Source organism: Ornithinimicrobium cerasi (genome assembly GCF_003702705.1).
Classification (GTDB): domain Bacteria; phylum Actinomycetota; class Actinomycetes; order Actinomycetales; family Dermatophilaceae; genus Ornithinicoccus; species Ornithinicoccus cerasi.
This window is the reverse complement of sequence record NZ_QZMN01000009.1, coordinates 54352-109152: the sequence shown is the minus strand read 5'-3', so window position 1 is coordinate 109152 and position 54801 is coordinate 54352. Positions and strand designations below refer to the sequence as shown.

The 54801-nt window shown below is 73.2% G+C and carries 53 protein-coding genes, 1 tRNA gene and 3 pseudogenes (2 of these 57 cut by a window edge); 36 read left to right on the top strand and 21 right to left on the bottom strand.

Annotated features, from left to right (window positions below; genetic code table 11):
• The 12 genes from D4B81_RS11920 to D4B81_RS11865 all read left to right on the top strand — a co-directional run.
• Nucleotides 1–52, top strand: partial view of an NADH-quinone oxidoreductase subunit G gene (locus D4B81_RS11920; protein ID WP_122262836.1) — the 3' portion only. Its footprint begins 2528 nt before the window's first position; the window shows 52 of its 2580 coding nt (coding positions 2529–2580); its start codon lies beyond the left edge, outside the window; it ends in the stop codon at nucleotides 50–52.
• Complete coding sequence (gene nuoH, locus D4B81_RS11915) at nucleotides 49–1470, top strand: NADH-quinone oxidoreductase subunit NuoH (RefSeq protein ID WP_122262835.1); 1422 nt, start codon at nucleotides 49–51, stop codon at nucleotides 1468–1470. Before D4B81_RS11920 ends, nuoH (D4B81_RS11915) begins: the two co-directional genes overlap by 4 nt.
• Nucleotides 1463–2158, top strand: a complete 696-nt coding sequence (gene nuoI / locus D4B81_RS11910) for an NADH-quinone oxidoreductase subunit NuoI (RefSeq protein WP_122262834.1) — start codon at nucleotides 1463–1465, stop codon at nucleotides 2156–2158. Before nuoH (D4B81_RS11915) ends, nuoI begins: the two co-directional genes overlap by 8 nt.
• Nucleotides 2155–3036: an NADH-quinone oxidoreductase subunit J gene (locus D4B81_RS11905; RefSeq protein WP_122262833.1), complete on the top strand. Its 882-nt coding sequence runs from the start codon at nucleotides 2155–2157 to the stop codon at nucleotides 3034–3036. The genes nuoI and D4B81_RS11905 overlap by 4 nt, the downstream gene beginning before the upstream one ends.
• Nucleotides 3036–3335 carry an NADH-quinone oxidoreductase subunit NuoK gene (nuoK, locus tag D4B81_RS11900; protein ID WP_122262832.1) on the top strand — a complete coding sequence of 100 codons (300 nt, stop codon included), beginning with the start codon at nucleotides 3036–3038 and terminating at the stop codon, nucleotides 3333–3335. Before D4B81_RS11905 ends, nuoK (D4B81_RS11900) begins: the two co-directional genes overlap by 1 nt.
• A 15-nt stretch (nucleotides 3336–3350) precedes the next feature.
• Nucleotides 3351–5321 carry an NADH-quinone oxidoreductase subunit L gene (nuoL, locus tag D4B81_RS11895; RefSeq protein ID WP_122262831.1) on the top strand — a complete coding sequence of 657 codons (1971 nt, stop codon included), beginning with the start codon at nucleotides 3351–3353 and terminating at the stop codon, nucleotides 5319–5321.
• Nucleotides 5321–6847 carry an NADH-quinone oxidoreductase subunit M gene (locus tag D4B81_RS11890; RefSeq protein ID WP_122262830.1) on the top strand — a complete coding sequence of 509 codons (1527 nt, stop codon included), beginning with the start codon at nucleotides 5321–5323 and terminating at the stop codon, nucleotides 6845–6847. The genes nuoL and D4B81_RS11890 overlap by 1 nt, the downstream gene beginning before the upstream one ends.
• Complete coding sequence (gene nuoN / locus D4B81_RS11885; protein WP_202613670.1) at nucleotides 6847–8385, top strand: NADH-quinone oxidoreductase subunit NuoN; 1539 nt, start codon at nucleotides 6847–6849, stop codon at nucleotides 8383–8385. Before D4B81_RS11890 ends, nuoN begins: the two co-directional genes overlap by 1 nt.
• A 2-nt stretch (nucleotides 8386–8387) precedes the next feature.
• The gene (locus D4B81_RS11880; protein WP_419866242.1) at nucleotides 8388–9473 is read left to right on the top strand and encodes a polyprenyl synthetase family protein; all 1086 of its coding nucleotides are present in this window, start codon (nucleotides 8388–8390) and stop codon (nucleotides 9471–9473) included.
• Between the two features lie 5 nt (nucleotides 9474–9478).
• Nucleotides 9479–10144, top strand: a complete 666-nt coding sequence (locus tag D4B81_RS11875; RefSeq protein WP_122262828.1) for a response regulator — start codon at nucleotides 9479–9481, stop codon at nucleotides 10142–10144.
• Between the two features lie 99 nt (nucleotides 10145–10243).
• On the top strand, nucleotides 10244–10795 hold the full coding sequence (locus D4B81_RS11870) for a hypothetical protein (protein WP_161965140.1): 552 nt from the start codon (nucleotides 10244–10246) through the stop codon (nucleotides 10793–10795).
• Between the two features lie 7 nt (nucleotides 10796–10802).
• Nucleotides 10803–11630, top strand: a complete 828-nt coding sequence (locus D4B81_RS11865) for a universal stress protein (RefSeq protein ID WP_122262826.1) — start codon at nucleotides 10803–10805, stop codon at nucleotides 11628–11630.
• A 3-nt stretch (nucleotides 11631–11633) separates the two neighbouring features.
• Here D4B81_RS11865 and D4B81_RS11860 read toward each other — a convergent pair whose 3' ends face one another.
• The 5 genes and pseudogenes from D4B81_RS11860 to D4B81_RS18860 form a co-directional block, all read right to left on the bottom strand.
• Complete coding sequence (locus D4B81_RS11860; protein WP_122262825.1) at nucleotides 11634–13178, bottom strand: sensor histidine kinase; 1545 nt, start codon at nucleotides 13176–13178, stop codon at nucleotides 11634–11636.
• A gap of 63 nt (nucleotides 13179–13241) precedes the next feature.
• Nucleotides 13242–13955, bottom strand: a pseudogene (locus D4B81_RS18870) (PhoX family protein); the annotation flags it as partial.
• 120 nt (nucleotides 13956–14075) lie between these two features.
• Nucleotides 14076–14230 (bottom strand): annotated as a pseudogene (locus D4B81_RS19170) (alkaline phosphatase PhoX); the annotation flags it as partial.
• 88 nt (nucleotides 14231–14318) lie between these two features.
• A pseudogene (locus D4B81_RS19165) lies at nucleotides 14319–14564 on the bottom strand (alkaline phosphatase PhoX); the annotation flags it as partial.
• Entirely contained in the window at nucleotides 14471–14998 is a 528-nt protein-coding gene (locus D4B81_RS18860; protein WP_237565964.1) for a hypothetical protein, read from the bottom strand. The pseudogene D4B81_RS19165 and the gene D4B81_RS18860, both read right to left, overlap by 94 nt.
• A gap of 185 nt (nucleotides 14999–15183) precedes the next feature.
• On the opposite strand from D4B81_RS18860, the gene D4B81_RS11850 reads away from it, so the two are divergent.
• Nucleotides 15184–16185, top strand: coding sequence for a hypothetical protein (locus D4B81_RS11850; protein ID WP_122262824.1), 1002 nt, complete (start codon nucleotides 15184–15186; stop codon nucleotides 16183–16185).
• Here D4B81_RS11850 and D4B81_RS11845 read toward each other — a convergent pair.
• The 6 genes from D4B81_RS11845 to D4B81_RS11820 form a co-directional block, all read right to left on the bottom strand.
• A complete protein-coding gene (locus D4B81_RS11845; protein WP_122262823.1) occupies nucleotides 16152–19007 on the bottom strand; it encodes an MMPL family transporter in 2856 nt (951 codons plus the stop codon). The genes D4B81_RS11850 and D4B81_RS11845 overlap by 34 nt on opposite strands.
• 18 nt (nucleotides 19008–19025) lie before the next feature.
• Nucleotides 19026–19691 (bottom strand): TetR/AcrR family transcriptional regulator, encoded by a 666-nt coding sequence (locus tag D4B81_RS11840; protein ID WP_122262822.1) that lies wholly within the window; start codon nucleotides 19689–19691, stop codon nucleotides 19026–19028.
• A gap of 52 nt (nucleotides 19692–19743) precedes the next feature.
• Nucleotides 19744–20673 (bottom strand): EamA family transporter RarD, encoded by a 930-nt coding sequence (rarD, locus tag D4B81_RS11835; protein WP_122262821.1) that lies wholly within the window; start codon nucleotides 20671–20673, stop codon nucleotides 19744–19746.
• The gene (locus D4B81_RS11830; protein ID WP_122262820.1) at nucleotides 20670–21887 is read right to left on the bottom strand and encodes a 2-oxoacid:ferredoxin oxidoreductase subunit beta; all 1218 of its coding nucleotides are present in this window, start codon (nucleotides 21885–21887) and stop codon (nucleotides 20670–20672) included. The genes rarD and D4B81_RS11830 overlap by 4 nt, the downstream gene beginning before the upstream one ends.
• Nucleotides 21884–23779, bottom strand: coding sequence for a 2-oxoacid:acceptor oxidoreductase subunit alpha (locus D4B81_RS11825; protein ID WP_097188257.1), 1896 nt, complete (start codon nucleotides 23777–23779; stop codon nucleotides 21884–21886). The genes D4B81_RS11830 and D4B81_RS11825 overlap by 4 nt, the downstream gene beginning before the upstream one ends.
• A 78-nt stretch (nucleotides 23780–23857) precedes the next feature.
• Complete coding sequence (locus tag D4B81_RS11820; RefSeq protein ID WP_122262819.1) at nucleotides 23858–24067, bottom strand: hypothetical protein; 210 nt, start codon at nucleotides 24065–24067, stop codon at nucleotides 23858–23860.
• Nucleotides 24068–24146: 79 nt separating this feature from the next.
• On the opposite strand from D4B81_RS11820, the gene D4B81_RS11815 reads away from it, so the two are divergent.
• The 4 genes from D4B81_RS11815 to D4B81_RS11800 are packed head-to-tail and all read left to right on the top strand — an operon-like array spanning nucleotide 24147 to nucleotide 27258.
• Nucleotides 24147–25052: a LysR substrate-binding domain-containing protein gene (locus D4B81_RS11815; protein WP_237565963.1), complete on the top strand. Its 906-nt coding sequence runs from the start codon at nucleotides 24147–24149 to the stop codon at nucleotides 25050–25052.
• Between the two features lie 18 nt (nucleotides 25053–25070).
• Nucleotides 25071–25568 carry a low molecular weight protein-tyrosine-phosphatase gene (locus D4B81_RS11810; protein ID WP_237565962.1) on the top strand — a complete coding sequence of 166 codons (498 nt, stop codon included), beginning with the start codon at nucleotides 25071–25073 and terminating at the stop codon, nucleotides 25566–25568.
• A 2-nt stretch (nucleotides 25569–25570) separates the two neighbouring features.
• Entirely contained in the window at nucleotides 25571–26353 is a 783-nt protein-coding gene (locus D4B81_RS11805) for a fructosamine kinase family protein (protein WP_122262817.1), read from the top strand.
• A complete protein-coding gene (locus D4B81_RS11800; RefSeq protein ID WP_122262816.1) occupies nucleotides 26350–27258 on the top strand; it encodes an amidohydrolase family protein in 909 nt (302 codons plus the stop codon). Before D4B81_RS11805 ends, D4B81_RS11800 begins: the two co-directional genes overlap by 4 nt.
• A gap of 25 nt (nucleotides 27259–27283) precedes the next feature.
• Here D4B81_RS11800 and D4B81_RS11795 read toward each other — a convergent pair whose 3' ends face one another.
• Complete coding sequence (locus D4B81_RS11795; protein ID WP_122262815.1) at nucleotides 27284–28501, bottom strand: cytochrome P450; 1218 nt, start codon at nucleotides 28499–28501, stop codon at nucleotides 27284–27286.
• A 69-nt stretch (nucleotides 28502–28570) separates the two neighbouring features.
• On the opposite strand from D4B81_RS11795, the gene D4B81_RS11790 reads away from it, so the two are divergent.
• The 4 genes from D4B81_RS11790 to D4B81_RS11775 all read left to right on the top strand — a co-directional run bounded on the left by D4B81_RS11790 (nucleotide 28571) and on the right by D4B81_RS11775 (nucleotide 30674).
• Nucleotides 28571–28927, top strand: coding sequence for an NADH-quinone oxidoreductase subunit A (locus D4B81_RS11790; RefSeq protein ID WP_097188251.1), 357 nt, complete (start codon nucleotides 28571–28573; stop codon nucleotides 28925–28927).
• A gap of 2 nt (nucleotides 28928–28929) precedes the next feature.
• Nucleotides 28930–29541 carry an NADH-quinone oxidoreductase subunit B gene (locus tag D4B81_RS11785; RefSeq protein ID WP_419866240.1) on the top strand — a complete coding sequence of 204 codons (612 nt, stop codon included), beginning with the start codon at nucleotides 28930–28932 and terminating at the stop codon, nucleotides 29539–29541.
• A gap of 108 nt (nucleotides 29542–29649) precedes the next feature.
• Nucleotides 29650–30219 carry an NADH-quinone oxidoreductase subunit C gene (locus D4B81_RS11780; RefSeq protein WP_122262814.1) on the top strand — a complete coding sequence of 190 codons (570 nt, stop codon included), beginning with the start codon at nucleotides 29650–29652 and terminating at the stop codon, nucleotides 30217–30219.
• Between the two features lie 50 nt (nucleotides 30220–30269).
• Nucleotides 30270–30674, top strand: a complete 405-nt coding sequence (locus D4B81_RS11775; RefSeq protein WP_122262813.1) for a VOC family protein — start codon at nucleotides 30270–30272, stop codon at nucleotides 30672–30674.
• A gap of 24 nt (nucleotides 30675–30698) precedes the next feature.
• On the opposite strand, the gene D4B81_RS11770 is transcribed toward D4B81_RS11775, so the two are convergent.
• Both D4B81_RS11770 and D4B81_RS11765 read right to left on the bottom strand, forming a co-directional pair.
• Nucleotides 30699–31529 (bottom strand): DUF4097 family beta strand repeat-containing protein, encoded by an 831-nt coding sequence (locus tag D4B81_RS11770; RefSeq protein ID WP_122262812.1) that lies wholly within the window; start codon nucleotides 31527–31529, stop codon nucleotides 30699–30701.
• Between the two features lie 19 nt (nucleotides 31530–31548).
• Nucleotides 31549–32037: a toxin-antitoxin system HicB family antitoxin gene (locus D4B81_RS11765; RefSeq protein ID WP_122262811.1), complete on the bottom strand. Its 489-nt coding sequence runs from the start codon at nucleotides 32035–32037 to the stop codon at nucleotides 31549–31551.
• Between the two features lie 110 nt (nucleotides 32038–32147).
• Between D4B81_RS11765 and nuoH (D4B81_RS11760) the strand changes: the two genes are divergently transcribed.
• From nuoH (D4B81_RS11760) to htpX, 8 genes are all read left to right on the top strand, one after another.
• The gene (nuoH, locus tag D4B81_RS11760; RefSeq protein ID WP_122262908.1) at nucleotides 32148–33122 is read left to right on the top strand and encodes an NADH-quinone oxidoreductase subunit NuoH; all 975 of its coding nucleotides are present in this window, start codon (nucleotides 32148–32150) and stop codon (nucleotides 33120–33122) included.
• Nucleotides 33119–33772, top strand: coding sequence for a NuoI/complex I 23 kDa subunit family protein (locus D4B81_RS11755; protein WP_122262810.1), 654 nt, complete (start codon nucleotides 33119–33121; stop codon nucleotides 33770–33772). Before nuoH (D4B81_RS11760) ends, D4B81_RS11755 begins: the two co-directional genes overlap by 4 nt.
• Entirely contained in the window at nucleotides 33769–34326 is a 558-nt protein-coding gene (locus D4B81_RS11750; RefSeq protein WP_122262809.1) for an NADH-quinone oxidoreductase subunit J family protein, read from the top strand. Before D4B81_RS11755 ends, D4B81_RS11750 begins: the two co-directional genes overlap by 4 nt.
• Nucleotides 34323–34673 carry an NADH-quinone oxidoreductase subunit NuoK gene (gene nuoK, locus D4B81_RS11745; RefSeq protein WP_122262808.1) on the top strand — a complete coding sequence of 117 codons (351 nt, stop codon included), beginning with the start codon at nucleotides 34323–34325 and terminating at the stop codon, nucleotides 34671–34673. Before D4B81_RS11750 ends, nuoK (D4B81_RS11745) begins: the two co-directional genes overlap by 4 nt.
• Nucleotides 34670–36724, top strand: coding sequence for an NADH-quinone oxidoreductase subunit 5 family protein (locus tag D4B81_RS11740; protein ID WP_122262807.1), 2055 nt, complete (start codon nucleotides 34670–34672; stop codon nucleotides 36722–36724). Before nuoK (D4B81_RS11745) ends, D4B81_RS11740 begins: the two co-directional genes overlap by 4 nt.
• Nucleotides 36721–38328, top strand: a complete 1608-nt coding sequence (locus tag D4B81_RS11735; RefSeq protein WP_237565961.1) for a complex I subunit 4 family protein — start codon at nucleotides 36721–36723, stop codon at nucleotides 38326–38328. Before D4B81_RS11740 ends, D4B81_RS11735 begins: the two co-directional genes overlap by 4 nt.
• Nucleotides 38329–38336: 8 nt before the next feature.
• Nucleotides 38337–39836, top strand: a complete 1500-nt coding sequence (locus D4B81_RS11730; RefSeq protein WP_161965139.1) for an NADH-quinone oxidoreductase subunit N — start codon at nucleotides 38337–38339, stop codon at nucleotides 39834–39836.
• A gap of 93 nt (nucleotides 39837–39929) precedes the next feature.
• On the top strand, nucleotides 39930–40805 hold the full coding sequence (htpX, locus tag D4B81_RS11725; RefSeq protein WP_122262805.1) for a zinc metalloprotease HtpX: 876 nt from the start codon (nucleotides 39930–39932) through the stop codon (nucleotides 40803–40805).
• Between the two features lie 30 nt (nucleotides 40806–40835).
• Here htpX and folP read toward each other — a convergent pair whose 3' ends face one another.
• From folP to D4B81_RS11705, 4 genes are all read right to left on the bottom strand, one after another.
• The gene (gene folP, locus D4B81_RS11720) at nucleotides 40836–41783 is read right to left on the bottom strand and encodes a dihydropteroate synthase (RefSeq protein WP_122262804.1); all 948 of its coding nucleotides are present in this window, start codon (nucleotides 41781–41783) and stop codon (nucleotides 40836–40838) included.
• 15 nt (nucleotides 41784–41798) lie between these two features.
• On the bottom strand, nucleotides 41799–43229 hold the full coding sequence (locus D4B81_RS11715; protein ID WP_122262803.1) for a hypothetical protein: 1431 nt from the start codon (nucleotides 43227–43229) through the stop codon (nucleotides 41799–41801).
• Nucleotides 43230–43285: 56 nt separating this feature from the next.
• The gene (locus D4B81_RS11710; protein WP_122262802.1) at nucleotides 43286–43831 is read right to left on the bottom strand and encodes an RNA polymerase sigma factor; all 546 of its coding nucleotides are present in this window, start codon (nucleotides 43829–43831) and stop codon (nucleotides 43286–43288) included.
• A 146-nt stretch (nucleotides 43832–43977) separates the two neighbouring features.
• Nucleotides 43978–44060: transfer RNA gene (locus D4B81_RS11705), tRNA-Tyr, on the bottom strand.
• 85 nt (nucleotides 44061–44145) lie between these two features.
• Between D4B81_RS11705 and D4B81_RS11700 the strand changes: the two genes are divergently transcribed.
• The 3 genes from D4B81_RS11700 to rocD all read left to right on the top strand — a co-directional run bounded on the left by D4B81_RS11700 (nucleotide 44146) and on the right by rocD (nucleotide 47380).
• On the top strand, nucleotides 44146–44643 hold the full coding sequence (locus D4B81_RS11700) for a YajQ family cyclic di-GMP-binding protein (protein ID WP_122262801.1): 498 nt from the start codon (nucleotides 44146–44148) through the stop codon (nucleotides 44641–44643).
• Between the two features lie 37 nt (nucleotides 44644–44680).
• Nucleotides 44681–46036 carry an MFS transporter gene (locus tag D4B81_RS11695; RefSeq protein ID WP_122262800.1) on the top strand — a complete coding sequence of 452 codons (1356 nt, stop codon included), beginning with the start codon at nucleotides 44681–44683 and terminating at the stop codon, nucleotides 46034–46036.
• 120 nt (nucleotides 46037–46156) lie between these two features.
• Nucleotides 46157–47380, top strand: coding sequence for an ornithine--oxo-acid transaminase (gene rocD, locus D4B81_RS11690; protein ID WP_097188235.1), 1224 nt, complete (start codon nucleotides 46157–46159; stop codon nucleotides 47378–47380).
• On the opposite strand, the gene D4B81_RS11685 is transcribed toward rocD, so the two are convergent.
• Nucleotides 47358–48338, bottom strand: a complete 981-nt coding sequence (locus D4B81_RS11685; protein WP_122262799.1) for a helix-turn-helix transcriptional regulator — start codon at nucleotides 48336–48338, stop codon at nucleotides 47358–47360. The two genes, rocD and D4B81_RS11685, sit on opposite strands and share 23 nt — an antisense overlap.
• Nucleotides 48339–48400: 62 nt before the next feature.
• Here D4B81_RS11685 and D4B81_RS18155 point away from each other — a divergent pair, with 62 nt between their 5' ends.
• Nucleotides 48401–49123 (top strand): alpha/beta fold hydrolase, encoded by a 723-nt coding sequence (locus D4B81_RS18155; protein WP_161965138.1) that lies wholly within the window; start codon nucleotides 48401–48403, stop codon nucleotides 49121–49123.
• A 28-nt stretch (nucleotides 49124–49151) separates the two neighbouring features.
• Here the strand turns inward: D4B81_RS18155 and D4B81_RS11675 are convergent, their stop codons facing one another.
• Both D4B81_RS11675 and D4B81_RS11670 read right to left on the bottom strand, forming a co-directional pair.
• Nucleotides 49152–51185 (bottom strand): acyl-CoA dehydrogenase family protein, encoded by a 2034-nt coding sequence (locus D4B81_RS11675; protein WP_202613669.1) that lies wholly within the window; start codon nucleotides 51183–51185, stop codon nucleotides 49152–49154.
• The gene (locus D4B81_RS11670; protein ID WP_161965137.1) at nucleotides 51182–51874 is read right to left on the bottom strand and encodes a TetR/AcrR family transcriptional regulator; all 693 of its coding nucleotides are present in this window, start codon (nucleotides 51872–51874) and stop codon (nucleotides 51182–51184) included. The genes D4B81_RS11675 and D4B81_RS11670 overlap by 4 nt, the downstream gene beginning before the upstream one ends.
• Before the next feature lie 85 nt (nucleotides 51875–51959).
• Between D4B81_RS11670 and D4B81_RS11665 the strand changes: the two genes are divergently transcribed.
• The 3 genes in view from D4B81_RS11665 to D4B81_RS11655 are tightly spaced (at most 2 nt apart) and all read left to right on the top strand, a layout consistent with a single transcriptional unit that may run on beyond the window.
• Nucleotides 51960–53285 (top strand): acetyl-CoA C-acetyltransferase, encoded by a 1326-nt coding sequence (locus tag D4B81_RS11665; protein WP_237565960.1) that lies wholly within the window; start codon nucleotides 51960–51962, stop codon nucleotides 53283–53285.
• Nucleotides 53286–53287: 2 nt separating this feature from the next.
• Nucleotides 53288–54706, top strand: coding sequence for a 3-oxoacyl-ACP reductase (locus tag D4B81_RS11660; protein ID WP_122262796.1), 1419 nt, complete (start codon nucleotides 53288–53290; stop codon nucleotides 54704–54706).
• Nucleotides 54707–54708: 2 nt separating this feature from the next.
• Nucleotides 54709–54801, top strand: the 5' portion of a protein-coding gene (locus D4B81_RS11655) for a MaoC family dehydratase (protein WP_122262795.1). Its footprint extends 885 nt past the window's final position; the window shows 93 of its 978 coding nt (coding positions 1–93); it begins with the start codon at nucleotides 54709–54711; its stop codon lies off the right edge, out of view.

The window sequence follows — 54801 nt, the reverse complement described above, 5'->3', positions numbered from 1 at the left end:
CATCGCCGCCGGTGCCCCCGGCGCGCACATCCACACGCGAGGTGAGGCATGAGCCTGCTCACGGCATACCCCGACCTGCTCGCCGCGGGTCTGGCCCTGCCGGCCGTCGACCGGCCGGCGGCCGACTTCAGCGACACCCCGTGGTGGTTGTCGCTGGTCAAGGCGCTGCTGCTCTTCGTCTACGTCATGCTGTCCGTCGTCGTGGTCATCTGGTTCGAGCGACGCGTCATCGGCCGGATGCAGCAGCGCCCGGGGCCCAACCGGTTCGGCCCCCTGGGGATCCTGCAGACCCTCGCCGACGGCATCAAGCTCTTCCTCAAGGAGGACGTGACGCCCAAGAACGCGGACAAGCTGATGTTCTACGCGGCGCCGCTCCTCGTGGCGTCGCTGGCGTTCGTCTCCTTCGCGATCATCCCGCTCGGCGGTGACGTCCGGATGTTCGGTCACACCACCCCGCTGCAGCTGACCGACACCCCGGTCGCGGTGCTCCTCGTGCTTGCCGTCGCCGGCGTCGGTGCCTACGGCTTCGTCCTCGCCGGCTGGTCGTCCGGGTCCACCTACCCCCTGCTCGGCGGGCTCCGCTCGACGGCCCAGGTCATCTCCTACGAGATCGCCATGGGGCTCTCCCTGGTCGCCGTGTTCCTCTACGCCGGGTCGATGTCCACCAGCCAGATCGTCGCGCGCCAGGCCGAGCCGGTCTCGGTCTTCGGGCTCTTCGAGATCCCGATGTGGTACGTCGTGCCGCTGTTCTTCAGCTTCGTCGTCTACCTCATCACGATGGTGGGGGAGACCAACCGGCTGCCGTTCGACCTGGCCGAGGGCGAGGGCGAGCTCGGCGGCGGGTTCCACACCGAGTACTCCTCGATGAAGTTCGGGATGTTCTTCCTCGGCGAGTACATCAACATGTTCACCGTCTCGGCCCTCGCCACGACCCTCTTCCTCGGGGGCTTCCACGCGCCCTGGCCGCTGACGCTCATCAACGACAACATGCTGAGCTCGGGCTGGTGGGGTCTGCTGTGGTTCACGCTGAAGATGTGGATGTTCATCTTCTTCTACGTGTGGCTGCGCGGCTCGCTGCCGCGCGTGCGCTACGACCAGTTCATGAAGCTGGGGTGGAAGGTGCTCATCCCGCTCTCGCTGGTGTGGGTGATCGCCGTGATGCTCATCCGTGCCGCCCAGGAGGGCTTCTTCGGCGAGGGCCGGTTCGTCACGGTGGCCACGCTCGCGGTCATCGGGGTGTTCGTCGTGGGCGGCATCTTCCTGTGGGACCGCTACGCCCAGCGCCGCGCCACCGAGAGGGACGAGCGGCTGGCCGTGCCCGCCGAGGTCGACCCGCTCGCCGGCGGCTACCCCGTCCCGCCCCTGCCCGGCCAGAAGGTTGTCGAGCCGCGGACCGCCGTCGAGGCCGCGCAGCCGGTGACCGTGAGCAGTTCCACCACCACCCCCGACCCGGAGGAGCGCCGTGGCTGACCAGACCGACCCGACCGCCGACCGACCGCAGGACGCCCCGAGCCGGCGCGAGCCGGCCGCCGCCCCGGCCCGCCCCGCCGAGGAGCGCACCGGCCGTCCCGAACCGGGCTTCCTCGAGCAGCTGTTCGCGCCCGTCGCCGGCTTCGGCGTGACCTTCTCGACGATGTTCCGCAAGGTCCCCACCCAGGAGTACCCCGAGGTCAAGCGGCCGACCGCCGCGCGGTTCCACGGACGGCACCAGCTCAACCGGCACCCCGACGGGCTGGAGAAGTGCGTGGGCTGCGAGCTGTGCGCCTGGGCCTGCCCCGCCGACGCGATCTACGTCGAGGGTGCCGACAACACGGCCGAGGCCCGGTTCTCCCCGGGTGAGCGCTACGGCCGCGTCTACCAGATCAACTACCTGCGGTGCATCTTCTGCGGGCTGTGCATCGAGGCGTGCCCGACCCGCGCGCTGACGATGACCAACGAGTACGAGCTGACCGACCCCACCCGCTCGGCGCTCATCTACGAGAAGCACCAGCTCCTCGCACCGATGGGCGCGGACCAGCTGCAGCCGCCGTTCCCGATGGCCGAGGGCATGGAGGAGCGCGACTACTACCGGGGTCAGGTCACCGGTCCCACCCAGGCCCAGCGGGACCACGTGGCCGCTCGCGACGCGGCGGACGCCCGCGAGGAGGCGGCCCGATGAACCCCGGCCCCTCCACCGTCATCGACGGTCTGGAGCTCGTGCTGTTCTGGACGGCCTCGGGCATCGCCGTCCTCGGCGGGCTCGGCCTCCTGTTCGCGCGCAAGGCGGTGCACGCGGCGATGGCGATGGCGATGGTCATGGTCACCCTCGGCGTCGTCTACATCGTGCAGGGCGCCGAGTTCGTCGGCATCATCCAGGTGTTCGTCTACTCCGGCGCCGTGATGATGCTCTTCCTCTTCGTCGTCATGGTGATCGGGGTGGACGCCTCGGACTCCATGGTGGAGACCCTGCGGGGTCAGCGGTTCTGGGCGTTCCTGCTCGGCGGGCTCTTCGCCGCCGCGGCCGTCCTGGCTCTCACGCAGGTCGAGTGGCCGCAGACCGTCGGTCTGGAGGCCGTCCAGGCCGAGGGCCCGGTCACCGCGCTGGCCCGCGAGATCTTCGAGCGGCAGGTGCTCAGCTTCGAGGTCCTCGGTGCGCTCCTGGTCATCGCGGTCATGGGGGCCATGGTCCTGGCCCACCGCGAGCGGCTGACGCCGCGGCGGACCCAGCGGGAGCTGTCCGAGGAGAAGGTGCGCTCGGGCCGCTGGGTGGCGGGCAAGCCGAACCCCGGCGTCTACGCCCGGCACAACGCCGCCGACACCCCCGCGCTGGCACCCGACGGCACGCCGGTCGAGGCCTCGGTGCCCCGCGTCCTCGTCGCCCGCGGCCAGGTCGCCTCGCCCGAGACCTTCCGGCTGCCCGGGTCCCCCGGCGCGACCGACACGGCCGCCAAGAAGGGCTCGGGAGTCAGCACCGGCAGCGACGGCGACGGCAGCACGGACACCCGTTCCGGGACCGGGTTCTCCCCCTTCGACCCGCAGGACGAGGGTGATCGCTGATGGGTGTCGAGGCCTACCTCTACCTGGCGGTCGTGCTCTTCACGATCGGCTCCGTGACGGTGCTGACCCGGAGGAACACGATCATCGTGTTCATGGGCATCGAGCTGATGCTCAACGCCTGCAACCTCGCCCTGGTCACCTTCGCCCGCCTGCACGGCTCCCTGGACGGACAGGTGTATGCGCTCTTCGTCATGGTGGTCGCCGCGGCCGAGGTCGTCGTCGGGCTGGCCATCATCATGTCCATCTTCCGTGCGCGTCGTTCGGCCTCGGTCGACGACGCCAACCTGCTCAAGCTGTAAGGAGCGCGCGTGTCTGTGCACGACCTGAGTTCTGGTCTGGCCTCCGCCAGCCTCGCGCTCGCCGAACCGGGGGCCAGCGCGGTCCACGCGACCGAGGCGACCGGCACGGCCGCCCTGGGGTGGCTGATGATCGCGCTGCCGCTCGCCGGCGCCGCGCTCCTCCTGCTCGGCGGGCGCGCGACCGACCGCTGGGGCCCTGCGCTGGCCACCGGCCTGTCGTGGGGCAGCTTCGCCGTCGGCGCCGCGGTCATCGCGCAGCTGCTCGGGCTGCCGGCCGACGAGCGCTCGCTGCGGGTCCCGCTCTGGGACTGGGTGAGCGCGGGTGACCTCTCGGTCCAGGCCGGCCTGCTGCTGGACCCCCTGTCGCTGGCCTTCGTCATGCTCATCACGTTCGTGGGCTCGCTCATCCACGTCTACTCCCTGGGCTACATGGAGCACGACCCGGACAAGCGTCGGTTCTTCGCCTACCTGAACCTCTTCGTCGCGGCGATGCTGATCCTCGTCCTCGCCGACTCCTACCTGCTGCTCTTCGTCGGGTGGGAGGGTGTGGGTCTGGCCTCCTACCTGCTCATCGGGTTCTGGAACCACAACCCCGCCTACGCGGCCGCCGCCAACAAGGCCTTCATCGTCAACCGGGTCGGCGACTTCGGGCTGGTCATCGCGATGGGCCTGATGCTCGCCAACTTCGGCGCCCTGGACTACGCCACCGTGCACGGCAGCGCCGGCTCGGCCACGCCGATGGTGCTGACCCTCATCGGGCTGGCCCTGCTCCTGGGTGCCTGCGGCAAGTCCGCGCAGTTCCCGCTGCAGAGCTGGCTGGGTGACGCGATGGCCGGTCCCACGCCGGTGTCCGCGCTCATCCACGCGGCGACCATGGTCACCGCGGGGGTCTACCTCGTGGCCCGCAGCCAGGCGATCTACGACCTCACCCCGGACGCACGTGTGGTCGTGGCGATCGTCGGTGCCATCACGCTCCTCTACGGCGCGATCGTCGGCTGCGCCAAGGACGACATCAAGAAGGCGCTGGCCGCCTCGACGATGTCCCAGATCGGCTACATGATGCTGGCCGTCGGGCTCGGCCCGATCGGGTACGTCTACGCCATCTTCCACCTGCTCACCCACGGCTTCTTCAAGGCCGGCATGTTCCTCGGCGCCGGCTCGGTCATGCACGCCATGAACGACCGCGTCGACATGCGTCGCTTCGGTGCGCTCAGCAAGGAGGTCAGGATCACCTGGCTGACCTTCGCGGCCGGCTGGTTGGCGATCATCGGCTTCCCGTTCACCGCCGGCTGGTTCTCCAAGGACCACATCATCGAGTCCGCCTTCTCGGCTCCGGGGTGGCAGGGCTGGGTCTTCGGCTCGGTCACCCTGCTCGGCGCGGGCATCACCGCCTTCTACATGTCGCGGCTGTTCTTCATGACCTTCCACGGCAAGGCCCGCTGGCACGACGAGGCGCACCCGCACGAGTCGCCGCTGACGATGACGGTCCCGATGATGGTGCTCGCGGTCGGCTCGCTCGTCCTGGGCGCCGCGCTCTACCCGACCGGGATCCTCACCGGCTGGCTCGAGCCGGTGTTCGGCCACGGCGAGGACCACGAGCCGCTGATCCCGCTGCTCGCCATCCAGGTCAGCGTGTTCGTCCTCATGGTGCTCGGCGTGGGTCTGGCCTGGCTGCGCTACGGCCGGGACGAGGTCCCGGTCGAGGCACCGCGCGGCAGCGCCCTGACCCGCGCCGCGCGCCGGGACCTCTACCAGGACGAGGCCAACGACGCCTTCTTCGTCCACCCGATGTCCACCCTCGTCCGCGCCACCGTCGACACCGACCGCGACGTGGTCGAGGCCGGTCTCACCGGTGGCACGGTCCGCGGCGTCAGCGGCCTGTCCTCCTACCTGCGGCGTGCCCAGAACGGGTTCGTCCGCTCCTATGCCCTGACGATGCTCCTCGGCGTCGTCGCCATCCTCGGTGCAGTGTGGGTGATGCAGTGATGAACGTCCCCTGGTTGACCACGCTCCTGGTGCTGCCGCTCCTCGGCGCCCTCGTCGTGGCCCTGCTCCCGAGGGCGAGCACCGCGGTGCGACCCGTGGCCCTGGGCTTCTCGGTGGCCACCCTGGCGGTGGCGGTGCTGACGGCCACGCAGTACAGCGTCGGGTCGGGAGAGCAGTTCCAGCTCACCGAGATCTACCCCTGGATCCCGCAGTTCGGCGTGTCCTACGCCCTGGGGGTCGACGGCATCTCGCTGTCCATGATCCTGCTCGGCCTGGTGCTGGTGCCGATCTGCATCCTCGCCGCCTGGGACGACGTGCCGGCCGAGGGCCGCCGCCAGCACACCTACTTCGCGCTGATGCTGTCGCTGGCCTCGATGGTGGTCGGTGTCTTCGCCGCCATCGACGTCTTCCTGTTCTACGTCTTCTTCGAGGCGATGCTCATCCCCGTGTACTTCCTCATCGGGATGTTCGGCGGCACCCGCCGGGCCCGTGCCGCCACCACCTTCCTGCTCTACTCCCTCGCCGGCGGGCTCGTCATGCTGGTCGCCGTGATCGGGCTCTACCTGGTGGGGCCGCGCGGCACCGACGGTTTCCTCGTCACCAACCTCATCGGGCTGGACATGCCGGTGGAGGTGGGCCGCTGGCTCTTCGTCGGCTTCTTCATCGCCTTCGCGATCAAGGCCCCGATGTGGCCGCTGCACACCTGGTTGCCGCTGGCTGCCGAGCAGGCGCGCCCGGCGACCTCGGTGCTCCTCGTCGGTGTGCTCGACAAGGTCGGCACCTACGGGATGATCCGCTTCTGCCTCAGCTTCTTCCCCGAGGCCAGCCAGTGGGCGACCCCGGTGATCCTGGGCCTGGCGCTGGCGTCGATGATCATCGGCGCGATGCTGGCCATCGGCCAGGACGACATGCTCCGCCTGATCGCCTACACCTCGGTCAGCCACTTCGGGTTCATCGTCATGGGCATCTTCGCCTTCACGACCGTGACCCAGACCGGTGCGACCCTGTACATGGTCAACCACGGCTTCACCACGGCCGGCCTGTTCCTGGTGGCCGGGATGCTCATCGTGCGCCGTGGCTCACGCGACATCCGCGACTTCGGCGGGTGGCAGCGGGTCACCCCGGTGATCGCCGGCTGCCTGCTCGTCGCGGGCCTGTCGGGCCTCTCGCTGCCCGGCCTGAACTCCTTCGTCAGTGAGTTCATGGTCATCGTGGGGCTGTTCCAGCGCCACAGCTGGGTCGGGGTGATCGCCGCCACCGGCGTCATCCTCGCCGCCGTCTACATCCTGGTGATGTACCGGCGCATCGCGACCGGGCCCCGCCCGGACATCGACGTGCCGGACATGACGCGCCGGGAGAAGTTCGTCGTCGCACCGATCATCGCCGCCTTCCTCGTCCTGGGCTTCTTCCCCAGGCCGGTGCTCGACCTGCTCGAGCCCGCCGTGCAGCAGACCCTGCAGCACGTCGGGGTCACCGACCCCGCCCCGGCGATCGACACCGCTACCGCTGAGGGGAGTGACCGCTGATGACCGACATGTTCGTCGCCCCGGCGATCGACTACACCGCGTTGCTGCCGATGATCATCGTCTTCGTGGCGGGCCTGCTCGGCTGCCTCGTCGAGGGTTTCGCCCCCCGCGGTCTGCGGTATGCCGTGCAGGTGCCGCTCGCGGCCGCCGCCCTCGTCCTGGCCCTCGTGGCGCTCGTGGTCCTGGGCCCGGACCGGCAGGGCGTCACCGCCGCCGGCACGGTCGCCCTCGACGGCCCGGCGCTGCTGCTCCAGGGTCTGCTGCTCGTCCTGTCGCTGCTCGGCCTGCTGGTGATGGCGGAGCGGCTCGGCGGCCAGCAGCCGGACGCCTTCACCCAGGCCGGCGCCTCGGTGCCCGGCTCGGCCGAGGAGGCCTACGCGGGCCGGCTCGGCGCGACCACCACCGAGGTCTTCCCGCTGACCATGCTGTCGGTCGGGGGGATGATGCTGTTCGTCAGCGCCAACGACCTCCTGCTGCTGTTCATCGCGCTCGAGGTGCTGTCGCTGCCGCTCTACGTCCTCACCGGTCTGGCACGTCGGCGACGGCTGCTGTCCCAGGAGGCGTCGCTGAAGTACTTCCTCCTCGGGTCGTTCAGCTCGGCGTTCTTCCTCTTCGGGGCGGTGCTGCTGTACGGGTACGCCGGCTCCATGCGCCTCGACGCCATCTCGGCCGCGATCTCCGCCAACGTGGGCATGGACGGGCTGCTGGTCCCCGGCATCCTGCTGCTCGCCGTGGGTCTGCTCTTCAAGGTGGGCGCCGTGCCCTTCCACGCGTGGACGCCCGACGTCTACCAGGGCGCCCCGACGCCGGTCACCGGCTTCATGGCGGCCTGCACCAAGGTGGCGGCCTTCGGCGCGATGCTGCGCGTCTTCTACGTCGCGGTGGAGGGCGCCCGGCTGGAGTGGCAGCCCGTGGTGGCCGCGGTCGCGGCGCTGACCATGGTCGTGGGCGCCGTCCTGGCCGTCCTGCAGACCGACGTCAAGCGGATCCTCGCCTACTCCTCGATCGCCCACGCCGGGTTCATCCTCACCGGCCTGGTGTCCATGGACCAGGCGGGGATCTCCTCCACGATGTTCTACCTGGCCACCTACGGCTTCATGACGATCCCGGCCTTCGCCATCGTCGCGCTCGTGCGCTCCTCCGGGACCGAGGCCACCCAGGTCGGTCAGTGGTCCGGCCTGGGCCGCCGGGCCCCCTGGCTCGCGGCCGGGTTCACCTTCCTCATGCTGGCCTTCGCGGGCATCCCGCTGACCTCGGGCTTCACCGGCAAGTTCGCGGTCTTCGCGGCCGCGGTCAGCCAGGGCTACGCCTGGCTGGCGGTCATCGGTGTGCTGGCGAGCGCGGTCACCGCCTACATCTACTTCGCGCTGGTCGTGCGGATGTGGCTGGGTGACGAGGCCGGCGACACCCAGGTCGCCGCCCCGTCGCTGATGACGACGTTCGCCATCGTGGCGGGCCTCGCGGTGACCCTCGGGCTGGGCGTCATGCCCTCCCCGCTCCTCGACCTGGCGCAGAGCTCCTCGCTCTTCCTGCGGTGACCGTGAGCGCAGCCCCGAGCGACATCAGCGACGCCGGCGGCGCCTCGGACCTCTCCGGCCTGCCCGGCCTCGACGAGGGGCTGCAGGCCCGGGTCGCCGAGGGGATGGCCGCGGTCGCCGTGCGGCTCGCCGAGGTCGTCGACCACGACGACCCGTTCATCGCCGGTGCCTCGGCACACCTGGCCGCGGCGGGCGGCAAGAGGTTCCGGCCGCTGCTCACGCTCCTGGCGAGCGAGGTCGGCACGGGCTGGAACGCCTCGGTCGTCGACGCCGCGGTCGGCGTCGAGCTGACGCACCTGGCCAGCCTGTACCACGACGACGTCATGGACGAGGCGGACCTGCGGCGGGGGGTGCCCAGCGCCAACGCCAGGTACGGCAACGCGACGGCGATCCTCGTGGGCGACCTCCTCTTCGGCACGGCGTCCTCGGTCGTCGCGGACCTCGGGGCCGAGGCGGTCAAGATCCAGGCGCAGACCTTCGTGCGGCTCTGCGCCGGGCAGATCCGGGACGACCTCCAGACCGAGGTGCAGCTCGGCTCCGCCGACGGCACTCACGCCAGTCCCCTCGCCGGAGACGCCGACGACCCCGCCGCGGTGACGGCATACCTGGACATCCTCGCCGACAAGACCGGTGCCCTCATCGCGACCGCGGCCCGCTACGGCGGCATGTTCGGCGGCTGCGACGCCGCCACCGTGCGCGTCCTCACGGGGTATGGCGAGAAGCTCGGCGTGGTCTTCCAGCTGGCCGACGACCTGCTCGACGTGGCGTCGGCGGCCGACACGTCCGGCAAGACCCCGGGGACCGACCTGCGCGAGGGCAAGGCCACCCTGCCGGTGCTCTACGCCCGCACGTCGCAGGACCCGGACGACGCCCGGCTGCTGGAGCTGACCCGTGGGCCGATCGACGACCCGCAGGAGCTGGACGAGGCACTTGCGCTCCTGCGTGCCCACCCGGCCATGGAGCAGGCCCGCGCCCACACCGGCCGGCTGGCGGCCGAGGCACGCGCCCTGCTCGACGACCTCGCCGACGGCCCGGCGGTGGACGCGCTGCGCGCCCTCGTCGACGGCGTCGCGCTACGCTCCAGCTGAGGACCATGAGCCAGCCGCGCGAGCACGACACCCCCGTCCGGGTCTACCTGCTGGATGACCACGAGCTGGTGCGCCGCGGCCTGCACGACCTGCTGTCGGCAGAGCCCGACCTCGAGATCGTGGGGGAGTCCGGCAGCGCGCGGCGGGCGACGGCCGACATCATCCGGCTCGCGCCCGACGTGGCGGTTCTGGACGGACGGCTGCCCGACGGCTCGGGGATCGAGGTGTGCCGCGACGTCCGGGCGGCCAACCCGGACATCCGGGCGCTCATCCTGACCAGCTACGACGACGACGAGGCGCTGTTCTCGGCGATCATGGCCGGGGCGGACGGCTACGTGCTCAAGCAGATCGCCGGGACCGACCTCGTCGACGGCATCCGCAGCATCGCCGGCGGACGCTCCCTCATCGACCCCTCGCTGGTGACAAGGGTGATGGAGCGGCTGCGGCAGCCGCGGTCCGATCCCCGGGCCGACAAGCTCGCGCTGCTGACCGATCAGGAGCAGCGCATCCTCGAGCACATCGCCGAGGGGATGACCAACCGGCAGATCGCGCAGACGATGTTCCTCGCCGAGAAGACGGTCAAGAACTACATCACCAACCTGCTCGCCAAGCTGGGGGTCGAACGGCGCACGCAGGCTGCTGTCCTCGGCGCCAAGCTGTTCGACAAGTAGGGACCAAGGTCCCCCGCCCCTGCGGACGTGCGGCCCTACTACGCCGCGTCGTGACCTGGGAGTCTGAGATCAGCCACGAAGAAACCCACTCTGAAGGAGATGGCTGAGATGACAACCCGCAACGACCACGTCGTGCACCCGGACCTCCACACCCTCGACGAGGAGCGGCACCTGCTGCCCGAAGCCGGCGGCTACGCGCTGGGCCTGCTGCGCCTGGCCTTCGGGTTCTACTTCCTCTGGGCCTTCGTCGACAAGCTGTTCGGCCTCGGTTTCGCGACCCCGGCCGAGCGTGCCTGGCTCAACGGCGGATCGCCCACCACCGGCTACCTGTCCGGCGTGGAGGGCCCGCTGGCGGGCTTCTACACCGGCATGGCCGGCATCGCCATCGTCGACTGGCTGTTCATGCTCGGCCTCCTCGGCATCGGCCTCACCCTCATGACGGGCATGGGCGCCCGGGTCGGCGCGCTGGCCGGAGCCCTCATGTACCTGTTCATGTACGGAGCCTCGCTCCCGACGGTGACGAACCCCTTCCTCGACGACCACCTCACCGGTGCCCTCGTGATGATCGTCATCGCGACGATCCCCGCCTCCTGGCACTACCTGGGCCTCGGGAAGATCTGGAAGAACGTCGCCCCGTCCTACCTGCGCTGACCGGGCCATGAGCGCCACGGTACAGGCCCCCGGGCCGGTGCTGGTCGGCGTGGACGGGTCGGGACGCAACGCCTCCGCGGTCGCCTGGGCGGCCGCGGAGGCGCGTGCATCCTCCGCCCCGCTGGTCCTGCTGCACGACGCGTCGGGAGCCGGAGAACGAGCCGGACGGGCCACCGTCGACCGGGCCGCCGCTCAGGTGGCCGACGTCGACCGGGAGCTCCGGCCGGTCGGGGAAGTGGTGACCAGGGTCGCCAGCGAGGCCCTGACCGACACCGCCCGGGAGTACGGGCAGACGCTGGGCCACGGGGCCGAGAGCCTCGTGGTGGTCGGCCGGCGAGGTGCCGGCGGGTTCACCCGGCTCAGCCTGGGTTCGACCGCACGGGCCCTGGTCCACGGTGAGGGTCCCGCCACCGTCCTGGTGCCCTCCGGCTGGGACCTCACCCGGCTGGACCCCCACGCCCCGGTGGTGGTCGACGTCAGCCACGACGCCGACGACCACGCCCTCGAGCACGCGGTCACCCGCTGCGTCCGGGACGGTCGCCCCCTCGTGGCCCTCTCCGCCTGGTCGGTCGACCTGGTCGAGGGGCTGATCGACCGTCCCATCCCCCGGGTGTGGGACGAGCACGCCGACCGGGCCGAGCGCGAGCTGGAGGAGCGTCTGGCACCCTGGCGCTCGGCATACCCGGACCTGGAGGTCGTGGCCCTGGCCACGGACCGCCACCGGGTGGCGGCGCTGCTGGACCAGGCGGTCGGCGCGGAGCTGCTGGTGGTGCCGCGCGGGCGGTCCGCGTGCGCGGTGGCGGAGTACGCCCAGTGCCCGGTGGCGGTGGTCTGAGCCTCAGACGGGGACCGACCAGCGCAGGCAGGTGCCGTGGGGCTCGACCCGTGAGAGCTCCACGACACCTCCGTGCTCCCGGGCGCGGGCCCGCACGTTGGCCAGCCCGCTCTCGACGGAGGAGTCCGGCAGCCCGACCCCGTCGTCGGTGACGGTGACCACGAGCTGCTCGCCGGTCACCTCCGTCTCCACCGTCACCGAGGTGGCGTGGGCGTGGCGGGCGACGTTGGACAGCGCCTCGCGGACCACCATCAGGACCTGCGTCTGCGACTCGTCGTCGGTGATGGCGTCGAGGGGTCCGGTGAGCATCACGACCGGCGCGAACCCGAGGGTGGGGCCGTAGGACTCGACGAGCTGACGGAGGTCGGCGCGGAAGGTGCCCGCCCCCGGGTGGTGACGCAGCTCGAAGATGGTCGCGCGGATGTCGCGGATCGTCTGGTCGAGCTCGGCGACGGCGTTCTCCAGCCGTTCCATCACCTCGGGACGGACGGCGCGGCGCGCGGCCCCCTGCAGGGTGAGCCCCACCGCGAACAGCCGCTGGATCACCAGGTCGTGCAGGTCCCGCGCGATGCGGTCGCGGTCCTCCAGGAGGGTGAGCAGGTCGTGCTCCCGCTCGCCCTGCTCGCGGTCCAGGATGATCGAGGCGTGCAGCGCGACGGCGCTGAGGACGTCGTGCACCCGTTGGTGGCTGACGCCCTGGGGCGGTCGCCACCGGTGGACGACGAGGACCACCGGGCTCGTGCCCCGGGTGTCGAGCGGGACCAGGCTGGTGCCCACCAGACCCTCCTGCAGACGGCCGGTCACCGGCCCCGCGGGGTGCCCGGTCGTGGTGGTCCAGTGGTGGGCGCTGGACCCGCGCAGCACCTCGGTGAGGTCGGGCCCCAGCTCGGCCAGAGCCTGCCCGACCATCTCGCCCGAGGCGGCGAGGACGCGGTGACCGCCCTCGTCGCGGGTGCCGACGAGGACGACGACGTCGGCGCCGGTGATCTCCCGCACCCGGGCCGCGAGCAGCGGAAGGCTGACGTCGAGGTCGACCTCGTCGACCAGCGTCCGGTCGACCTCCCAGACCGCCTGGGTCACCCGCTCGTGGAGCTCGCTGATCCGGCGCTGCCGCAGCGTGTCCACCTGCAGCCCGACGGCGGCCGCGACGGTCTCGGCCAGGACGCGCTCGCGGGGGCCCGGGGGCTGCGGCCAGCGCGCGAGCTGGAGGGTGCCGTAGTGGTCACCGTCCACGAGGATGTCGGCCCGCAGGACGGGGCCGTCGTCGCCGACGTCCTCGAGCTGGCCGCGGAGGAGACGACGGACGAGCGGGTCACCGGGGTCCAGCCGGTGCCGGTGGACCTGTGCCAGCTCGCCGGGGTGCGCCTCGTCGTGCACCCCGAGGAGCCCGGCTGCCGCCCCCGTGGACCGGCAGGCGATCGTGAGCGCGCGGCGCAGCAGGTCGCGCGCGTCGTCCGTGGCGGCGATCTCGCGCAGGGCGTGCAGCATCGCGACGCTGTCGGTCTGGCCCGGGTATGCCGTGTCGGCGCGCGGCGGCGGTGCGTCCATGATGGGCCAACGCTAGCGCCCGGTCCCTCCCGGGGACGCCGACGTCCTCAGTCGTGCCGCGCGTCAGCCCCGGGAGCGGTAGACGTGCGCCACGCCGGGTCGCGGGACGCTGTCGCCCAGGTAGGGGTAGGCGCTGGGCAGCCCGTCACCGGGGTGCTGCACGCAGATGAGGACCGATCGGTCGGTCCACTCGACCACCGGACCGCAGCACTCGGCACCGGCGGGCACCGAGAGGAACTGCTGGACCCTGCCCCGGTCGGGACCGGCCGTCGGCATGAGGAACATGCCGTCGCAGGTGCCGAGGGTGCCCGGTGCGCCGTCGGTGGCGATCCAGAGGTGCTCGGGCTGGCTGTCGAAGGCGACGTTGTCCGGGCAGCTGATCGGGCTGACGAGGCTCTTGTCGTAGCCGTCGAAGTAGGTGGTCGGGTCGCTCGGCTCACCGGCGATCAGGACGATGCGCCAGGTGAAGTCCAGCGCTGCCGGGTCGTCGTCGGACTCGACCCACTCGATGACGTGGCCGTGCTTGTTGCCGGCCCGGGGGTTGGCCTCGTCGATCTCGGCCGGGGTGCGGCGGGTGTTGTTGGTCAGCGCCACGTAGACGGCCCCGGTGTGCGGGTTTGCCTCCACGTCCTCGGGACGGTCCATCTTCGTCGGGCCGACGCGGTCGGCGGCGCAGCGCGCCCAGGTGAGGACCTCGGCGACGGACATGCCGGGGACGTGCGACCTGCCGTCCACGACCAACGGTAGCCACACGCCGCGACCGTCCCACTCGCCGTCCCCGAAACCGTCACCGGTGAACCGTGCGACGTACAGGTCTCCCTCGGACAGCAGCGTACGAGGAAGCGGTCCTCGGCCCGCTCCCAGCCACGACCCGCGGAGGTGATGCCGTAGCGCGCCAGCCGATTCCCGGGGTCGGGTGCCCCGACGCTGCTGAAGTACTGGTTGACGTTCTCCTCGCCGGACAGCGACGTGCCCCACGGCGTCTCCCCGCCGGCGCAGTTGTCGAGGGTGCCCAGGACCGTGCGGCCCGTAGGGTCGGCGCTGGTCCGCATCCACGTGGCCCCGGCGGCCGGTCCCGTCGACGGCGAACTCCGTCCAGGTGTGGATGCGGCGGTTCCGGGCGCCGTCGCGGTCGTAGGTCCACGGCGCGAACTGCCCCGTGCGGGACACCTCGACGATCGTCATGCCGTGGGCGGCCATCTCGATCCGGGCCTGCTCGGGGGTGGGGCCGGCAGCCTCGTCGTAGCCCGGGAACATCAGCTCGGGGTTGGTGTACTCGTTGTTGACGACGATCAGTCCCCTGTTGGCGCTGTTCCCGCCCCTGCCCCCGCGTCGGAGGGCGAGGTAGTCGGCGTTGTAACCGGCCTGCCCCTTCTGCGCCTCCACCGACTGGGCGTCGACGTCGAAGTCGGGCGCCCCCGGCTCGACGGGTCGCCCCAGGAGATGACCGGGGCCCACGCGTAGCCGGCCGGGACGACCACGTCGTCGACGTGGTTCGGCGTCGGCGGGATCGGCTCGAAGCCCGCCAGGTTCTTCCGGCCCTGGCCGTGGCCACGGCCGGGGGCGGCCGCGGCATCCTCCGCCGTCCCCCAGGCGAGGCTGGTCACGACGGCGGCGCCGGTGGCGCCCTGGAGCACGCTGCGGCGAGAGACGGCGGCCGCGACCATGTCGCCGAAGTACTCGTTCGCGGAGGTGTTGGGCACCGGCTGGGCACACTGGTCGCCGCACCGGTAGCGGCAGGTCCGGGGGCTGCGGTTCGTCAGGTGCTCCGAGACGTGGAGCAGCGGGAGCAGCGAGCGGCGGGTCGTGGGGGCAGGCACGATGTCGTCCTCTTTCGGGAGGGGGAGAGCCACGGGGGACACCGTGGCGGACAGCCGTGACGCTAGGCCCGTCAGGTGGCCCGACCGGTGACCCCGCGATGAACGCCGGGCGCCGCGACGGTGACGATCGGGGTGCGGGAGCCGCGGCATACCCTGGGGTCTCCACCTCCACCCCAAGGGGACGCATGAACTCCCGCCGTGCCCTCGCCGGCCTGCTCGCCATCCTGCCGCTCGCGGCGCTGCTGCTGGTGCTCGCGGTGCTGCCGCTGCCGGAGCGGGTGCCGACGCACTGGTCGGGGTCCCGGCCCGACGGATGGACCGGCGGGCCGCAGTTCCTCAGCGGTGTGCTCACCGTCGTGGTGGTCGCCGTCCTCGCGGCGGCCGTCTCGGCGCTGCTGCAGCGGGTGGTGCCGCAGGCGTGGTCGCGGTGGGTGGTGGCTGGCGCGGCGGCGGTGGGCTGGGGGGCGTTCCTCCTCTACGTGGTGACGGTGTGGCGGACGGGGGTCGACGGTCCGGACGAGGTTCGCGAGCTCTGGCCGCTCCTCGCCGTGGCCGGGGCCCTGCTCGGGGGGTTCGTGGCGTATGCCGTGCACGGTCGGCGGATCCCTCCGCTGGAGGTGCTGCGCGAGCGGGTGCCGGAACGGGGCCGAGTCCGGGCGGTGCGCGGCCGCTCGGTGCGGCCGGTCGAGCCGTGGACGACCGAGATGTCCTCGACGACCCTGCGGGTGCTCGGGTGGGTGCTGCTGGTGGTGTTCCTGGGCACCGGGGTGGCCGTGGCCTGGTCGGGCGAGAGCCTGTGGTTGCTGGCCCTGGTCGTCCTCGTGGGCGGCGGGGCCTCGGTGCTCGCGCTGGCGTGGTCGGCCGTCCGCCTGCGCGTGGACGCCGGGGGCCTGGAGGTGCGCTCACGGGTCCTGCGGCTGCGGGTGGCCCGCGTCCCCGCCGAGGAGGTCGTCGGGGTCGAGGTGATGGATCTCGACCCCATGGCGTGGGGTGGCATCGGGTTGCGCGCACTGCCCGAGCGCACCGCCTACGTGGTGCGCGGCGGGCCCGGGCTCGTGGTGTGGAAGCGCGACGGGCGCCGGCTCGCGCTCGAGGTCACCGAGGGTGACCACGCCGCGCGGGCCGGCGCCCGGACCCTGCTGCAGGCCGCGGGTCAGCGGCTGGGGGAGAGCTCGGGCTCCTCCTGAGGGTCGGGGGCGGCCGCCGGCTGGGCGAGGGTCCGCTCCAGCCGCGCCCCCTCGACGTCCACGTCCGGCAGGACCCGGTCCAACCAGCGCGGGATCCACCACGCCCGCTCCCCGAGGAGCGACATCACGGCGGGGGTGAGGGTCATGCGGACGAGGAAGGCGTCGACGAGGACACCGACCGCCAGCCCGAGGCCGACGGGACGGACCATCGGCAGGTGCGCCCACACGAAGCCGGCGAACACCGACACCATGATGATCGCGGCCGCCGTGACCACCCGTGAGCTGGCGTTGAAGCCGGTGACGACCGCCGTCCGGGCGTCGAGCCCGTGGACGTGCTCCTCGCGCATGGCCGAGACGAGGAAGACCTGGTAGTCCATCGCCAGCCCGAAGAGGATGCCGATGAGGATGATCGGCAGGAAGGACAGGATCGGCCCCGGCTCGTGCACGTCGAAGACCGCGGAGAGGTGTCCCAGCTGGTAGACGGCGACGACAGCGCCGAAGGCCGCAGCCACGCTGAGCAGGAAGCCCCCGGTCGCGAACAGCGGGATGACGACGGACCGGAAGACGAGCAGCAGGAGGACGAGCGAGAGTCCGACGACGACGAGCAGGTAGAGCGGCAGCGCGTCGGCCAGCTGGGCGGAGATGTCGATGTTGGCCACCGTCTGTCCGGTGATCCCGATCTGCGCCCCGCGCTCGTCACCGATCTGCTGGACGGCGCTGCCGAGCCGGTTGACGAGGTCCTCCGTCGACGCCTCGGCCGGGCCGCCCTCGGGGACCAGCTGGAACGCGAGGACGTCCCGGTCCTCGTTCACCCCGGCGGGCAGGACCCGCACCACACCCTCGACCTGCGCGAGGTCCTCGCCGAGGTCGGCCTGGGCGGTGAGGAGGGCGGTCTCACCGTCCCCGACGGGGGTGTCCAGCTCGGCGACCGCGATGATCGGGCCGTTGGCGCCGGCCCCGAACTCGTCCCGGACGGTGTCGTAGGTGAGGTAGGCCGAGGAGTCGGCGGGCTCGGACGACCCGTCGGGCAGGCCGACGCGCAGCTGGCCCGTGGGGTAGCCGAGCCCGGCGACGATCGCCAGCACGCCGAGGATGGCCAGCCAGGGGCGTCGCTGCACGACGGCCGCCCATCCGCGGTGGGTGTCGCGGTGCCGGGCGTCCTCGGCGGCGGTGTCGTGGTCGTCGCCGCTCCCGAGCGCGGTCCGGGCACGGCGGGGGAGGACCCGCAGGCCGATCAGCGCCAGCACGGCGGGGGTCAGGGTGAGGGCGACGAGCACCGAGATGGCGATCGTGGCCGCGGCCACCAGACCCATGACCCCGAGGAACGGCACACCGGTGATCGTGAGCGCGGCGAGCGCGATGATGACGGTCAGGCCCGCGAAGGTGACGGCGTTGCCGGAGGTGCCCACGGCGAGCGCGATCGACTCGCGGACCGGCATACCGTGGCGCAGCTGCTGACGGTGCCGGTTGATGAGGAACAGGGAGTAGTCGATGCCGACGGCCAGGCCGAGCATCAGGGCCAGCACCGGGGTGATCGACTGCATGTCGAACCACTGCGACAGGGCCAGCGCACCGGTGAGGCCCACGCCGACGCCCACCATCGCCATGAGGATGGGCAGGCCCGCGGCGACCAGCGACCCCAGCATGACGAGCAGGACGAGGGCCGCGACGCCGAGGCCGAGCACCTCGCCCGGACCCAGCAGCGAGGACAGGTCGTCGGTGATCTCCTTGGAGTAGGTCACGTCGAGGCCGGTCGCCGCGAGCTCCTCGCCGACGCGCTGGATCCCGGAGGTCGTCTCGGGCGGGATGAGGCCACCGGCGTCGGCGACCGAGACCTGGGTCATCGCCACCGTGCGGTCCTGGGTGACGAGGCGGAAACCCTCGCTGAGAGCGGCGTTGCGGCGGCCCGCCTCCAGGGCCGCCACACCCTCCTCGAGCTCGGCGCGCCCCTCGACGAGCTGCTCCTCGCCCTGGGTGACCTGGTCCTCCGCGGCCTGCAGCTCCTGCCGGCCCGCCTCGATCTCCTCCCGCCCCGCAGCCAGCTGCGCCTCGCCCGCCTCGAGCTCCGCGCGGCTGGTGTCGAGCTGGGCCTGGCCGGCCCCCAGCTGCTGCCGTCCGGCGTCCACCTGCGCCTGGCCGGCCGCGATCTGGGCGCGGGCCGCCTCGGCCTGATCGGGCGGGACCTGGCCCGCCGCGACGCCGGCCTCGAGCTGCTGCAGCTGCCCGTCGAGGTCGGCCTGCGCCGCGTCGAGCTGCTGGACCTGCGCGTCGAGCTCGGCCTGACCGGCCTCGAGCTGCGCCCGGCCCGCCTCCAGCTCGGCCGCCGAGGCCTCGAGCTGCTCCTCCCCGGCGTCCAGCTCCTCCAGCCCGGCCGTCACCTGCTGACGCGCCTCCTGCAGGTCTGCCTCGGCCTGCTCCAGCTCGGCCCGGCCCTCCTCGAGCTGCCGCTCACCGTCGGCGAGCTCGGTGTCCGCACCGTCGAGGGCGGCCTGCGCCTCGAACGGGTCGATGGCGGTGACCCCCTCCAGCTCCTCCCACGCGGTGACGGCGTCCGCGACGGCGGCCTCCTGCTCGGGCGTGAAGGGGGTGTCCGAGCGCAGGACCACGGTGCCCGTCTGCCCGGCCGCCTCGGGGATCTCGGCCTGGAGGGTCTCCAGCACCGCCTCGAACCGGCTGCCGGGGACGGAGAACTCGTTGGAGAGCGGGCGGGCCAGGGTGAGCATGCCCGTCACGGTGAGCGCCAGCAGCGCGACCCAGGCGCCGACGACGGTCCAGCGGTGCGTGGCGCACCAGCGGCCCAGGCGGTGGAGGAGGATGGCCACGGTCGTGGTCCTTTCGGGTCAGGCGTTCGGGGAGGACGGGGGGTGCGGGGTGGCCCAGCCGGAGACGGCGTAGGCGAGGGCGCGGTCCAGCTGCGCCTCGAAGGCGCGGACGGCGGCGTCGTCGACCGGGGCACCCGGCGCCCGGTCGGCGATCCAGGACTGCTCGGCCGCCGCGAAGCAGGTCATGATCGTGGCCGCCAGGGTGGCGACGAAGAGGTCGTCCACGTCCCCCGGGAGACGTCGGCGCAGCTGACCCTCGAGCCACCCGGCCTTCTCCGCCCAGATCGCCCGCTCCAGCGCCACCAGCGACTCGCTGCCCGAGCCGCCGCCCCCGTGCAGGTTGAGGAGGGCCAGCCACTCCAGCAGCCCCCTCGGGATGCCGACGCCGCGGAGCAGGGTGCGGACCCGCTGCACCGGGGACCCGCCCTCGGAGAGGTCGCCGACCGCGTCGGCCAGCTGCTCGGTGTAGCTGCCGATCACGTCGGAGATGACCGCCTGGATGCCGGTGAAGTAGTTGAAGAAGGTCCGCCGGGAGATGCCGGCCGACTCGGCGACCTGGTCGACGGTCACCTGGTCCACCGGCCGCAGCTGCACGTGATCGCGGAGCGCGGCCACGATGGCCTCGCGGGTCCGGGCCTTGTTGAGCTCGCGGCGACCGAGCGCCTCGGTCACGTCCTGGGTCACCGGGACAGCGTACGGAGATCGTGCACACCGTGCAAATCTGCACGAGGTGCAGTCAGGGGGCGGGGTCCACGAGGTCGCGACGGATCCGCCGGGAGCGCCTGACCTGCCGCACCATGTCGACGCTGAGCACGACCAGGGCCACCCACACCATCGCGAACCCCACCCAGCGGGTGGCCGGGACCACCTCGCCCAGGAGCAGCACGCCGGTCAGCAGCTGCAGGAACGGGGTGAGGAACTGGAGCAGCCCGATCGTGGACAGCGGCACCCGCGAGGCGGCCGCGGCGAAGAGGATGAGCGGCACGGCGGTGGCCACGCCGGTGGAGACGAGCAGCGCGGTGTGCAGGGCCCCGTGACCGCCGAAGGTCGTGCCGCCCGTCCGGTCCAGCCACAGCAGGATGACCACGGCGACGGGGAGGATGACGAGGGACTCCCCGGTCAGCGACTGCAGCGGGGTGAGGGAGACCCCGAGCCGGTTCTTCAGGAGGCTGTACGTCGCGAACGAGAAGGCCAGGGCCAGCGAGACCCACGGTGGCGCGCCGTAGTCGAAGGTCAGGTAGACCGCGGCGACCGTGCCGATGACGACGGCGGTCCACTGCAGGCGGCGGAGCCGTTCCCCGAGGATGACCACGCCCAGCGCCACCGTGACCAGCGGGTTGAGGAAGTAGCCCAGCGCGGCCTCGGTGACGTGGCCGGACAGGACGGCCCAGGTGTAGATCCCCCAGTTGGTCGCGATGAGCGCCCCCGCGAGGGCGACCCCGCCGAGGCGCCGGGGACGGCGGACGAGACGACCGAGCCAGCGCACGTCGCGCAGCAGGAGCAGCAGCAGCCCGCACAGCAGGAGCGTCCACACGATCCGGTGGGCGAGGATCTCCCACGGCCCCGCCGGCCGCAGGAGGTGGAAGTAGAGCGGGAAGGCGCCCCAGAGGAGGTACGCGAGGAAGCCGTAGACGGTGCCCTGCTGGCGCCGTGCAGCCTCGGTCACTCCGTCCTGGGGCCGTCGGCCCCGGCGACCTCGTCGGCCTCCTCGACGAGCGCGTCACCGGCGGCGGCGATCGGGCCGTCGGTCACCTCGCCCTCGAGGGTCTGCTCCACCTCGCCGGGTCGGGTGCCGTCGACGGTCCACGTGTCGCGCCCGCGCAGCAGGGTGTCCAGCGACACCACGGTCCCGGCCGAGGTCACGGCGGCGTCGACCTGGGCCCGCACGGCGTCGTCGTAGGTCGGCCGGTCGACCTGGCGGAAGATCCCCATGGGCATGTGCTGCATCGACGGGTCGTCCAGGCGCGACAGCGCGAACGCGGCGCTGGGGTCCGGGTCGTGCGGGTCGTGCACGAGCACCTGCTGGGACCTGGTCACCTCGTGCTCGGGGACGACGCCGAGCCGGCCGGAACGCTCACGCACCACGACCTGCGCGAGCTCGCCGGAACCCACCCGGACCGGCTCGCCGGCCCGCAGGTGCGCGATCCGGGCCTCGGCCTGGTCCTTGTCCTTGAGCAGCTGGAAGGCGCCGTCGTTGAAGATCGGGCAGTTCTGGTAGATCTCCACCAGGGCGGTGCCCCGGTGGGCGGCGGCAGCGCGGAGGACCTCGGTCAGGTGGGCTCGGTCGGAGTCCATGGTCCGGGCGACGAAGGTCGCCTCGGCGCCGATGGCCAGCGACACCGGGTTGAACGGGTGGTCGACGGAGCCGGCCGGTGTCGACTTGGTCACCGCGCCCACGTCGGAGGTGGGGGAGTACTGCCCCTTGGTCAGACCGTAGATCTTGTTGTTGAAGAGCAGGATCGTCAGGTTGACGTTGCGTCGCATCGCGTGGATGAGGTGGTTGCCGCCGATGGACAGCGCGTCGCCGTCACCGGTGACGACCCACACCGACAGGTCCTCCCGCGCCGTCGCCAGACCGGTCGCGATGGCAGGTGCCCGGCCGTGGATCGAGTGCATCCCGTAGGTGTCGAGGTAGTAGGGGAAGCGGCTCGAGCAGCCGATCCCGGAGACGAAGACGATGTTCTCGCGGCGCAGGCCCAGCTCGGGCAGGAACCCCTGGACCGCGGCGAGCACGGCGTAGTCGCCGCACCCGGGGCACCAGCGCACCTCCTGGTCGGAGGTGAACTCCTTCTTGGTGAGCGTGACGTCGACGGGGGCCGTGGGCACCCCGGCCAGCCCGCTGCGGGGGGGCGCGGGCGCGGCGCCGGCGCGTGTCGTCATACCGGGACCTCCTGGGCGGCGAGCGCGAGCAGGTGCTCGTGGAGCACCTGGGCGAGCTCGGCGGCGGTGAAGGGCAGACCGCGCACGGCGGTGTGGCTGTGGACGTCGACGAGGTACCGCCCGCGCAGCAGCAGCGCGAGCTGACCGAGGTTCATCTCGGGCAGCACGACGCGGTCGTAGCGGCGCAGCAGGTCACCGAGGTCGGCGGGGAGCGGGTTGAGGTGGCGCAGGTGGGCGCGGGCGACGTGCGCACCGGTGGCCCGCACGAGCCGGGTGGCCGCGGCGATCGGGCCGTAGGTCGAGCCCCAGCCCAGGACGAGGACCCGGGCCTCACCCGTCGGGTCGTCCACCTGCAGCGGCGGGAGGGTGTCGGCGATCCGGTCGATCTTGGCCTGGCGCAGCCGGACCATGCGGTCGTGGTTGTCCGGGTCGTAGGAGATGTGACCGGTGACGTCGGCCTTCTCGATGCCGCCGATGCGGTGCTCGAGACCGGGGGTGCCGGGGATCGCCCAGGGGCGCGCCAGGGTGGCCTCGTCACGCCGGTAGGGGTGGAAGACCGGTCGCCCCTCGTCGTCGAGGTCGTTCGGCTCGGTCGCGAAGGTCACGGTGAGGTCCGGCAGGTCCGCGGAGGACGGGACGTTCCACGGCTCGGAGCCGTTGCCGAGGTAGCCGTCGGAGAGCAGGATCACCGGGGTCCGGTAGGTCGTGGCGATCCGCACCGCCTCGATGGCGGCGTCGAAGCAGTCGGTGGGGGACTGGGCGGCGACGACCGCGACGGGCGACTCGCCGTTGCGGCCGTACATGGCCTGCAGCAGGTCCGCCTGCTCGGTCTTGGTGGGCAGCCCGGTCGAGGGGCCCCCGCGCTGGATGTCGACGACGACGAGGGGCAGCTCGGTGGCGACGGCCAGGCCGATCGTCTCGCTCTTGAGGGCCAGACCGGGGCCGGACGTCGTGGTGACCCCCAGCGCCCCGCCGAAGCTGGCGCCCAGGGCCATCCCGACCGCGGCGATCTCGTCCTCCGCCTGCAGGGTGGTGACGCCGTGCCGCTTGAGGGTCGAGAGCTGGTGCAGGATGTCCGAGGCGGGGGTGATCGGGTAGGACCCGAGGACGAGGGGGAGGCCGGCCCGCTCCGACGCGGCCACCAGACCGAGCGCGAGGGCCTGGTTGCCGGTGATCGTGCGGTACGTGCCCGGCGGCATGGCGGCCGGGGCGACCTGGTAGCGGACGGCGAAGTCCTCGGTCGTCTCGCCGTAGGCGTGCCCGGCGCGCAGCGCGGTGAGGTTGGCCTCGAGGATCTCGGGCGCCCCCCCGAACTTGGCCTGCAGGAAGGCCTCGGTGCCGGCCGTGTCGCGGGAGTAGAGCCAGGAGAGCAGCCCGAGGGCGAGCATGTTCTTGGCCCGCTCCTTCTCCTTGCGGGTCAGCGTCGTGAACGGCGCGAGCGCCTCGACCGTCATCGAGGTGAGCGGGAGCGCGTGCAGGTGGTAACCCGCCCCGGTCAGCGAACCGTCCTCCAGCGGGTTGGCGGCGTAGCCGACCTTGGCCAGGTTGCGCCTGCTGAACTCGTCGGCGTTGACGATGAGCGTCCCGCCGCGCGGGAGGTCGGCGAGGTTGGCCTTGAGGGCGGCGGGGTTCATCGCCACGAGCACGTCGGGGGCGTCGCCCGGTGTCGCCACGTCGTGGTCGGCGAAGTGCACCTGGAAGGAGGAGACCCCGGGGAGGGTGCCCTGGGGGGCGCGGATCTCCGCCGGGAAGTTGGGCAGGGTGGACAGGTCGTTGCCGAGCGCCGCCGTGTCGGACGTGAAGCGGTCACCCGTCAGCTGCATCCCGTCGCCGGAGTCCCCGGCGAAGCGGATGACGACCCGGTCCAGCTGGGTCAGGGGAGTAGTAGACATGTCAGTCACCAGCCTACGCCTCCGTAGGTCGAGATCCGAACCTGAGCGACCCGCCTGTCGGCAGCGGCCGACGCCCGGTCACCGCAGGGCGCTGGGACGGTTCTGGTCGGACGGGAGGGACCTGGCCGCGCCACGCGCGACGCGGCTGGAGGGGCGGCGCAGGAGCGGCCGACGGGTGCGGTGGCTCGCGTCGCGACGGGTGGACGGGCCGCCCAGGATGACCGGGGTCAGCCCGCGGGTCAGGTCGTCGATCGTGATGGTCTGGGTGTCGTTGGTCGTCTGCGTCATAGTGTCTAGTGTCCCTGAGCAGGACGTATGCGTCCAATGTACAGATGACATATCACCTATGTTGTGGCAGCATAGGTACATGGACGTGCGCGACCTCAGGTGGTTCCAGCAGGTGGCCGACGGGGTCACCCTGACCGAGCTCAGCGACCTGGAGAGCGTCAGCCAGTCCGGTATCTCCCGGGCGCTGGCCCGCCTGGACGTGGAGGTGGGCACGCCGCTGCTGCGCAGGTCCGGCCGGACGCTGCGGATGACGAGGGCGGGGCTCGACTTCAAGCGGCACGTCGACGGCGCGCTCCACGAGCTCGACGACGGTCTGGCGGCGGTCCATCAGCTCCTGGACCCGGAGTCCGGCACGGTCAGCCTGGCCTTCCAGCCCTCGCTCGGAACCTGGTTGGTGCCCGGCCTGGTGAGCGGCTTCCGCAAGGCCCACCCCGGCGTGGACGTGGTCCTGACCTCCAAGCACCTCGACGAGCTGACGCCGGCCGTCGGCGGGCGGTCCGGCGTGGAGCTGGAGCTGACCACCCGGCCGCCGCCGGACGCCAGCGTCCGCTGGCAGGTGCTCGTGCGTGAGTCCCTGATGCTGGCGGTCGGCCCGGACCACCCGTGGGCCCACCGGGAGCGGGTCGACCTCGCGGAGGCGGCGCAGGAGGCCTTCGTCGCCACGCACCCCCTGTCGCACCTGTGGGAGGTGACCCTCGGGCTGTGCCGGCAGGCGGGGTTCGCGCCGGAGGTCACCCTGGCCTCCCAGGACCTGCCGACCGCCCGCGCCTTCGTGGCCGCCGGCCTCGGGGTGGCCGTCCTGCCGGTGCCCGACGCCTGGGTCCCCACCCACGAGGGGCTGCACCTGCTCCCGCTGGAGGGCGGCGACGCCTACCGCGACGTGGGCATCGCCTGGTCCACCGAACAGCGGATGCTGCCCTCCGCCCGGGTGTTCCTCGAGCACGCCGTGGGGCAGACCCGGGCCGAGGAGGGGCTGTCTGCTTGACTGCGGACCATGCACATCATGACCGTCTGCCTGGGCAACATCTGTCGTTCCCCCGCGGCCGAGGCCGTGCTGGTCCGGGAGCTCGAGGAGGCCGGGCTCTCCGACGTCACCGTCACCTCGGCCGGGACCGCCGACTACCACGTGGGCAGCCGGCCGCACCACCACTCGGTCGCCGAGGGGGAGGGTCGGGGCTACGCCTTCGGCAGCGTGGGGGCGCAGTTCGTCGCGGACCACTTCGACGAGGCAGACCTCGTGCTGGCCATGGACTCGGCCAACGAGGCCGACCTGCTGGCGCTCGCGCGCACGCCCGAGGACGCGGCCAAGGTGGTCCGGCTGGGAGCCTTCGCGAGCGGGACCGACGGCGGGGTCCTGGACGTCCCCGACCCCTGGGGGCTGCCCCGCGAGGCCTACGCGCGGATGTACGACCAGATCGAGGACGCCGTCCAGGGGCTCGTCCGGGCGATCCAGGACGGGTCGGTCGCAGAGGTCGTCGCCGCCGCGCGGACCCGGCCCTGACCGTGACCGGGACCGGCGCGACCTCCCGCACGACCACGCCGGACGGACGGGCGGCGCTGACCAAGTCCCTGGACGACGCGCCGCCCCTCTTCTTCGAGCGGGAGGCGGCGGGGCTGCGGGCGCTGGCTGCGGCCGGGGCGCGGGTGCCCGAGGTCCTGCGGGTGGGGGACGACTCGATCACGGTGGCGTGGGTGGAGGAGGGGCCGGGGCGCACCACCGCCTCGGAGGAGGCCTTCGGCCGGGACCTCGCGCGCCTCCACGCGACCACCGGGGAACGCTACGGCGCCCACGACGGCGAGCCGACGGCATACCTCGGGGCCTGTCCGGTGGACCTCACCCCGACCGCCACCTGGCACGAGTCCTGGGTGGAGCGGCGCCTCCTGCCGCTCGCCCGGCGCGCCGTGGAGGCGGGACGGCTGGACGCGGCCACCGCGGTCCTGGCCGAGGAGGTGACCCCGGAACGGCTCGGGCCCGTGGAGCCGCCCACCCTGGTCCACGGCGACCTGTGGGGCGGGAACCGCCTCGTCGACCGCGCGGGCGCGAGCTGGCTGATCGACCCCTGCGCCCAGCACGGCCACCGGGAGGTGGACCTGGCGATGATGCAGCTGTTCGGGGGGTTCGGCGGCCGGGCCTTCGCCGCCTACGTCGAGGCGGCGCCGCTGGCACCTGGCTGGCAGGCGCGGGTGGCGGTCTACCAGACGGTGCCGTTGCTCCTCCATGCGCTCCTCTTCGGCGGCGGCTACGGCGTGCAGGCCGGCGACGCGCTGCGGGCGGCGGTCCGGTGAGCGGGACCGCCCTGCGCGCACCCCGCTCGGACGCCGAGGTGCCCGCCTACCTGGCGGCGCTCGGGCTCCAAGGCCTCGCCGACGTCCACGTCCACTTCCACCCGGACCGGCTGACGGAGCGGATCTGGGCCTACTTCGACGAGGGCGAGCGGCACTACGGCGTCGCGTGGCCGATCCACTACCGCACCGGCGCCGAGGAGCGGCTGCGGATCCTGGCCGAGCTGGGCGTCCGTGACGTCCCCGCCCTCACCTACGCCCACAAGCCGGGCATGGCGGCGGCGCTGAACGCGTGGTGCGGCGAGCTCGCCGACACGCACCCGCAGGTCCTGCGGTGCGCGACCCTGTTCCCCGAGGAGGGCGTCACGGGGTATGTCGAGGAGGCGGTCCGCGCGGGCGTGCAGCTGGTCAAGGCGCACCTCGTGGTCAGCGACATGGCGCCCGACGACGACCGGCTCGACGAGGCGTGGGAGCTGCTCGCCCGGGCCCGGGTGCCGGTGGTGATGCACGCGGGTCACGGACCGCGGGAGGGCCGGTTCAGCGGGCCGGAGGGGGTGGTGCGGCTGCTCGCCGGCCACCCGGACCTGACCCTGGTCGTGGCGCACCTGGGGATGCCGGACTACGACGCCTTCGCCGACCTCGCCGAGGCGCACGAGCGGGTGCACCTGGACACGACCATGGTGGGGACCGACTTCATGGAGCGGCTGGCGCCGGTGCCGGCGCGGTTCCTGGGCCGGCTCGCCGAGCTGCGGCCCAAGGTGGTGCTGGGGTCGGACTTCCCGAACATCCCCTACCCCTACGCCCACCAGCTGGAGGCGCTGCACCGGTGGGGACTGGGCGAGGAGTGGCTGCGGGACGTGCTGTGGCACAACGGGAGGCGGCTGCTCGGGCTGCCCGTGTCCCCCTGACCGGAGGGTCGGGACGGACGGACCCTCACCCCCCGACCGGCGGGTCGGGACGGACGGACCGGCGCGGCGTCGGCGCGAAGGCGATCGGGTAGCGGACCGCACCGGTGTTGCCCGACATCGGCAGCCACTGGCCGGGACCGTCGGCGCGGGCGTCGGGCATCCGGGCGGCGAGCACCGGCAGCGCCACCGCCATGTCCGTCCGGGCGACCCAGTGCCCGAGGCAGTGGTGGACGCCGCCGCCGAAGCCCATGTGCATCGGGTGCTCGACGGTGATGTCGAAGGACACGTCCGGCTGGGCGCGGGGGTCGGTCCCCGCACTGTGCGAGAGCACCTGCACGATGTCCCCCTCCTGCACCACGAGACCGTTCCCCAGGTCGACCTCCTCCAGCGCCTCGCGGGTGATCCAGGTGACGGTGGGGTTGACCCGCATCACCTCCTCGACGGCGTTGCGGCCCAGGTCCGGGCGCTGCCCGAGGAGGCGCCACTGCTCGGGGTGGGCCAGGAGCGTCTGCAGGGCCAGGCCCAGCTGGTTGCGGGTCGTCTCCATCCCGGCGAAGACGAGGAAGACCAGGGAGACCGACAGCTCCTCGGCGGAGAGCCGTCCCTCCCGCTGGTGCGCGACCAGCTCGGAGACGAGGTCGTCCCGCGGGGCGTCGGTGCGGTCGCGCACGACCGCGTCGCAGTAGCCGTAGAGACCCTCCAGCGCGGCCTCGATGCGGGGCAGGTCCTCGCGGATCCGCACGCCGAAGCACTTGCCCAGGTCGTCGGCCCAGTGCGCGACCTGGGCCCACTCGCCCTCCGGCAGCCCGATGAGCCGGCAGAGGATGCGCGAGGCGTAGGGCTCGGCGAACTCGCTGATGAGCTCGACCGACCCGCGCTCGCTGAAGCCGTCGACCAGCTCGTGCGCGAGCTCGGTGAAGCCGGGGACCATCGGCGTGACCGCGCCCTGCTTGAACGCCGGGTTGAGCAGCCGACGCAGCCGCAGATGGTCCTCACCCTCGAGGGAGAGGAGCACCGTGTGCCACCAGTCGCTGAACAGGCCGGAGGAGATGCCGTTCTGCGCGGGCCAGCGGGCGTTGCCCTGCCGGAAGCGGCGGTCCTTGAGCAGCGCGGTGACCTCGGCGTGCCGCAGCACGGCATACCCGTAGCTCGTGCGCGCCCAGGACGACTCGGCGCGGGCGGCCAGGACCTCCTCGCCCGTGACGTCGAAGCTCGGGTCGGCGAGGTCGAGGAACCGGCTCATGCGCCGATGCTAGGAGGGCCCGGCCGCGGCTGGACCCCCGGGGCACCGCACCGGGCTAGGGTGGCCGGGATGCGTGAGTACCTCGTTGTCGCCGCTGTCGTCCTGGCCGGGATCGCCCTCGTGGCCTCCGCCATGGGCGCCCGGCGCCTGCTCGCGCCCGCCGACCCCACGACGGCCAAGCTGACGACCTACGAGTCGGGCGTCGACCCGGTCGGCGCCGGGTGGGAGCAGGGCAGCGTCCGCTACCTCGTCTACACCCTCCTCTACGTCATCTTCGCCGTGGACGCCGTCTACCTCTTCCCCTGGGCGCTGGTCATCCGCAGCGACCTCGGGGCCGCGAGCCTGGTGGAGATGGCGATCTTCATCGGTGTGCTCGTCGTCGCGCTGCTGCACGTGTGGCGCCGCGGCCTGCTGAGGTGGTGGTGAGGGTGAGCACCGGCGACGGTGAGGTGACGCGGCATACCGCGACGGCCCTGCCGACCCCGCGGGTCGGTGCGCCGGTGGAGCGGGCGCCCCGCGCGATCCAGGTCGTCCTCAACTGGGGTCGCAAGTACTCGTTGTGGGTCTTCAACTTCGGGCTGGCCTGCTGCGCGATCGAGTTCATCAGCGCCTCGACGGCCCGCCACGACTTCATCCGTCTCGGCGTCATCCCGTTCGCCCCCGGCCCCCGGCAGGCCGACCTCATGGTCGTCTCCGGCACGGTGACCGACAAGATGGCGCCGGCCATCCGTCGGCTCTACGACCAGATGCCCGAGCCGAAGTACGTCATCTCCTTCGGCGCCTGCTCCAACTCCGGGGGGCCCTACTGGGACTCCTACTCGGTCACCAAGGGCGTCGACCAGCTCATCCCGGTGGACGTCTACGTCCCCGGCTGCCCCCCGCGACCCGAGGCGCTGCTCGCCGGCATCGTGCAGCTGCAGCAGCAGATCGCCGCCGAGGTGCCGGGGCGGGCGCGGGCGCGGTCCGGCTCGAGGTATGCCGATCGGCCGGTCTCCGCGGGCGAGGTCACCCGCGACCTGGTCCGGCCGCCCTCCGCCTGAGGTCCCCCCACCGCACTCACAGGCCGTCGTCCTTCCTGCCGGGGCATGCATCCGGCGGCTGGTCCACCTTCACGCCTGTGAGTGGCCGGGGCGCCGTAGTCTGACGCGATGAGCGAGGTCAGGGTGGAGGAGCGACGGGTCGCGCCGGGGGAGTGGTCCGACGCCGTCCGCGCGGCCCGCGACGAGGGCTACGCCTTCTTCGACTGGCTGGCCGCCGTCGACGAGACCGACCGCACCGCCACCCAGGAGGGTGCACCCGGCCCGGGGCTCGACGTCGTCTGCCACCTGATCGACGTGAGCCGGGCCTCGCGCGGCGGCGGCCTGCGCCGGGTCCTCCTGGTGACGCGCGTCCCCGACGGCGGCGAGGTGGCCTCGGTGACGCCGGTGTTCGCCGGCGCCGGCTGGCACGAGCGCGAGGCGCACGAGATGTTCGGGGTCGGCTTCACGGGGTTCGAGGACGGCACCGGCCTGGGGCTGCGACCGCTGCTGCTCCCCGAGGGGTTCGAGGGGCGTCCGCTGCGCAAGGACTTCGTCCTCGCCGCCCGGGCGTCCAAGCCGTGGCCCGGTGCGAAGGAGCCCGGCGAGGGGGAGGGGTCGGCCACCAGGCGTGCCCCCTCACGCCGGCGCCTGCTGCCGCCCGGTGTCCCGGACGCCGCGTGGGGACCCCGCGGCGACTGACCCCTCCCCGGGGCAGGCGCGCGGGGCGTCCTGCGGCATACCGTCGGGTCATGGAACGACCACGGATCGAGGCGACGTCGGTGTCGGTGAGCACGGACCGGCCGCGCGAGCTGGCGAGGTTCTACGCGGACCTGCTGGGGGTGGCGGTCGGCGCCGAGGAGGGGCCGGGCGAGGGGGAGCCGGCCGACGCGGGCTGGGCCCAGCTGCGCCCGGTCGAGGGCCGGCTGCGGATGACGCTCAACCTGGAGTGGGACCCGGTGTACCGGCCGCCGACCTGGCCGAGCGCACCCGGGGCGCAGCAGCCGCAGGCGCACCTGGACCTGTGGGTGGAGGACCTCGACGAGGCGGAGCGGTGGGCCGTCCGGCTCGGCGCCCGGCGCGCGCAGGACCAGCCGCAGGAGACCGTGCGGGTCATGCTCGACCCGCACGGCCACCCGTTCTGCCTGTTCACCTGAGCCCGGATCGGCGGGGGGCTCTTCTCAGGGGTGCCGCACGGTCACGTCGCCGAGGCCGGTGCGCGCCTTGACGGAGAGGTAGGCCTGCCCGTCCGCCGGGGCGCCCACGGGCTCGACGTCGCGACGGACGGTGCCGAGGCCCGCGCTGAGGTCGAGCCACACCGGCTCGCCCCGGGGCACCACGACGGTGACGTCACCCGCGCCGCTGCGGCACTCGGCGCTCCCGGAGAGCAGCTCCACGCGGATGTCGCCCGCGCCGGTGGCCGCGCTCACCGCCCCGCCCGAGCTGGCGTTCACGCGCACGTCACCGGCTCCCGCGCGCACGTGCAGCTCACCCTCGGAGCTGTCGACGACGACCTCCCCGGTGCCCGTCGTCGCGGACCCGCCGGTGCAGGCCCCGACGGTGAGGTTCCCGGCACCGGTGGCGGCCCGGACGGTCAGGCAGCGCTCCACGCGGACCTCGCCCGCGCCGGTGCGCACCGTCGTGCTCCCTCCGGTGCCCTGCACCAGCACGTCGCCGAGCTTGGTCGTCGCCTCGACCGCCACACCGGCGGGCACCTCGATCTCCACGTGCACGGCCGTCCCGCCGCCGAGGCTGATGGGCCCGAGGGTGAACCCGTGGCCGCCGTCGTCGATCCGCGGCACCTCGACCCGCAGCCGCCCGTCGACGACCTCGACGGTGGCGCGGGAGAGGTCGACACCGGCGTGCCGGGGGGTCAGCCGCACCGTGCCCGGGGCCGTCCCGGGGTCGCCGGGCACGTGCGTGACGACGACGTCACCGCGGTGGTTGTGGGCGACGAGCGCCCGGACCCCCGTTAGCGCGTGGGTGGTGGGGAGCATCTCGGTGTTGTCCATGACGACCTCCGTGGTCGGTTCAGGCCCAGCCGCTGACGCGACGGGAGCCGGGGGTGGTGGGGGGTATGCCGTCGCGCCCCTGCGCGGTCGCGCGGCGGACGGTGTGGACGAGCCAGGTGTTCAACGACTGCCCCGAGGAGGCGGCGAGCTCCTCGGCCCGGGTCTTGAGCTGGTCCGGCAGCCGGAGCGTGATCCGGGCCGCGCCGCCGTCCCCGTCGTCGTCCGCGGGGAGGGCGGGCCGGTCGGGCTCGTGGGAGGTCGGCGGCGGGGTGCGGGTGACCGTGACGACCGGCTCGGTGCCGGCCATGGTCACCGTGACGACGGCCTCGTCGAGCTCCCTGGCCACGGCGGCCGCGGTGTCCGAGACGGCCCGGACGAGCGCGAGCCGCAGTCCCGGCTCGAGCGCGGAGACGAGGCGGTGGGCGACGTCGCGGGTGCGGTCGTCGGCGAGGGCGGTGGCCCGGTCGAGGTCCGCGGCGATCCCGTCGAGGTAGGGTGTGAGATCCATGACGTCATCATGACACCATCGTGACGTCATACGCAACCGTCGTCGAGGGGACGCAGAGCCCCGGGCGCGGGGGCAGCGGTGCGTCACCGACGTTGGCTAGTGTGGCGACGATGCCCAGTGACCTTCCCCTCCTCCTCGAGGTCGTGCTCAAGGCCGTCGTCGTGATGGCGGCCTTCCTCACCCTGCCCCTGGCGCTCGGGCAGCTCGAGCACAAGGTCATGGGGCACATGCAGGGACGGCTGGGGCCGATGGAGGCCGGACCGCACGGGATCCTCCAGCTCGTCGCCGACGGCATCAAGTTCGTGCAGAAGGAGGACGTGACACCGGCGGCCGCCGACCGCCCGGTGTTCCGGCTGGCCCCGGGGGTGGCCCTCGTCCCCTACCTCGTCGCGCTCGCGGCGATCCCGTTCAGCGCCGCGTGGGTGGGCGCGGACGTCCCTGCCTCGCTCCTGTTCGTGCTGGCCGCGACCAGCGTGGGCGTGATCGGCACCCTGATGGCGGGCTGGGGCAGCGGGAACAAGTACTCCCTCATCGGCGGGATGCGCGCCGGGGCGCAGCTCGTCTCCTACGAGCTGCCGCTGGTCCTCTCCGCGGCGAGCGTCGCGCTCGCGGCCGGGACGCTCTCCCTCACCGGCATCGTCCAGGCGTGGTCGTGGTGGTGGCTGCTGTGGCAGGCGCCGGCGGCCGTGGTCTTCCTCGCAGCGAGCGTCGCCGAGCTCCAGCGCACCCCCTTCGACGCCCCGATCGCGGACGCGGAGATCGTCTTCGGCCCGCTGACCGAGTACACCGGGCTACGCTTCGCCTTCTTCCTCCTGGCCGAGTACGCCGGCATGGTGGTCATGGCGCTCCTCTTCGCGGTGCTCTTCCTGGGTGGCTGGCGCGGGCCCTGGGGGGACGTCGGCGCCGTCGGAGCGCTCTGGACCCTGCTCAAGGCGACCCTCGTCGGCGTGCTCTTCCTGTGGCTGCGGGTCGCCTGGCCCCGCGTGCGCGAGGACCAGCTGCAGCGCTTCGCCTGGCTGGTGCTGCTGCCGCTCGCCCTGCTCCAGCTGGCCGTCACCGCGGTCGGGGTGGTGGTCCTGTCATGAAGGGTCTGCTCAAGGGCCTCGCCACGACGGCCAGGGTGCTGGCCCGTGGCTCGCACACCGTCCAGTACCCCCACGTGCAGCCCGACCTTCCCGACCGCTCGCGCGGGGTGATCGCGCTGCTCGAGGAGAACTGCACCTCGTGCATGCTGTGCGCCCGCGAGTGCCCGGACTGGTGCATCGTCATCGACTCGCACAAGGAGACGGTGCCCGCCGAGACCGAGGGCGGCCGCGACCGGCAGAAGAACGTCCTGGACCGGTTCGACATCGACTTCTCGCTCTGCATGTACTGCGGCATCTGCATCGAGGTCTGCCCCTTCGACGCCCTGTTCTGGGCCCCCGACTTCGCCTACGCCGAGGGTGACATCCGCAACCTGCTCCACGGCAAGGAGCAGCTCGGCACCTGGATGGACCGGGTCCCGAGGTCGGCCTGGCCCGAGGGCTACCACGGCCCGGGGGACACGGCCGCCGGGCCGTCCGCCGCCGAGCCGTCCGCCGTCGAGGCGGCCATGGCCGAGCCGCCGCCCGCCGAGGCGGCCATCGGCATCGAGGCGGCCGGCCCGAGCGCCGTCGAGGCGCCCGCCGCGCAGATGCAGGACGAGCCCCCCGCCCCGCCGGCGACGGACGACCGACCCGCCGGAGGCAGGGGGTGAGCGGACCCGACGTCCTCTTCCTGGCCGTCGGCCTGGTCACCGCGGGCGCCGGCCTGCTGGCGGTGACCTCGCGCCAGGTCCTGCACGCCGCGCTCTGGCTGGTCGTGGCGCTGGGCGGGCTCGCCGGCTGCTACCTCGTCCTGGGCGCCGAGCTGGTGGCGCTCGTCCAGCTCCTCGTCTACGTCGGGGCGGTCGTCGTCCTCGTCCTCTTCGCGCTCATGCTGACCCGCACCGGTGGCGTGCCGGTCGTCACCTCGGTGGCGCAGCGGGGCGCGTCGGCGCTGGTCGGTGCCGGCACCACGATCCTGCTCGGCGGCTCGCTGCTGGCCACCCTCGGAGGCGACCCCGTCCCGATCGCCGGACCGTCGAGCACCGACGTCGCCACCGGCATCTTCGGCACCTACGTCTGGCCGTTCGAGCTGCTGTCGGCCCTGCTGCTCCTGGCCCTCGTCGCGGCCGTCGCCGTCGCCCGCGCCCCGGTCGGTGGGAAGGACCGGGCGGCCCACCGTCCGGACGAGCCGCCCGCCGCCGCCGAGCACGGGGAGACACCGTGATCCGACCGGCCCTTCCCTACCTGCTCGTCGCCGTCCTCGCCGGGCTCGGCGTCTACGGCATCCTCGCGCGACGGCACGCCGTGCTCGTCCTCGTCGGCGTCGAGCTGCTCCTCGGGGCCGCCGGTCTCCTCCTCGTCACGGTGGGGCAGACGACCGAGAGCGACCTCCACGCCTCGGCACCGGTCCTGACCCTCTTCCTCATCACGATCGCCGCGGCGGAGGTGGTGGTCGCGCTCGCCGTGCTCGTCGCCCTGCACCGGGCGCGCGGCCACGTCGACCTCGCCGCCGACCTCGACCCGCGCGCCGTCGTGGCGACCAGCGACGACGCGCCGGGGGAGACACCGTGAGCCGGACCCTGCCGGGCATCTCGCTGCCCGACCCGAGCGAGCTGTCCTGGGCGGACCTGCAGCTGCCGAGCCTCGGCATACCGGCCCTGCCCGTGCCCGACCTGTGGGGGACCCCCGCCCAGTGGGCGGTGCTCGTGCCGCTCCTCGCCGCGCTCGCCGGGGTCACGCTGTCGGGCCGCTCGAACCGCCTCGCCGCGTGGATCGGTGTCGCGGGCGGGCTCGGCACGCTGGCGGCCACCGTCTGGCAGCTGTATGCCCTGGCCCTCACCCCCGGGGCGCGCCGCACCTCGGGCACCCTCGGGGCGCTGCCCCTCGGGGAGCTCGACGCCCCCCTCGGCCTCGTCGTCACCTGGCCGCTGGCGCTCATCGCCGTCACCGTCGCCACGGTCGCGCTGGTCGTGCAGGTCTACGCCCGCTGGTACCTCTGGTACGACCCCCGCTACCGGACCTTCGCGGCGACGGTCTCGCTGTTCACCGCGGCCATGCTGCTCACCGTGCACGCCGACGACGTCCTGCTGCTCATCGTCGGCTGGGAGGTCATGGGGTGGTGCTCCTTCCTGCTCATCGGCCACCACTCGACCAAGAACGCCGCCCGCCGGGCAGCCAGCAAGGCGCTGCTCGTGACCCGCACCGCCGACATCGGCTTCGTCCTCGGGCTCGTGATCCTCGCGGGCGGCGCCGGCACGACGTCGATCACCCGCATCGTCGAGCACTGGAGCAGCAGCGCCACGGTGCCCGGGCCCTCGACGGGCCTCGTCGTGGCCATGCTCCTCGTGGTCGTGGGGGTGGCGGGCAAGTCGGCGCTCTTCCCGTTCCAGGACTGGCTCCCGGACGCGATGGAGGGCCCCACGCCCGCCTCCGCGCTGATCCACGCCGCGACGATGGTCGCCGCGGGCACGGTCGTGCTCACCCACCTCTTCGAGCTGCTCGCCGTCACCGACCCGGCCCGGCTGCTGCTGGCCGTGCTCGCGTCGGTGACGGTCCTGGGGGCCGCGCTGCTGGCCTTCGCGCAGGGCGACCTCAAGCGGCTGCTGGCCTGGTCCACCGTCAGCCAGGTGGCCCTGATGCTCGCCGCGCTGGCCGCCGCGACGCCGGCGACCGGACCGGACGCGGCGGCGCAGCACCTCGTCGCCCACGCGTGGTTCAAGGCGCTGCTCTTCCTGTCCGTGGGCTGGCTCGGCGTGCTGGTGGGCGGCACCGCCATGGCGCTCGTCGCCTCCGGCGCCCGCCGCTACCGGGTGCTGCGCCGCCGGCTCGCCTGGGGACTGCTCGGCCTGGCGGGAGTGCCGCCCTTCGTCGGGTTCTTCTCCAAGGAGCTGATCCTGGGTGCGGCGGAGGTCGGTGCGCTCACGACCGGCGGTGTCGCGTCGGTGATCGTGCTGTCCTCGGTCGGCGCGGCGGCCCCGCTCACCGCCGCCTACTGCATGCGCGCCTGGCTCGTGCTCGACCGACGCACCGACGCCGAGCAGCTGGCAGCGACCTACCACCAGGGCGGCGTGGAGCGGATCGACGACTTCTTCGACGAGCCGGTGGTGCTGCACGAGGCCGAGGGGCTCGAGCGCGCGGAGGCCGCGATCAGCTCCTCCGCCCGGCTGGGCACCACGGTGCTGATGCTCATGACGCTCCTCGGCGCCGCCGTGGCCCTGCTGCCCGTCTGGCGCAGCGACGTCCACCTCAACCTCCAGCTGCTGCTCGTCACCCTCCTCCTCATGCTCGTCGCGGCGGTGGCCGTCGCGCTCGCCGCGCGCGGCGTGCGCACCCGGGACGCCGGGGCCAGGGTCCCCGCCAACGTCAGCATCGCGGCCGAGCGCGGGCTCGGTGCCGACTACGCCTACCGGCTCCTCGTCGCGACGCCCGTGCTGGCGCTCGCGCGGGCCGTCGCCTGGTTCGACGCCGAGGTGCTGGACGCCTGGGTGCGCGGCGGCGGCGCCGGCGCCCACCTGCTCGGCCGGGCCGGTGACTGGCTCACGCCGCGCCGCGCGACCCCTGCGCTGGCGCTCGTCCTGGGGGCCGTGCTGGTGCTCGCCGGCGTCGGGGTGGTGACACGGTGATCGACTCCCTGCGTCCCGCCGGCCGCCAGCTCCTCGAGCTCGTCCCCGACCTCGGGGCCGGCTGGGTCGTGCTGGCCCTCGCCCCCCTCCTGGTCGGTGCCGTCACGCTCCTCACGGCGGGCCGGTGGCCGACCGCCCCCGGTCACACCGCGATCCGCGCCGTCTCGGTCGGCGCCGCCGTCGTCAGCTCCCTCGGCGTGGCCGGGACCGCCCTGCACCGGCCGGGGGTCGAGCTGCCGTGGATCCCCAGCCTCGGCGTCTGGCTCCGACTGGGGGTCGACGGACTCAGCACGCCGCTGGTGCTGCTCACCTCCGTCGTCGGCGTGGTCGCCGTCCTGCTCCACCTGCACGTGCCCCCACCGCCCCGGCCGGCGCCCCTGGAGGACGAGGACGTCGCGGCCACCTCGCCGATCCCCCTCGTCCGCAGCATCGACGTCCCGGGGCTGGCGACCTACCACGCCTGCCTCCTGCTGGTCCTGCTCGGCGCCCTCGTGGCGTTCCTGGCCGGGGACGCGATCCTCTTCTTCGTCGGGTTCGAGCTGGTGCTCGTCCCCATGTGGGTGCTCGTGGCGCGCTACGGCGACCCGGGCAGCGACCGGGAGGGTGCGGCGGCCCGCTTCCTCATGGTCACCGTCGTCGGCTCCACCCTGATGCTCGTGGGCCTGCTGGGGGTGGCGACGGCGACCGGCACGAGCGACCTCGCCCGATGGGCCGAGCTGCGCGGGGAGGGGATCGCGCCGGGCACCCAGGCCGCGCTGGCCGCGGTGCTCCTCCTCGGGCTCGCGCTCAAGGTGCCGGTCTTCCCGCTCCACACCTGGCTGCCCTGGGTGCACGCCACGGCGCCGACCGCGGCGTCGGTGCTCCTGGCGGCGGTGCTCCTCAAGCTGGGCACCTACGGCATCGTCCGCCTGGTCGTCCCCGTCGTCCCGGACGGGTTCGCCCTGTGGGCGCCCCTGCTCGGGGGGCTGGGCGTCACGGGTGTGATCTGGGCCGGGCTGGCGTGCCTCGTCGAGACCGACCTCAAGCGGCTGATCGCCTGGTCCTCGATCGCCCACCTCGGCTTCGTGGTGCTCGCCCTGGCCGCCGGCACCGAGACCGGCCTGCAGGCGGCCCTCTTCGGCAACGTCGCGCACGGTCTCGTCGCCGCCCTGCTCTTCGTCGTGGTCGGCGGCCTGAAGCACCGCTGGGGCAGCGCCCGGCTCTCGGTCGCCCGGGCCGCCCTCCGCGAGGGCACCCCCCGCCTGGGTGCGGCGCTGGTGCTCGGCATGGCGGCCTCGATGGGGCTGCCCGGCCTCGCCGGCTTCTGGGGGGAGATCGGGGCGGTCTACGCCGCCTGGGCGCCCGCCGCCGACCGGCCCGAGGGCTGGTTCCGCCTGTATGCCGCGCTCGCCGCCGTCGGCGGGGCGCTCTCCGTCGCCTACGGCGTGCGTGTGCTGCGGGAGGTGTGGTCCGGCGACCGCGCCGAGCCGCGCGTGCCGGACGCCGTACGGACGGAGCGGCTGGCCCTGCGGCTGCTCGGTGCCCTCGTCGTGCTGCTGGGCGTGCTGCCCGTCCTGCTCCTGGCGGTCACCGCCCCGGCCGTCGAGGCGGTGATCGGCCGATGAGGGTGGAGGTGCAGCTCGCGTCCACGCTGCCCGTGCTGGCGCCGCTGGTCGCCGCCGTCCTCGTGCTCGTGCTGGACGCCGCGCTGCCTGGGCGCCGGGTCCTCCACCTGGGGGTCGCGGCGGTGGGACTGGCCGGCGGTGCCCTCGCGGCGCTGCCCGGCCTCCGTCTGGTCGCGGGGGACGCCCGGACAGCTTTCTGCCTGCCCACCGGCGAATGTCTCCACACCGCCGACCGGCTGGTCTCGGCCCTGCAGGTGACCGCCCTCCTCGGGGCGCTCGTGGTCCTCGTCCTGGCGTGGCGCGAGTGGGCCGGCGGTGACGGTGGTGGCGGTGTCAGCGGCGGCGGTGCCGGTGGCGACGGGGGACGTGCCCCGGTCGTCGTCTCGCTCCTGCTCGGCGCGACCGGTGGTGTCGCGGCGGTCCCGGCTGCCGGTGACCTCGGGACCCTCCTCGTCTCGCTCGAGCTCGCCACCCTCCCCACGGTGGCCCTCGTCGCGCTGACCCACCCGCGCTGGGCCGCGGAGCGCCGCGCCCGGTCGGTCGAGGGCGCGGTCGCGCTGCTGGCCACCTCCCTCGTCTCCTTCGGCCTGCTCGCCATGGGGGCCGCCCTGTGGGTGGCGGCCACCGGCACGGCGCTGCTCGGCGCGCCGACGGCGCGGGAGCCGGTCCTGCTGCTCCTGGCCTCGGTGTTCGTGCTCGCCGGCCTGGCCTTCAAGATCTCGGCGGTGCCGTTCCACGCCTGGACCCCCATCACCTACACCACCGCTCCGCTGCCGGTCACCGCGTACCTGGCGACGGTGTCCAAGGTCGCGGCGCTCGGCGCCCTCGTCGTCCTGGTGCGGGCACTGGGGTCCGTGGACGACACCACGCTGCTCGCCGTCGCCCTGCTCGCGGCCCTCTCGATGACGGTGGGCAACCTCGTCGCCCTCGTCCAGACCGACACGGTCCGGCTGCTGGCGTGGTCCACCGTGGCCCAGGCCGGATGGGTGCTGCTGCCGCTGGCCTCGTTGTCCTCCCGGGCCGCCTCCGCGGCCGGCTCCTACCTCCTCGTCTACGTGGTCGCCACGCTCCTGGCCTTCGTCGTCGTCCTCGTCGTCGCGCAGGGCGGGGCCGGCACCTCCCTCGAGGGGCAGCGCGGGATGCTCCGGGCCCGGCCGCTCCTGGCCCTGCCGCTCGGTCTGGCCCTGCTCACCCTCGCCGGGCTCCCACCGGCCGTAGCCGGCCTCGTGGCCAAGGTCGTGGCGCTGCGACCCGTGGTGGGCGACGGCACCTGGTGGCTCGCCGTGGTCGCGGCCGTCAACGTGGCGATCGGGATCGCCGTCTACCTGCGGTGGTTCGCGACCCTGCTCAGCGCACCGTCCACGACGGGGCCCGGCGGGACCGACGCGGCGGGGGAGGCGCGCGCAGGTGAGGAGGCACGGCATACCCCCGTGGCCTGGTGGGTCCTGGTGGCTGCGCTGACCACCCTGCTGGTGCTGGGCAGCGTGGCACCCGTCGGGATCATCTGAGCGGCAGGCGGCACGACGCGCCCCCGCGGCACGACGCGCCCCCGCGGGCCCGCGCGCCGGAACAAGGCTGCCGGCCGGCACGTTCGGACCAGCATGCACAGGCACTACAACGGGCTCAAGACGACGCTGCTGTTCGGCGCGATCTGGGCCCTCTTCCTCGGGCTCGGCGCCGTCGTCGGCGGCGGCCGCTACATCTGGCTGTTCGCGCTGCTGGGCGTGGGGACGACGTTCTACAGCTACTGGAACTCCGACAAGCTCGCCATCCGCGCCATGCGCGCCTACCCGGTGACGCGCGAGCAGCAGCCCGCGATGTACCGCATCGTCGAGGAGCTCGCCGCGTCGGCGGGCAAGCCGATGCCACGCCTCTACGTGAGCCCCACCGCTGCGCCGAACGCCTTCGCGACCGGGCGCAACCCGCGGAACGCGGCCGTCTGCTGCACCGAGGGCATCCTGCACCTGCTCGACGAGCGGGAGCTGCGCGGCGTCCTCGGCCACGAGCTGATGCACGTCTACAACCGCGACATCCTCACCAGCTCCGTCGCCGCCGCGGTCGCCGGGGTCATCACGTCGGTGGCCCAGATGATGCTGTTCTTCGGCGGTGGCAACCGGGAGAACGGCGGCAACCCCCTCGCGCTGCTGGCGATGGCCCTGCTCGCGCCGTTCGCCGCCACCGTGATCCAGCTGGCCATCAGCCGGACCCGGGAGTACGACGCCGACGAGGACGGGGCCGCGCTGACCGGCGACCCGCTCGCGCTCGCGTCCGCCCTGCGCAAGCTGGAGGCGGGCACCGCCCGCGCGCCCCTGGCGCCGGAGCCCGGCGTCGTCAACGCCAGCCACATGATGATCGCCAACCCGTTCCGGGCCAAGGACGCGAAGAGGATGTTCGCGACGCACCCGCCGATGGACGACCGGGTCGCGCGCCTGGAGCGGATGGCCGGCGCCACCCAGCCCGGCATCGAGCGCTACTGACGACCTACCCGCCGTCCGGGGCGGACGACCTCAGGTGCCCGGCTCGCCGCGGACGCTGAGCACCGGCGGCCGGTCGCCCCGGAGCGAGGCCACCATGTCGACCGCCCGTCGGGTCGCCCGCACGTCGTGGGCCCGGAAGACGGTCGTGCCCAGCCACGCCGCGACCGCCGTCGCGGCCAGCGTCCCCTCCAGCCGGTCGTCGGCCTCGAGGTCGAGCGTCTCGCCGACGAAGTCCTTGCGGGATATCGCCTGCAGCACCGGGTAGCCCAGCCCCGCGACGTCGGCGGTGTGGCGCAGGGTGACGAGCGAGTGCCGGGTGGTCTTGCCGAAGTCGAGGGTCGGGTCGACGAGGATGCGCTCGGGCGGCACGCCGGCCGCCTCCGCCACCAGCGCCCCCCGCGCCAGCACGCGCAGGACGTCCCGCACCACGGCGAGCTCGTCGTCGCCCTGCTCGTCGGCGTACCGCATCCCCACCGGGTCGGTCCGCGGGGGCAGGCCGCCGGTGTGCGAGCAGACCACCCCCGCCCCGACGCGTGCGGCCACGTGCACCAGCTCGGGGTCGTGGCCCGCCCACGTGTCGTTGACGAGGTCGACGACCCCCTCGGCGGCCAGCGCCACCTCGCCCCTCCAGGTGTCCAGGGACAGCACGAGCGCGGGGTATGCCGCGCGCGCCGCCTCCAGGAGGGGCAGCACCCGGGAGATCTCCTCCCGGGCGTCCACCCACTCCCCCTCCTGGCCGGCGCGCACCCCGCCGACGTCCACGATGTCGGCGCCGTCGGCGACCGCGGTGTGCAGCGCGTCGAGGGCGTCCTCCAGGGCGGCGTGCCGGTTGCCCGCCCAGAAGGAGTCGGACGTGCGGTTGAGGATGGCCATCACCGCAGGCCGGGAGGCGTCGAAGACCCTGCCCCGCAGCACCAGGGGAGGTGTGCGGGGCAGGGTCGGCGGTGTCGGGTCCGGCGGCGGTGCGGGGGTCCTCATCGCCGCATCGTCGCACTACTCCCAGGCGATCCAGTCGATGGACTCGTCGGCGATCGCGAGGACCGCGTAATGCATGCCGTCGTCGGTCATCAGCTTCCAGGCGGGGACCTCCATGTTCCCGGCCGACTGCGTCCACATCGTGCCCGTGGTCAGCTCGGCGGAGGTCACCACCTTGTCCTTCATCAGCAGCGGGATCTGCATCCCGGGCTCGACGGGGACGGGCGGCGGCACCGTGTAGTCCGGGACCGGCATGCTGGACATGTCACCCTCGTACGGCATCATGTCCTCCGGCAGCGTCACGCCGTACTCCATCCCGAACTCCCGCTGGGCGTAGCGCTCGACCGCCTCGACCGCGGAGATGACCGGGTAGTCGCCCAGCGAGGTCATCTCGCCGGCGGCGCCCCACGCGCTGACGACGCCCGTGGGTCCGACGGTGAGGTTCATCGCGAGCTCGCTGCCGCGCATCCCCTCGGGCCACCCTTCCACGGTGATCGACGAGCTGCCCGGCTCCTGGTAGTCCACCCCCTGGAACGTGTAGCCGCTGAGGTCCAGGCCGGTGCTGGCCAGGAAGTCCTCGGCGGCGGCGACCGCCTGCTCCTCGCTCGGGGGCGACCCCTCCGGGGTGGTGCACATCGACGGGTCGGGCGGCGGGATGTCCGGGCCCATGGCCTTGACCCACTCCTCGCGCATCATCTCGAGGTCCTCGGGCAGGGCGCCGCTGTACATGTCCTCGCAGTAGGGGCTGTTGAGCTGGTCCTCGTAGTTGAAGCGCAGGCCACCACCGCCCTCGCTGCTCACGGAGAGGATGCGCAGGGTGTCCGGCTCGATCATCACCGTCTCCCCGTACCAGCCCTCCGACCCCTCCTCCGGGTCGGGGCGGACCCCCTCGACCCCGAGCCGCTCGGCCCAGGTGGTGAGGAACTCCTCGGCGTCGACGTCGCTGGTCAGCGCGCGCACCGGGGCGGTCCCACGCTCGGTGGGCAGACCCGGCCCGGGCAGCAGGCGCACCGGTCCCATGTCGTAGTTGGGACCAGCACCGCCCATGCTCGCGTCGGAGCGGGCCTCGCCGGCGGCTTCCGTGATCGATGCCCCGTCGGCCGTCATGCCTCCCATCGCGGCGCTGTCGCCCTCCGCCCCGTCCTCGGTGTCAGCGTTCCCGGCGCCGGGCTGGCCGGCGAGCGGCTGCGGCTCCGCGGTGTGGGCGCCGAGGGCGTACCCGCCGCCTCCCATCGCGAAGGCGGCGACCGCGGCGGCGGCGATCCAGGGGGCGTGCACCCTGGGGCCGCGGAACGCGTCGTCGTGGACGGCCGTGACCCGGTCGGTCCCCTGGCTGGCGGGGGCCTTGGTCGAGATCAGGGCGCGGAGGGAGTGCAGGTCGGGGTGCGATCCGGTCGCGGGGTCGCTGGCGCGCAGCTTGGCCAGTGCCTCGTCGTCGTGGTCGATCATGGTGATCTCCTCGGGGTTGGTCGCGGATGGTGGGTCAAGGGGAGCGGGTGCGCGACCTAGTGGTCGTCGTCCCAGGCGTCGCGGAGCCGGGCTCTGGCGCGCGAGAGCGCGGCCGCAGCCCCGCCCCGCGTGAGGCCCAGCGCGTGCGCCAGACCTTCCCCGTCCAGTCCCTCCCAGGCGTGCAGCATCAGCACCGTGCGGTCGCGGGCGCTGAGCTTCGACATGGCGCGGCGCATCTCGTCGTTGGCCATGACGAGCTCGGCCGGGTCGACGCTGCGAGAGGTGCGGGCCCCCTCCTCGCCGGTGCCGTAGTCGGCGATCAGCGTGAGGGTGGGCTTGCGCCGGTGGTTGGCGAGCACGAAGGACGCCGTCTTGTAGAGCCAGGGCAGCTCGAACCCCTCGGGGACCTTGTCCCGGCGGCGCCACGCCGTGGCGAACACCTCCGCCGAGAGGTCCTCCACGTCGCTGTGGTTCGCCCGTCGGACGAAGTAGCGGTGGATCGCCGTCGCGTGCTGGGCGAAGAACCCGTCGAACCAGGTCGCGTCCCGCAGATCGGTGCCGGACATGGCCGGGGACTCGCTCCCAGCGAGGCGTAGGGCCATCGCTGCCTCCTCGGTCGTGGCGGTGGCGACGCCTCGTGGCGCCGACACTGCCACTATGTCCCGCCCCGCCCCGCTGTTGCACGAGCCCGCGCGGACGCCGACGACGAAGGGCCCCGCGCGGTGCGCGGGGCCCTTCGTCAGGTGGGTGGCAGGTGCAGGATTCGAACCTGCGTAGGCGTACGCCGACGGATTTACAGTCCGCTTCCATTGGCCACTCGGACAACCTGCCAGTGCGCGCCGCACGACGTCGAGCGCGGATGAAAGGATAACAGTCACCCGTCGCAGGTCCGAACCGAGCACAGGAGGTATGCCGCATGGCCGACTCGTCCTTCGACATCGTCAGCAAGGTCGACCACCAGGAGGTGGCGAACGCCGTCAACCAGGCCGCCAAGGAGATCAGCCAGCGCTACGACTTCAAGAACGTCGGTGCCTCCGTCGAGCTCGTCGGCGAGACGATCAAGATGTCCGCGAACAGCGAGGAGCGCTGCCGGGCGGTGCTGGACGTCCTGCAGACCAAGCTGGTCAAGCGCGGCGTCTCGCTCAAGCACCTCGACTACTCCTCCGACGGCGAGCCCCGGCTCTCCGACAAGGAGTACCGCCTCGAGGCCGCGCTGACCTCGGGCATCTCCAGCGAGAACGCGAAGAAGATCTCCAAGATCATCCGTGAGGAGGGACCCAAGGGGGTCAAGCCGCTCATCCAGGGTGACGAGCTGCGCGTGACCTCCAAGTCCCGCGACGACCTGCAGGAGATCCAGCGGCTGCTGAAGTCCAAGGACCTCGACGTGGCCCTGCAGTACACCAACTACCGCTGACCGTCGGGGCCGGCGTGCTGGCCTACGATCGGTAGCCATGCCGACGACGACGCCCGCGGTGGGCGCGACCGCACGTGAGCAGCTGCCCACCCGTCCGGAGCGTATGGGACGCCTGCCCTACACCCGGCAGCACACCCGTGTCCTGCTCGGTTCGGGCACCGGCTGGGCCCTCGACGCGATGGACGTCGGGCTCATCTCCTTCGTCGGTCTCGCGGTGGCGACGTCCTGGGACCTGACCCGCACCGAGCAGTCGTGGCTGCTGTCCATCGGCTTCGTCGGGATGGCGCTCGGTGCGACGGTCGGCGGGATGCTCGCCGACCGCTACGGCCGCCGCACCGTCTTCGCCCTCACCCTCCTGGTCTACGGCCTGGCGACCGGGGCCTCGGCCCTGGCGACCGGCCTGGCGATGCTGCTCGTGCTGCGCTTCGTCGTGGGGATCGGCCTCGGGGCCGAGCTGCCCGTCGCCTCCACCCTGGTCAGCGAGCTTTCCCCGGCGCGCATCCGCGGCCGGATGGTGGTCGCCCTGGAGTCCTTCTGGGCGGTCGGCTGGATCCTGGCGGCACTGATCGGCTTCTTCGTCGTCCCCACCTCCGAGGAGGGCTGGCGGTGGGCCTTCGCGCTGGGCGTGGTGCCCGCCCTCTACGCCGTCGTGGTGCGCAGAGGCCTGCCGGAGTCGCCGCTGTTCCTCGAGCGCCGCGGTCGGGTCGAGGAGGCCGAGGAGGTGGTACGCCGCTTCGAGGCCTCGGCCGGCCTGCCCCCCCAGGAGAGCCGCCCGCTGCCGCCCGCGCCACCCCGCACCCCGGGGGCGCTGTGGGGCGCGGTCTACCGCCGGCGCACCCTGGGCATCTGGCTGGTGTGGTTCTGCGTCAACTTCTCCTACTACGGTGCCTTCATCTGGCTGCCGACCCTCCTGTACGCACAGGGCTTCGACCTCGTCCGTTCCTTCGGCTACACGCTCGTCATCACCCTCGCGCAGCTGCCCGGGTATGCCGTGGCTGCCGTGCTCGTCGAGGTCTGGGGGAGGCGCGCCACCCTGGCGACCTTCCTCGTCGGCTCCGGCGTCTCCGCGGTGTTCTTCGGGATGGCGGGGGAGGTGTGGCAGATCCTGGCCGCGGGGTGCGCCCTGTCGTTCTTCAACCTGGGCGCCTGGGGGGCCCTGTACGCGATCACCCCGGAGATCTACCCCACGACCGTGCGGGCCTCCGGGGCCGGTGCCGCGGCCGGCTTCGGCCGGATCGCCTCCGTCGCGGCGCCGCTCCTCGTGCCCGTCGTCCTGGCGGCCTGGGGCAACGCCGCGCTCTTCGCGGTGTTCGGCGCGAGCTTCGTGCTGGGGGCCGCCGCCGCCTGGATCCTCCTGCCCGAGCAGGCCGGGGACGCCCTCGACACGACGTGACCCACCCAGCCGTGCATAGGTATACTCGACCCTGCATGAATAGCCACCACGATGGGACTGCGTCGCCGGTCCCACGGCATACCCCGTCCGGCCCCCGACCCCACCCCTAGGATGACGCGCATGACGAAGCTGTCCACGAACCAGGACTTCATCGACCTCGAGGACCAGGTCGCCGCCCACAACTACAGCCCGCTGCCCGTCGTGGTGGACCACGCCGAGGGCATCTGGGTCACGGACGTGGAGGGCAACCGCTACCTCGACGCGCTCTCGGGCTACTCGGCCCTCAACTTCGGCCACCGCCACCCCGCGCTCGTGCAGGCCGCCAAGGACCAGCTCGACCGGTCGACGCTGACGAGCCGCGCGTTCCACAACGACCAGCTCGGCCCGTTCTGCGCCAAGCTGGCCGGCCTGGTCGGCAAGGACATGATCCTGCCGATGAACACCGGTGCCGAGGCGGTGGAGACCGCGCTGAAGATCGCCCGCAAGTGGGGTTACCTCGTCAAGGGCGTCGCACCGGAGCAGGCCGAGATCATCGTCATGGACGGCAACTTCCACGGCCGGACGACGACGATCATCTCCTTCTCCGACGACCCGGAGGCCCGCGACCACTACGGTCCCTACACCCAGGGCTTCGTGTCGGTGCCCTATGGTGACCTGGCCGCGATCGAGGCTGCGATCCACGACGGCACGGTCGCCGTGCTGGTGGAGCCGATCCAGGGCGAGCAGGGCGTGAAGATCCCCAAGGAGGGCTTCCTCCCGGGGCTGCGCGAGCTGTGCACCGAGCGCAACGTGCTGATGATCGCCGACGAGATCCAGGCCGGCCTGGGTCGCGTCGGCACCACTCTCGCCTGCCAGTACGAGGGCGTCGAGGCCGACCTCTACACCCTGGGCAAGGCGCTCGGCGGCGGCATCGTGCCGGTGTCCGCGGTCGCGGCGGACGCCGACGTCATGAACGTCATCACACCAGGCACCCACGGCTCGACCTTCGGCGGCAACCCGCTCGCCGCCGCGGTCGGGCTGGCGGTGTGCGAGCTCCTGGAGTCCGGGGAGCACCAGGGCAACGCCGCGGCGCTGGAGGGCCAGTTCCGCGAGGCGCTGGAGGCCCTGGTCGGCCGGGGGGTCGAGGAGGTCCGCGTGCGTGGCCTCTGGGCCGGCGTCGACATCGACCCCGAGCTGATGAGCGGCAAGGAGGCGTGCAAGCAGCTGATGAAGAAGGGCGTCCTCGCCAAGGACACCCACGGCTCCACCATCCGTCTCGCCCCGCCGCTGACGATCACCGGCGAGGAGCTGCGGATCGTCACCGACGCGCTCGCCGAGGTCGTCACGGAGGCTCGCCGGGGCTGACCCCCGCGCCGGCGGAGGTGGCCAGCCTCCTGCTCAGACCGCGCACCGTCTCCCGCAGCTCGGGAGGGTCGAGCACCTCGAACGGCACCCCGAGCCACAGCGTCTCGATCGCGAGGTAGTCCAGCGTCTCGGCGCCGGTCTCCAGTTCGCAGGTGCCGTCGCCGAGGTCGGTGAGGATGCCCGCGTTCTGCGGCACCCGGGTCGCGATCTCCTCGACGTCGGCGTGCAGGCGCAGCCGCGCGACATACCGGTAGGGCGAGCGGATGACCGAGTCACGCACGTACTGGACGGGGTCCGGCGCCTCCCGCGCGGGGAAGCGGAAGGTCGTGGCGTGCACGCTGCCGACCTCCACGCGGTCGAGGCGGAAGGAGCGCCAGTCCGCGCGGTCGGTGTCGAAGGCGAGGAGGTACCACCGCCGCCCCATCGCCACCACCCGGTAGGGCTCCACGCGGCGCGAGCTGGGCGACCCGTCGCGCGCCCGGTAGGAGAAGTCGAGCAGCACCTCGTCGCGGCAGGCGCGGGCGACGGCGCTGAGCAGCCGCGCGTCGACCGGGACACCCCCGCCCTCGACGGCCACCACCGCGTGGCTGATGGCCTCGACCTCCCCCCGCAGGGCCGCCGGGAGCACCTGGTCCAGCTTGGCGAGGGCCCGCAACGCCGACTCCTCCACGCCGCTGACCGAGCCGCCCGCCGCCAGCCGGAGGCTCACCGTCACCGCCACCGCCTCGTCCGGGTCGAGCAGCAGCGGGGGGAGCTTGCCGCCGGCGCCGAGCTGGTAGCCGCCGCCGACCCCCGTGCTGGCCCGCACCGGGTAGCCCAGCTGGCGCAGCCGCTCCACGTCGCGCCGCACGCTGCGCGTGGTGACCCCGAGCCGATCGGCCAGCTCCGGCCCCGTCCACATCGCCCGGCCTTGCAGGAGTCCCAGCAGCTGCAGGACCCGCGCGGTGGTGTCGCTCATGGGACCCAGCCTGCCACCGCTCGCGGACACGACCTGTCCGCAGGTCCCTGCAGGATGGGGGAATGACGACCACCTCACCTCCCCGCGTCCTCCTCGTCCCCGGCTTCTGGCTCGGCGCCTGGGCCTGGGACGACCTGCTCCCGCGCCTGCGCGCCGCGGGCCTCGACCCCGTGGCCCTCACCCTGCCCGGCCTGGAGCCCGACGCTCCCGACCGCGGTGCCGTCACGCTCGAGGACCACGTCCGGGCGATCGAGGACGCGATCGCGGCGGCGCCCGAGGGGGCCCGGGTCGTCCTCGTCGCGCACAGCGGCGCAGCCGTGCCGGCAACCGTGGCCCTGGACCGGCACGTCGACGCCGTGGACCACGTGGTGTGGGTCGACACGGCACCCGTCGTCGACGGCTACGCGATGGCCCCGGACATCACGGGCGACGAGCACCCGCTCTCGGCGCAGTGGGACGACGAGCTCGAGGGCGGCTCGATGCGGGGGCTCAGCGAGGACCAGCTGGCCGTGTTCCGGGAGCGGGCGGTCCCCCAGCCCGCCGGGACGATGAGGGACGCCGTGGCGCTGGGCGACGAGCGACGCCTCGACGTCCCGATGACGCTGGTCGCCACCGCCTTCACGGGCGCGGAGTACCGGTCCTACGCGGAGGAGGGCGCGTCGTTCCTTGCCGGGCTGCTGGAGTACCGCGCCCTGGAGATCGTCGACCTGCCTACCGGGCACTGGCCGATGTGGAGCGAGCCGGAGCGGCTGGCGCAGGTCGTCGCCGACGCCGCGCAGGGCTGACGCGGCGAAGGCAGGGGCTCGCCGGTCCCTAGGCCGGCACCCCCGGCGTCCAGACCTCCGGCTCGGTGAGCATCGCGGAGCCGAGCCAGGCCTCCGGGACGCCCAGGCCCTCGACGATCGCGACCGCGTGCGGCCGCAGCTCGGCGCACAGCTTGTTGACCTGGGTGGTGACCGCCTTGGCCCGGCCCGCGGACATGCGGTTGTGCGCCTGGAACCAGCCGGAGTCGGCCTCGATCGAGCTGAGCGCGTAGAGGGTGCACAGCCGCTCGAGGACGTCGCGCACCTCGCCCTCCTCGCAGGCGTCGATCCCGGTGACGAAGGCCTCCAGCACCATCCGGTCCATGTGGGTCCGGGCGGCCATGAGCACGTGGTCCTGCGCCGCGTTGAAGGCGGCGAACGCGTCGTGGTCCTTCCCCCGGCGCAGGCGGGCCGCGAGGGTCTCCAGCACGTGCCGCTCCCGCTCGACGAACATGGACAGGTGCCAGCCGCGGTCCAGCAGCGTGTGGTCCTCCGAGCGTCGCGCCGCCGCCGCCACCAGCCGGCTGACGAGCGGACGGACGGCGGTGGCCTCGACGACCTGGCCGCCGAGCGTGCGGGCGGCGAACTGCACCATGCCCCGCACGTCGAGGTCGCCCCACATCTCCTTGTAGCCGGTGAGCAGGCCCTTGGCGACGAGCTGCAGCAGGACCGTGTTGTCGCCCTCGAAGGTGGCGAACACGTCAGCGTCGGCGCGCAGGCCGGTCAGCCCGTTCTCGGACATGTACCCCGCGCCGCCGCACGCCTCGCGGCACACCTGGATGGTGTCGTTGGCGTGCCGCGTCATCAGCGCCTTGAGCCCGGCGGCCCGGGTCTCCAGCTCGCGATGGGCCTCCTGGTCCTTCTCCGGCGCCTCGTGCAGGTCCTGCAGCCGCTCGATGATCTCAGTCACCGCGAACAGGTGGGCGTAGGACGTCGCGATGGCCGGGAGCAGCTTGCGCTGGTGGGCGAGGTAGTCCAGGAGCACGACCTCGCCGTCGTGGCCCGGCGCGTCGAACTGGCGACGGCGCACGGCATACCTCGTGGCGATGGAGAGGGCCTTGCGGGTCGACGCTGCCGCGCCGGCGGCGACGCAGATCCGCCCGCGCACCAGGGTGCCGAGCATCGTGAAGAAGCGCTTGTTGTCGTTGTCGATGTCCGAGACATAGGTGCCGGAGTCGTCGATGCCGCCGTAGCGGTCGAGCAGCATCCGCCGCGGGACCCGCACCTGGTCGAAGGTGATGGTGCCGTTGTCCACGCCGAGCAGCCCGCCCTTGTGCCCGTTGTCGCCCAGGGTCACGCCGGGCAGCGGCTGCCCGACCTCGTCGCGCAGCGGCACGAGCACGACGTGGACGCCGTGGGTGCGGCCGTCGACGACGAGCTGGCCGTAGACCGCCGCGATCCGCGCGTCCTCGGCCGCGGCCCCGATGTAGGTCTTGGTGGCCGACCGGGTCGGGGAGTGCACGACGAGCTCGTCGGTGGCGGCGTCGTAGGTGAGGGTCGTCTCGAGGGAGGCGACGTCGGAGCCGTGGCCGTACTCGGTCATCGCGTAGCAGCCGATCTGCTCCAGAGACAGCGTCTGCGGCAGCACGTTCGCGTGGTGCCAGTCGGTCCCGAGCGAGGTCACCGCCCCGCCGAAGAGGCCGAAGTGCACGGCGGACTTGACGGTGAGCGAGAGGTCGCCGAGCGCGGAGATCTCGAAGTCCACGCAGGACCGCCCCACGTCGTCGAGGCCGCCGTGCTCGGCCGGGAAGCCGCTGCCCGCCAGCCCGAGGCCGACGAGCTCGCGCAGCGCCCGGCGCGTCCACTCCCTGGCCTCGGGGACGGTCTGGGCGGCGTCGCGCACCATGAGGCGGGCGGGCACGGTGGCGCGCGCCAGGGCCCGGACGTCGGCGTAGCGGCGGCCGTCGGCGGCCGCCCGCAGGCCCGCCCCGAGGGCGCTGATCTCCTCGCGGGTATGGCGTGTGGTCGCCTCCTCGGTCGCCGGCGCCGGCATCGCGACGTCGGTGCTGGGGGCGGGGGTCTGCAGGTCGCTCCGGGTGGTCATCGTCGTCCTTCGGTGAGAGCGGGTCGGATCAGGCTGACGACGGCGTCGGTGACGGCGTCGGGGGTGAGGGGGGAGTCCTCGGTGCGGCGGCTGGAGAGCCAGTGCTCGGCGGCGGACTGGACCAGGCCGACGATGCCGGTGCCCCAGACGGGGGCGAGCACGGCGGCGTCCTCGCGCCCGGTGGCGACCAGGTGCTCGCGGAGCGCCTGCGTCAGCCGCCCGGCGATCCGGTCGGTGATCTGGTGGACCGGGTCATGGTCCTCGCCCTGGGTGGTCTCCAGCGGGCGGGTCATGACGAACCGGTAGATCTCGGGGTCCTTCTCCACCATCGACAGGTAGGCCCGCACCATGGCCGCGATCCGCTCGACCGTGTCGCGCTCGCCGACGACCGCCTCGGCGGCGGTGAACTCCTCCAGGATGCGCTCGTCGACGGCGGTGACGACCGCGCGGTAGAGGCCGGCCCGGTCGCCGAGGTGGCGGTAGAGCACCGTCTTGCTGGTGCCCGCCGACGCCGCGATCTCGTCCATCCCCACCCCGGCCCCGTGCTTGCGGATGGCCTTGAGCGCGGACTCGACCAGCTGCCGCCGGCGCTTGGTGCGATGGGCCTCCCAGCGCACGTCGCGCCCGTCGCGGCCGGTGCCGGACGGGGTCGCGCCGGGGCGCAGGGGGATGGTGACCGGGGGCGTCATGACGGTCACAGTACCAAGTACCGGCTGTATCGGCTACAGTCCGTCACAGATACCTCTCGCGTCCGCCCGACCTCAAGGAGCCCGCATGTCCGAGCAGCAGATGACGTCAGTGCCCCAGCCCCAGACCGTGCCCGTTCCCCGCGACGCCGTGATCGTCGGCGGCAACCGCATCCCCTTCGGCAAGGCCGGCGGGGCGTATGCCTCGGCCTCCAACCAGGCCATGCTCACCGCCGCGCTGGACGGGCTGGTCGCACGGTTCGGGCTCGCCGGGCAGCAGGTCGGCGAGGTGGCGGCCGGGGCGGTGCTCAAGCACTCGCGCGACTTCAACCTCACTCGAGAGTCGGTCCTCGGCTCGGCGCTGGCCCCCACGACGCCGGCGTACGACCTGCAGCAGGCCTGCGGCACCGGCCTGGAGACGGTCATCCAGGTCGCCAACAAGATCCGGCTGGGCCAGCTAGACTCCGGCATCGCCGGCGGGGTCGACTCGGCCAGCGATGCCCCGATCGCCGTCGGCGAGGGCCTGCGCAAGGCGCTGATCAAGGCGAACGCCGCCAGGACCCCGATGCAGCGGGTCAAGGCGCTGGCGGGCATCCGCCCCGGCGACCTCGCCCCCGAGACGCCGCGCAACGCCGAGCCCCGCACCGGGCTGTCGATGGGCGAGCACCAGGCCCGCACCGCCCTGCAGTGGGGCGTCCCCCGCGAGGCCCAGGACGAGCTGGCGGTCGCCAGCCACCACCACCTCGCCCGGGCGTGGGACTCCGGCTTCTTCGACGACCTGGCCACCGGTTTCCTGCGGCTCTCCCGTGACGAGGGGCTGCGCCCCGACACCTCCGTCGAACGGCTGGCGCAGCTGCAGCCGGTCTTCGGCCGGGGTGAGGGCGCGACGATGACCGCGGGCAACTCCACCCCGCTCTCCGACGGTGCGGCCGTGGTCCTGCTCTCCACCCGCGAGTGGGCGGCCGAGCGCCACCTGCCCGTGCTGGCCCGCTTCGTCGACGCCGAGGTCGCCGCCGTCGACTACGTCTCCGGTGACGAGGGGCTGCTGATGGCTCCCGCGTATGCCGTGCCGCGCCTGCTCGCCCGCCGCGGGCTGACGCTGCAGGACTTCGACTGCTACGAGATCCACGAGGCGTTCGCCTCGACCGTGCTGGCCACCCTGAAGGCCTGGGAGTCGGAGGAGTTCTGCCGCGACCGGCTGGGGCTCGACGCGCCGCTCGGCCGGATCGACCGGGACCGGCTCAACGTCAACGGGTCCTCGCTGGCCGCGGGCCACCCGTTCGCGGCGACCGGGGGCCGCATCGTGGCCACCCTGGCCAAGCTGCTCTCCGAGAAGGGCCCCGGCAGCCGCGGGCTCGTGTCCATCTGCGCCGCCGGCGGCCAGGGCGTCGTCGCGATCCTGGAAGGGTGCTGACCATGGCCGACATCGTGCAGATCCTCACCACCAACCCGCTCGCCCGCCAGCTCGGCGTTCCCCAGCCGACCGACCTGCGCCGGGGCCGGGAGCTGCCCTCCGGACCGGTGGTGCTGGCCACGGCCGGCGGCCCCGGTTCCCTGGTGCGCCAGACGCTCGACCTGCTCGGGATCAACCCGCTTGACGCGCTCGTCGACACGCCCGCGACCCGGGTCACCGAGACGGACGAGGAGGGGCGCACCCGGGAGGTGCCCCCGTCCTACCCCTCGAGGATCGGGGCGATCGTCCTGGACGCGACCGCGCTGACGACGGTGGAGGACCTCGAGCAGGTCCGGGCGGTGCTGCGGCCCGCCCTCCGCTCGCTCGAGGCGTCCGGCCGCGTCGTCGTGGTGGGCCTCGAGCCGGACACCGCCGGGGCCCCGACCGCCGTGGCCAGCCAGCAGGCGCTGCAGGGCATCACCCGCACGGTCGGCAAGGAGCTGCGCAAGGGGGCGACCGCCAACCTCGTGCTCGTCGACCTGCTCACCGGCACCCCCACGACGGCGGCCGACCTCGCCTCCACGCTCTCCTTCCTGCTGGAGGGACGCTCGGCCTACGTGTCGGGCGAGATCCTGCACGTCGGTCATGCCGGCGACGCCGCGGCCCCGGCTCCGGCCCGGCGCCCGTTCGAGGGGCAGATCGTGGTCGTCACCGGTGCCGGCCGGGGGATCGGCGCCGCCATCGCGGAGACCTTCGCCCGCGACGGGGCGATGGTGGTCGCCGTGGACGTGGCCGCCGGCGGCGAGGGTCTGTCGAAGGTCGCCAACCGCATCGGCGGCCACGCGCTCCAGCTCGACATCACCGCCCCCGACGCCGGCTCCCGGATCGCCGGCCACGTCGCCCAGCGCTTCGGCGAGGCGGCCCGGATCCACACCGTGGTGCACAACGCGGGCATCACCCGCGACAAGCTGCTCGTCAACACCGACGAGGAGCGCTGGGCCAGCGTGCTCGAGGTCAACCTGGCCGCCCAGATCCGCATCAACGCGGTGCTGCTCGAGCGCTCCCTGCCCGGTGGCCTCGACGACGGCGGCCGCATCGTGACCGTGTCCTCCACGACCGGCCTGGCGGGCAACGCCGGGCAGGCCAGCTACGCCGCCTCCAAGGCGGGGCTCCTCGGCCTGGTCCGCGCGATGGGCGCCGACCCCCGGCTGGCGGAACGGGGGATCACGGTCAACGCGGTGGCGCCCGGTGTCATCGCGACCGAGATGTGGGGCAAGGTGCCGCTCGTCAAGCGCGAGCTCGGCCAGCGGATGAACAGCCTCCAGCAGGCGGGCCGCCCCGTGGACGTCGCGGAGGCCATCGCCCACCTCGCCGACCCCGCCACCGCCGCCGTGACGGGCCAGGTCCTGCGGGTCGAGGGCCAGCTCATGATCGGAGCCTGAGGATGACCGACGACGACAACCCCGACCGACGGGTCGGCGGGAACGCTCCGACGGGTGCGGACGGCACGGACCGAGGGGTCGGCGCGGACGCTCCG

What these genes read in the sequence shown, in the direction of transcription:
- nuoH (WP_122262835.1), top strand. Translation starts at nt 49, where the DNA reads ATGAGCCTGCTCACGGCATACCCCGACCTGCTCGCCGCGGGTCTGGCC.
- D4B81_RS11905 (WP_122262833.1), top strand. Translation starts at nt 2,155, where the DNA reads ATGAACCCCGGCCCCTCCACCGTCATCGACGGTCTGGAGCTCGTGCTG.
- nuoK (WP_122262832.1), top strand. Translation starts at nt 3,036, where the DNA reads ATGGGTGTCGAGGCCTACCTCTACCTGGCGGTCGTGCTCTTCACGATC.
- D4B81_RS11890 (WP_122262830.1), top strand. Translation starts at nt 5,321, where the DNA reads ATGAACGTCCCCTGGTTGACCACGCTCCTGGTGCTGCCGCTCCTCGGC.
- nuoN (WP_202613670.1), top strand. Translation starts at nt 6,847, where the DNA reads ATGACCGACATGTTCGTCGCCCCGGCGATCGACTACACCGCGTTGCTG.
- D4B81_RS11875 (WP_122262828.1), top strand. Translation starts at nt 9,479, where the DNA reads ATGAGCCAGCCGCGCGAGCACGACACCCCCGTCCGGGTCTACCTGCTG.
- D4B81_RS11870 (WP_161965140.1), top strand. Translation starts at nt 10,244, where the DNA reads ATGGCTGAGATGACAACCCGCAACGACCACGTCGTGCACCCGGACCTC.
- D4B81_RS11865 (WP_122262826.1), top strand. Translation starts at nt 10,803, where the DNA reads ATGAGCGCCACGGTACAGGCCCCCGGGCCGGTGCTGGTCGGCGTGGAC.
- D4B81_RS11860 (WP_122262825.1), bottom strand. Translation starts at nt 13,178, where the DNA reads ATGGACGCACCGCCGCCGCGCGCCGACACGGCATACCCGGGCCAGACC.
- D4B81_RS11850 (WP_122262824.1), top strand. Translation starts at nt 15,184, where the DNA reads ATGAACTCCCGCCGTGCCCTCGCCGGCCTGCTCGCCATCCTGCCGCTC.
- D4B81_RS11830 (WP_122262820.1), bottom strand. Translation starts at nt 21,887, where the DNA reads ATGACGACACGCGCCGGCGCCGCGCCCGCGCCCCCCCGCAGCGGGCTG.
- D4B81_RS11825 (WP_097188257.1), bottom strand. Translation starts at nt 23,779, where the DNA reads ATGTCTACTACTCCCCTGACCCAGCTGGACCGGGTCGTCATCCGCTTC.
- D4B81_RS11820 (WP_122262819.1), bottom strand. Translation starts at nt 24,067, where the DNA reads ATGACGCAGACGACCAACGACACCCAGACCATCACGATCGACGACCTG.
- D4B81_RS11815 (WP_237565963.1), top strand. Translation starts at nt 24,147, where the DNA reads ATGGACGTGCGCGACCTCAGGTGGTTCCAGCAGGTGGCCGACGGGGTC.
- D4B81_RS11810 (WP_237565962.1), top strand. Translation starts at nt 25,071, where the DNA reads ATGACCGTCTGCCTGGGCAACATCTGTCGTTCCCCCGCGGCCGAGGCC.
- D4B81_RS11795 (WP_122262815.1), bottom strand. Translation starts at nt 28,501, where the DNA reads ATGAGCCGGTTCCTCGACCTCGCCGACCCGAGCTTCGACGTCACGGGC.
- D4B81_RS11790 (WP_097188251.1), top strand. Translation starts at nt 28,571, where the DNA reads ATGCGTGAGTACCTCGTTGTCGCCGCTGTCGTCCTGGCCGGGATCGCC.
- D4B81_RS11780 (WP_122262814.1), top strand. Translation starts at nt 29,650, where the DNA reads ATGAGCGAGGTCAGGGTGGAGGAGCGACGGGTCGCGCCGGGGGAGTGG.
- D4B81_RS11775 (WP_122262813.1), top strand. Translation starts at nt 30,270, where the DNA reads ATGGAACGACCACGGATCGAGGCGACGTCGGTGTCGGTGAGCACGGAC.
- D4B81_RS11770 (WP_122262812.1), bottom strand. Translation starts at nt 31,529, where the DNA reads ATGGACAACACCGAGATGCTCCCCACCACCCACGCGCTAACGGGGGTC.
- D4B81_RS11765 (WP_122262811.1), bottom strand. Translation starts at nt 32,037, where the DNA reads ATGGATCTCACACCCTACCTCGACGGGATCGCCGCGGACCTCGACCGG.
- nuoH (WP_122262908.1), top strand. Translation starts at nt 32,148, where the DNA reads ATGCCCAGTGACCTTCCCCTCCTCCTCGAGGTCGTGCTCAAGGCCGTC.
- D4B81_RS11755 (WP_122262810.1), top strand. Translation starts at nt 33,119, where the DNA reads ATGAAGGGTCTGCTCAAGGGCCTCGCCACGACGGCCAGGGTGCTGGCC.
- htpX (WP_122262805.1), top strand. Translation starts at nt 39,930, where the DNA reads ATGCACAGGCACTACAACGGGCTCAAGACGACGCTGCTGTTCGGCGCG.
- folP (WP_122262804.1), bottom strand. Translation starts at nt 41,783, where the DNA reads ATGAGGACCCCCGCACCGCCGCCGGACCCGACACCGCCGACCCTGCCC.
- D4B81_RS11715 (WP_122262803.1), bottom strand. Translation starts at nt 43,229, where the DNA reads ATGATCGACCACGACGACGAGGCACTGGCCAAGCTGCGCGCCAGCGAC.
- D4B81_RS11710 (WP_122262802.1), bottom strand. Translation starts at nt 43,831, where the DNA reads ATGGCCCTACGCCTCGCTGGGAGCGAGTCCCCGGCCATGTCCGGCACC.
- D4B81_RS11700 (WP_122262801.1), top strand. Translation starts at nt 44,146, where the DNA reads ATGGCCGACTCGTCCTTCGACATCGTCAGCAAGGTCGACCACCAGGAG.
- D4B81_RS11695 (WP_122262800.1), top strand. Translation starts at nt 44,681, where the DNA reads ATGCCGACGACGACGCCCGCGGTGGGCGCGACCGCACGTGAGCAGCTG.
- rocD (WP_097188235.1), top strand. Translation starts at nt 46,157, where the DNA reads ATGACGAAGCTGTCCACGAACCAGGACTTCATCGACCTCGAGGACCAG.
- D4B81_RS11685 (WP_122262799.1), bottom strand. Translation starts at nt 48,338, where the DNA reads ATGAGCGACACCACCGCGCGGGTCCTGCAGCTGCTGGGACTCCTGCAA.
- D4B81_RS18155 (WP_161965138.1), top strand. Translation starts at nt 48,401, where the DNA reads ATGACGACCACCTCACCTCCCCGCGTCCTCCTCGTCCCCGGCTTCTGG.
- D4B81_RS11675 (WP_202613669.1), bottom strand. Translation starts at nt 51,185, where the DNA reads ATGACCACCCGGAGCGACCTGCAGACCCCCGCCCCCAGCACCGACGTC.
- D4B81_RS11670 (WP_161965137.1), bottom strand. Translation starts at nt 51,874, where the DNA reads ATGACGCCCCCGGTCACCATCCCCCTGCGCCCCGGCGCGACCCCGTCC.
- D4B81_RS11665 (WP_237565960.1), top strand. Translation starts at nt 51,960, where the DNA reads ATGTCCGAGCAGCAGATGACGTCAGTGCCCCAGCCCCAGACCGTGCCC.
- D4B81_RS11660 (WP_122262796.1), top strand. Translation starts at nt 53,288, where the DNA reads ATGGCCGACATCGTGCAGATCCTCACCACCAACCCGCTCGCCCGCCAG.